Source organism: Achromobacter sp. NFACC18-2 (assembly GCF_900108985.1).
Lineage (GTDB): Bacteria > Pseudomonadota > Gammaproteobacteria > Burkholderiales > Burkholderiaceae_B > Achromobacter.
The window spans coordinates 167,150-222,676 of sequence record NZ_FNYM01000007.1 but is presented as its reverse complement, the minus strand read 5'-3'; the positions used below and the strand labels follow the sequence as shown (position 1 = coordinate 222,676).

Sequence of the window (55,527 nt, the reverse complement as noted above, 5' to 3'; positions counted from 1 at the left end):
GGCTTTTCGCGCGGCGATGCCCTGCACCAGGACCTGGGCGAGCTGCTGTCCGGCGGCCGCCCCGATGGCGGCACGCGCGAGGAACTGCACCGGCGCGTCGCCTGTCGCGAGGGCTATCACAAGGACGTGCTGGTCTACGACCGCGGCGGCAAGCCGTTGTGGGTGTCGGTGATGGCCAACTCGGTGTTCGATGAGCGCGGGTCGCTGGTCAACATCGTGGACGTGCTGACGGACATTACGCCGACCAAGGTGCACGAGGTGCTGCAGCGCCGGGTGTTGCAGGCGATGGTGAACGAGGCCTCGGTGGTCGAGGTCATGAATATGGTGTGCCGCGAGGTCGAGCGCCTGGCGCCCGAAGTGGCGGCCTCGGTGGTGCGCGTGGACGACGCGGGCCTCTTGCGGCCGCTGGCGGCGCCCAGTCTGCCGCAGGCCTATTCGGACGCGCTGGAAGGCGTGGCGATCGGCCCGCAGGTGGGCGCGTGCGGCACCAGCGCGTTTCTGGGGCGGCCGGTGATCGTGCCGGATATCGCGACGGATCCGTTGTGGGACGATTACCGCCATCTGCCGCTGCCCGAGGAATACAAGGCCTGCTGGTCGTCGCCGATCAAGTCGAGCGACGGCCGGGTGATCGGCACGTTTGCCTTCTATTTCCGCGAACGCCGGCTGCCGGACGATTTCCATCACCGCCTGGTGGATGTGTGCGTGTATCTGTGCGCGCTGGCGCTGGAGCGCGAGGAAGCCCGCGCCCGCATCCGCCAGCTTGCGTTCTATGACGAGCTGACGGGGCTGCCCAACCGCAATCTGCTGCTGGCGCAGGCCGAGCAGGCCATCGCGCGCGCAGAGCCGGAGCGCAAGCGGGTGGCGGTGCTGTTCCTGGATCTGGACCGCTTCAAGCAGGTCAACGATACGCTGGGCCACCCGATCGGCGATGCGCTGCTGCGCGACGTGGCGCAGCGCCTGCGCCGGCTGGCGCGCGCGACCGATATCGTGGGCCGCCTGTCGGGCGACGAGTTCGTGATGCTGATGCCGGAGTTCGAGCACGGCCGCCTGACCGCGGCCGCCGAACACATCCTGGTGGCGCTGGCGCAGCCGTTCTCGGTGGGAGGCATCACGCTGAACCCGTCGGTCAGCATCGGCATCAGCGTGTTCCCGGAAAACGGCCGCGACATGGATACGCTGCTGCGCCATGCCGATATGGCGATGTACCAGGCGAAGACGGCAGGGCGCAACCGCATTTCGTTCTTCAGCGCGGAAATGAACCGCCAGGCGCAGGAGCGGCTGGCGCTGGAGGCAGCCCTGCGCGATGCGCTGGAGGCCAAGGCGTTGCGCCTGCATTACCAGCCGCAGGTGGGACTGAGGAACGGCAGCCTGTACGGGGTCGAGGCGCTGGCCCGCTGGCGCCATCCGACGCTGGGCGACATTTCGCCGGCGCGCTTCGTGCCGCTGGCTGAAGAATGCGGCCTGATCGGCGACCTGGGCGACTGGGCGCTGCGCGAGGCCTGCTCGCAACTGGCGATCTGGCGCAACAACGGCCTGCGGGTGCCATCGGTGTCGGTGAACCTGTCGGCGACGAATTTCCACAACCTGAACCTGCCGCGGATGATCGCGGCGACGCTGGCCGAATTCGGGCTGGCGCCGGCGGATCTGATGCTGGAGATCACCGAGGGCGTGGTGCTGGACGCGACGGCGGGCACGCTGCGCACGATCGCGGAGCTGCATCGGTTGGGCGTACGCCTTTCGATGGACGACTTTGGGACGGGGTATTCCAGCCTGGGCCATTTGCGCCGGCTCATCGTGGATGAACTGAAGCTGGATCGCAGCTTTGTGCAGGGGCTGGAGAGCGATGACGCGGCCCGGGCGCTGACGAGCGCGGTGATCCGGATCGGCGAGAGCTTGAGCCTGCCGGTGGTTGCGGAAGGTGTCGAGAATGAGGAGCAGCGGCGGTTCCTGATCGAACAAGGGTGCGCGGCGGGGCAGGGGTTCCTGTTTTCACCGCCGTTGCCGGCGGGGGATCTGGAAGAGTGGCTGCGGGCTCGCGGGTAGTCGCCGGGTTGGGCTTGACGTGTCTTCGCCTCTTGGGGATTTGAGTTCTTGAGGCGTCCGGCACGGTGGCGACGCGGGGCGCGCGGGGCCACGATTGCGGTCCGGAGCCTTCGCTCCGGACTGCCCTAGGCGGGCCCCCCCGTCGTCATCCTCGTCCCCGCCTGCGGCGGCTCCTACGGATTCCCTCGGGCTTATCGACGCCCCGCGCACCCCGCGCCGCCACCGCACCGGACTCGAGCAATTGACAGTGTCAGGCCGCTGGGCAGGTCAGCGTGCTTGGCATTTTTGCGTCGAGTTTTTCGGGCCAGGAGCATCTTGCGGTGCCCGTCCCCGGTCGGCCGCGCGGGCGGCCTTCGGGGACTTACGCGGCGTCTTGCGTTGTGGTGATGACGCTTCGCGAGTAGGGGGGCTGGTTGCTGGGGTTTTGTCGAGATCAGCGTTCAGACACCTTGGCGCAGCTCGCCACTAATCGTCACTTGAACCCAGTGTCCGATGGGCGGCGCGCGTACAGGTCGGCAAGCTGTAGCGTCCCGTCGCCGCGCGCCGTCCATCACCTTCCCCCCCTTCGGCGATGCTGGAGCCATTAGCAAACTAGTCCCCGCCAGCGCGCAAGCGCACACCCCCCCGGCGCCCCACAACGCGTATGCCGATCGTGGCCGCCCGCGCGGCCGCGATTCGGCGGGCCCCGCAAGAATCGTCCCCGACCACAGGTCTAGCAGCACCGCAAATCGGCACATCGCAGCTCCTCGGTGCGGGCGGCAGGGTCGCGAGCGCCGTCGATGCGCCCGAGGGAATCCGTAGGAGTCGCCGAAGGCGAGGACGAGGATGACGACGGGGCAGTCCGGAGCGAAGGCTCCGGACCGCAATCGTGGGCGCTCGCGGCCCTGCCGTCCGCGCCGAGGGGCGTTTCAAGAACCCAGTAGACGCCGCAAACGGCAAAAATCCCACGCCAAAACCGATCCTGCCACCGCTACGAATCCCACGCAGCGCCCGCGCAAACTACACCCCCTTCAGCCTCCAAGACCAATCCACCAATCGTCCCCCTTTAACTCCGTCCTAAATACTTTCCCTCATTTGCACACCCACAACTTCGGGTATATATTTCAAGCCTAAACTATCCAGACCTAAATATCTGCGGCTTGCGCTCCAGCATCAACGAGCGACTGTCGCGTACCCTTGGAGCGTATACGGCAATGAAGATAGTCTGCATCGGCGGCGGTCCCGCCGGCCTGTATTTCGGTCTGCTGATGAAACTGCAGAATCCCGCCAACGAAGTCACCGTCATCGAGCGCAACCGCCCGTACGACACCTTCGGCTGGGGCGTCGTGTTCTCCGACGCCACCATGCAGAACCTGCGCGAGGCCGATCCGGTCTCCGCCCAGACCATCGGCGATGCCTTCAACCATTGGGATGACATCGACATCCATTTCAAGGGACGCAGCATCCGCACCAGCGGCCACGGCTTCATCGGCATCGGCCGCAAGAAGCTGCTCAACATCCTGCAGGCCCGCTGCGAAGACGTCGGCGTCAAGCTGGTGTTCGAAAACTTCGTCCAGGACGACCAGGCCATCGCCCGCGAATACGACGCCGACCTCGTCATCGCCTCGGACGGCATCAACAGCCAGGTCCGCACCCGGTACGCCGACACCTTCCATCCCGACATCGATCAGCGCCGCTGCCGCTTCGTGTGGCTGGGCACCAAGAAGGTCTTCGATGCGTTCACGTTCGCCTTCGTGCAGACCGAGCACGGCTGGTTCCAGGCGCACGCCTACCGGTACGAAGACGGCATGTCCACGTTCATCGTCGAAACGCCCGAAGAAACCTGGCAGGCCGCCGGCATCGAGCAAATGAGCCAGGAAGAGGGCATTGCCTACTGCGAAAAGCTGTTCGCGCCCTGGCTGGACGGCAACAAGCTCATCAGCAATGCCTCGCACCTGCGCGGATCGGCCATCTGGATCCGCTTCCCGCGCGTCATCTGCAATACCTGGGTCCACTGGAACAACCTGGACACCGCGCGCGGCATGCGTCGCGTACCGGTCGTGCTGATGGGCGACGCCGCGCATACCGCGCACTTCTCCATCGGCTCCGGCACCAAGCTGGCGCTCGAAGACGCCATCGAACTGGCGCGCTGCCTGAGCGGCGCGGAAGGCAGCGTCGAGGCCGGCCTGCACCACTATGAAGAAGTGCGCAGCGTCGAAGTCCTGAAGATCCAGAACGCCGCGCGCAACTCCACCGAATGGTTCGAGAACGTCGAGCGCTACGCCGACCTGGATCCCGAGCAGTTCGCCTACTCGCTGCTGACCCGTTCGCAGCGCATCTCGCACGAGAACCTGCGCCTGCGCGATCCGGCCTGGCTCGAAGGCTTTGAGCGCTGGATCGCCGAGCGCGCCGGCGCGGGCACCCCCGAAGGCCGGCGTCCGGCCATTCCGATGCTCACCCCCTACCAGGTGCGCGGCGTGCGGCTCAAGAACCGCATCCTGGTGTCGCCCATGGCCATGTATTCCTGCACCGACGGCGTGCCGGGCGATTTTCACCTGGTTCACCTGGGCGCCCGCGCCATGGGCGGGGCCGGGCTGGTCATGGTGGAAATGACCTGCGTGTCCCCCGACGGCCGCATCACCCCGGGGTGCCCGGGCCTGTGGAACGACGAGCAGCAGCAGGCGTTCGCGCGCATCGTGAACTTCGTGCACGGCAACAGCGACGCGCGTATCGGCATGCAGCTTGGCCACGCCGGCCGCAAGGGGTCCACGCAGCTCGGCTGGCAGAAGATCGATCATCCGCTGGCCGAAGGCAACTGGCCGCTGGTCTCCGCCTCGGCCCTGCCGTACATCGAAGGCGTGTCGCAGACGCCGCGCGCCATGACGCGCGCTGATATGGACCAGGTGCGCGACAACTTCGTGGCCGCCGCCCGCCGCGCCGCGGCCGCCGGCTTCGACTGGCTGGAGCTGCACTGCGCCCACGGCTATCTGCTGTCCAGCTTCATTTCGCCGCTCACCAACCACCGCGACGACGAGTACGGCGGCAGCCTGGAAAACCGCCTGCGCTTCCCGCTCGAGGTCTTCCACGCCGTGCGCGCGGTCTGGCCCGAGGACAAGCCCATGTCGGTGCGGATCTCCGCCCACGACTGGGTGGAAGGCGGCATCACGCCGGACGATGCGGTCGAGATCGCGCGCCACTTCAAGGCCGCGGGCGCGGACATGATCGACTGCTCGTCGGGCCAGGTCAGCAAGGAAGAAAAGCCTGTCTACGGCCGCATGTTCCAGACGCCGTTCGCCGACCGGGTCCGCAACGAGGCCGGCATTCCGACGATCGCGGTGGGCGCCATCTTCGAAGCCGACCACGCCAACGGCATCATCGCCTCGGGCCGCGCCGACCTCTGCGCGCTGGCACGTCCCCATTTGGCCGACGCCTCCTGGACGCTGCGCGAAGCGGCCCGGGTGGGCTATGTTGATGTTTCCTGGCCGAGCCAGTATTTCGCCGGCAAGCGCCAGCTTGAAACCAACTTTGAACGCGCCGCCGCCATGGCGCAACTGGATATCAAATGAACGCACAACCGCACCCGCTCGCCGGGCGTCACGCCCTGGTGACGGGCGGCGCCCGCGGCATCGGCCTGGCCAGTGCGCGGGCGCTGCTGCAGCGCGGCGCGCGCGTCACGCTGCTGGGCCGCGACGGCGGCGCGCTGGACGCCGCGACCGACGAACTGGCCCGGCTGGGCCAGGTGCAGGCCGTCAGCGCGGACATCGCCGACGAGGCCTCGGTGCGCGCCGCCTTTACGCAGGCCGAGACCGAGTTCGGCCCCGTGCTGATCCTGGTGAACAACGCCGGGCAGGCGGTCAGCCAGCGCTTTGACCGCACCGACGCCGCGCTCTGGAACCAGATGCTGGCCGTCAACCTGACCGGCACCTTCCACTGCATCCAGGCGGCATTGCCCGGGATGCTGCAGGAAAAATGGGGCCGCGTGATCAACGTCGCCAGCACCGCGGGCCTGATCGGCTACGGGTATGTAAGCGCCTACTGCGCCGCCAAGCACGGCGTCATTGGCCTGACCCGTTCGCTGGCGCTGGAAACCGCCCAGAAGGGCGTGACCGTCAACGCGGTCTGCCCGGGCTACACCGAGACCGACATCGTGCGCGGCGCGGTCGCCAATATCGTCGAAAAGACCGGCATGACGCCGGAAGCCGCCCGCCTCAAGCTGGCCGAGCGCAATCCGCAGGGCCGCCTGGTGCAGCCCGAGGAAGTGGCCGAGACGGTCGCGTGGCTGGCCCTGCCGGCGTCCGCCTCCGTCAATGGCCAGGCGATCGCCGTGGACGGCGGCGAAGTGATGACCGGCTGAAGCCGGCAAGCCACCCCCCCTGCATTCACGAACGGAGACACCATGAGCACCCAGCCCGAAGAGCACACCATGAAGCACCACAAGCGTCCCCTCGCCGGCTACCAGGCGAAGACGTTCCTGTGGCAGGTGTCGGACGACGGCAAGATCGGCACCATCACGCTGAACCGTCCCGAGCGCAAGAATCCGCTGACTTTCGATTCGTACGCGGAACTGCGCGATCTCTTCCGTTCGCTGGTGTATGCCACCGACGTCAAGGTGATCGTCGTGACGGGCGCGGGCGGCAACTTCTGCTCGGGCGGCGACGTGCATGAAATCATCGGCCCGCTCACGAAGATGAGCATGCCGGAACTGCTGGACTTCACCCGCATGACGGGCGACCTGGTCAAGGCCATGCGCGCCTGCCCGCAGCCCATCGTGGCGGCGGTGGACGGCGTGTGCGCCGGGGCGGGCGCGATGGTGGCGCTGGCCTCGGACATGCGCCTGGGTACGCCCGCCGCGCGCACGGCGTTTCTCTTCACCCGCGTGGGCCTGGCGGGCGCCGACATGGGCGCGTGCACGCTGCTGCCGCGCATGATCGGCCAGGGCCGCGCCTCCGAACTGCTGTACACGGGCCGCGCGATGACGGCCGAAGAGGGCGCCAGCTGGGGCTTTTTCAATGCGCTGCACGACTCCGGCAAGCTGCTGGAAGCGGCCCAGACGCTCGCGGCGCAGCTTGCCGCCGGCCCGACGTTCGCCCACGGCGTCACCAAGAAGCTGCTGCACCAGGAATGGAACATGGGCGTGGACGAGGCGATCGAGGCCGAAGCCGAGGCCCAGGCCATCTGCATGCAGACGCGCGATTTCCATCGCGCCTACGAGGCCTTCGTGGCCAAGCAGAAGCCCGTCTTCGAGGGGAATTGACGATGCGCGACGCAAGCTGGCTGGACTGGCCCTTTTTCGACGACACGCACCGCAAGCTGGCGCATGAGGTCGACGCCTGGTGCGAAAAATCGCTGGGCGACGTCGACCATCACGACGCCGACGCGGCCTGCAAAAAGCTGGTCCGCGCCATGGGCGAGGCCGGCTGGCTGCGCTACGCGGTGGCGGGCGGCCCGGACGGGGCCTGGGGCGGCGCGCTGCCCGAGGTGGATTCGCGCGCCGTGTGCATCCTGCGCGAAACCTTTGCGCGCCATGAAGGCCTGGCGGACTTTGCGTTTGCGATGCAGGGCCTGGGCAGCGGCGCGATTTCGCTGATGGGTTCGGATGCGCTGCGCCAGCATTACCTGCCGCGCGTGGCGCGCGGCGAGGCGATCGCGGCCTTTGCGCTGTCCGAGCCCGATGCGGGCTCCGACGTGGCCGCGCTGGCGTGCGAGGCGCGGCTGGACGGCGATCACTACGTGCTCAACGGCGCCAAGACCTGGATCTCCAACGGCGGCATCGCCGACTTCTACTGCGTGTTCGCGCGCACCGGCGAAGCCCCGGGCGCGCGCGGCATCAGCGCGTTCGTGGTGGATGCCGGCACGCCGGGCTTCGAGGTCACCGAGCGCATCGAGCTGATCGCGCCGCACCCGCTGGCGACCATCACCTTCGACAACTGCCGCATTCCCGCCACGCACCGGCTGGGGGATGCGGGCCAGGGCTTCAAGCTGGCCATGATGACGCTGGACATCTTCCGCGCGTCGGTGGCGGCGGCGGCGCTGGGGTTTGCGCGCCGCGCGCTGGACGAGGGCCTGGCGCGCGCCAAGTCGCGCCGCATGTTCGGCCAGACGCTGGCCGACCTGCAATTGACGCAAGCGGCGCTGGGCGACATGGCCACGGCCATCGACGCCTCGGCGCTGCTGACGTACCGCGCCGCGTGGATGCGCGACGTGCGCAAGCTGCGCACCACGCGCGAAGCCGCGATGGCCAAGATGACGGCCACCGAATCGGCGCAGACCGTGATCGACCGGGCATTGCAGATGTTCGGCGGCGCGGGCGTGGTGTCGGGGATGCCGGTGGAGAAGCTTTACAGGGAAATCAGAGCGCTGCGAATCTACGAAGGCGCCACGGAAGTGCAGAAATTGATCATCGCCCGTGAATTGCTGAAGGCGTAAAGGGGCCACCGAGCGCCTGCCTTCGCAACGTAAACCGCATCGCACTAGCCAAGGGGAATTTTCATGGAAGTATCCGCCCACATCGACACCTTCGCCCGGGACAACCTGCCCCCGGGCGATCAATGGCCAGAGTTCCTGTTGGACGGCCCCGACGTGGCCTATCCCAAGCGTTTCAATTGCGCCGTGGAGCTGGTGGACGCCATGGTGGACCGCGGCCACGGCGACCGCGTGGCCCTGCGCTGGCGCCAGGATGGCAAGCCGGCCTCGATGACCTACCGCGAGCTGGCCGCGCTGACCAACCGCATCGCGCACGTCCTGACCGAGGACATGAAGCTGGTGCCGGGCAACCGCCTGCTGCTGCGCGGTCCGAACAATCCAATGATGGCCGCGTCCTGGCTGGCCGCGATCAAGGCGGGCCTGGTGACCGTGCCGACGATGCCGCTGCTGCGTTCCAAGGAGCTGAAGCAGATCATCGAGAAGGCGCAGATCCAGGCCGTGCTGTGCGATGTGCGGCTCAAGGACGAGGCGCAGTTCTGCGCGCAGCCGGATCACGAGCATCATTGCGCCGACCTGGCGCAGATCATGTATTTCAACGACACCGCGCCGGATGCGCTGGACACGCTGGCGGCGGGCAAGTCCGATACCTTCCAGGCCTGCGACACCGCGTCCGATGACGTCTGCCTGATCGCGTTCACCAGCGGCACCACGGGCTCGCCCAAGGGCTGCATGCACTTTCACCGCGACGTGCTGGCGATGTGCGACCTGTTTCCCAAGCATGTGATCAAGCCGGGGCCGGACGATATTTTCTGCGGCACGCCGCCGCTGGCTTTTACCTTTGGCCTGGGCGGGCTGCTGTGCTTCCCCTTGCGCGTGGGCGCGAGCACGGTGCTGTCCGAGAAGCTGTCGCCGGAAAGCCTGCTGGAACTGATCCAGGATTTTCGCGCCACCATCGTGTTCACCGCGCCGACCTTCTACCGCCAGATGGCGGCGCAGGTGGGCAAGTTCGACCTGTCATCGCTGAAGAAAAGCGTATCCGCCGGCGAGGCCTTGCCCGATGCGACGCGCCAGCTCTGGAAGGAGGCGACGGGGATCGAGATGATCGACGGGATCGGTGGCACGGAGATGATCCACGTGTTCGTATCCAGCCCGCCGGACGAAGTGCGCCGCGGCGCAATCGGCCGCGTGGTGCCGGGTTATGTGGCCCAGATCGTGGACGACGACATGAAGCCCGTGCCCAACGGCACGGTGGGCCGGCTGGCGATCAAGGGGCCGACGGGCTGCCGTTACCTGGCCGACGAGCGCCAGCGCCGGTTCGTGCAGCAAGGCTGGAACCTGCCGGGCGATACGTTCGTGCAGGACGATGACGGTTATCTGTTCTATCAGGCGCGCAATGACGACATGATCGTCTCGGCCGGCTACAACATCGCCGGTCCCGAGGTCGAGGACGCGCTGCTGCGCCATGAGGCCGTGGCGGAATGCGGCGTGGTGGGCGCGATGGATGACGAACGTGGCCAGTTGGTGAAGGCGTTCGTGGTGCTCAAGCCGGGCTACGCGCCCAGCGCCGAGCTGGTCGCGCAGATGCAGGCGTTCGTGAAGGCCAGCATCGCGCCCTACAAGTATCCGCGCGCAATCGAATTCGTGGCGACGTTGCCGCGCACCGAGACCGGCAAGCTGCAGCGCTTTGCGCTGCGCAAGATGGCGTGAGCAGGAAAAGGCATCAAGGAAACATCATGGCAGCACCCCATCCGGCAGCACCCTTTGAGAGTCAGGTAGAAGTCCGCTTTCGTCACTGCGATCCGGCGGGCATCGTGTTCTACCCGCGCTACTTCGAGATGATCAATGATTTTGTCGAGGAGTGGTTCGACAAGGGCATGGGGCTGCCGTTTCACGCACTGCACGTCGAACGGCACATCGGCACGCCGATGGCGTCGGTGACGTGCGATTTCAGCGCGCCCAGCCGCTGGCACGAGAAGCTGCGCCAGACGCTGGCGGTGCAGCGTATCGGCGGCGCGTCTTTCAAGGCGCTGGTGCGCTTCGAGGGGCCGGACGGCCAGTTGCGGTTGTCGGCGACGCTGACGATCGTGACGGTGGACCTGCGGACGATGAAGTCGATGCCGCTGCCCGCGGATCTGCGGGAGCGCATGCAGGAATATCTGGCAACCGCGGCATAAGCGGGCGCCGCCCTGTCTTTGTTTATTTGATCATTAGGATGAGACGTTATGAAAATTCTGCAACCGCCGGATTGGATGGCGCCCCGGGGCTATTCGAATGGTGTGCTCACCGAGATGCAGGTGGGCAGCAAGCTGGTGTTCGTGGGCGGACAGGTGGGGTGGAACGGGCAGCAGCAGTTCGAATCGGATGACCTGGCGGACCAGGTCCGCCAGACGCTGCTGAACATCGTCCAGATCCTGGCCGAAGGCGGTGCGAAGCCCGAGCATATCGTGCGGATGACCTGGTATGTGACGGATAAGGACGCGTACGTGGCGGCGTATCCGGCCATCGGCAAGCACTACCGTGAATTGATCGGCCGGCATTTCCCCGCGATGACGGCGGTGGAGGTTGCCGATCTGGTGGAGGATCGCGCAAAGGTTGAGATCGAGGTCACTGCGGTGGTGCCTGCGCAGTAGGATTTCTCGATCTGACAGGGTATCGAAGGTTCGCCGCTTTTGCTGTCCGGCCGGCACCGGATGGCGGAGGCGGCGGGCCTTCGGTGCTTTGGGGGCTCTTCACCGCCGAATCCTCACCCCCCCATGCGCCGCGTCTCTCTCGGCAGTTCGCCGAACCGCTCCCGGTAGTACTCCGAAAACCGCCCCAGATGTCCAAAGCCCACGCTTAGCGCGACCTCCGTCACGCTCGCGTCCGGCTGGGCCTTCAGGCGGCTTCTCGCCGCGTCCAGCCGGAAGGCGCGCAGCGCGTTCATGGGCGTGGTGTTGCGGTGTTCCTGGAACAGGCGGGTCAGCGCAGTGACGCTGGCGCCCGCGTGGCGGGCGATGTCGTTCAGGGTCAGCGGCGCGCCCAGGCGGTCGCGCATGTAGGACTCGGCCACGCACAGGCGGCGCGGGATGGCCTCGGCGGACGGGGTCTGCCAGGTGTTGGGCTGGTTGTAGAGCAGATGCAAAACCAGGGTGTCTTCCAGGTGCTCCAGCCACGCGGCGGGCGGGCGGCGGGCGCCGTCGTCCAGGGTGGGCAGCAGGTGGATCAGGCTGGCCATCATGCTGCGCCACGCCGCGCCAATGGGGGTGTCCAGGCGCAGGGCGGGGCTGAAATCCAGCGGGCGGGTGGCGGCTTCGCCGAAGGCGCGCTGGCCCATGGCTTCGAGCTTGCCGCGAGGAATCTTCAGCAGCAGTTGTTCGCAGCCCGCTTCCCAGTGCAGCCGCAGCCGGCGGTTGGGGGCGATGACCGCGGCGCAATCGGGGTCGGCGTTGATGCCTTCGTCGCCGCATTCGATGCGGGCGCGGCCGCGTAGCGGCACCTGGACCAGCATGAAGTCCTGGAGGCGGTCGGGTTCGATGTGGACTTCGGCGCCGTAGCGCAGCGTACAGAGGGTCAGGGAGCCGAAGCGGCCCCGGTTCAGTTCGGCGTCCACGCGGCCGCCTTTCCAGGTAAGGCGGTGGTCCTTGAGGGCTTCGGACACGCGCGCGCGGGTCTCGTCTTGCTGCGTGGAGCTGAAGACGCGCCGTGTCAGCAAGGGCGCCAGCTCAAGTCGGGACCAGCCGTGCATGGAAGCCTCCGGGACGGGACCGATCCCGTATCTTGGGCCAGCGTAATTTAAACGGGCCGCATTGGGAATTAAGTGAATCCCGGATAAGCGTGGCGGTATTCGGATAGAACGCGGCAGGCCGCAGGCCTAATCTTGCCTGCAAGGAGCCGCGGACGGTGTGCGGGCCTGTGTGGCAATGAAGGCGCCGCGGCGCGTAAGCTGGGCGGCTTGGATCGGCGGCATGCGTGTACCGACGGCAGACGGGATCTGTCAGCTTTCCGCCGGCGCGGCTGGCGGCGAATACGGGGTGGCACATGAATCGGAATCGATGGAGCCGGCGTGCGCTGGCGGCGCTGGTTTGCCTGACGGCGGCGGCGGGCGCGTCGGCGGCGGACAAGGTGAAGGTCGGGTTGCTGACGACGCTGTCGGGGCCCGGCGCGGCGCTGGGCAACGAGATCCGCGATGGCTTCAACCTGGCGCTGCAGCATACGGGCGGCAAGCTGGGCGGGGTGCCGGCGGAAGTGGTGGTGGCCGACGACCAGCAGAAGGCCGATACCGGGCGCCAGGCGGTCGAACGGCTGCTCAAGCGCGACCGCGTGGACGTGATGACCGGCATCGTGTTTTCGAATGTGCTGCTGCCGGTGATGCCCGCGATCCTGCAATCGGACACGATCTATCTCAGCACCAACACGGGGCCGGAGAACTACGCGGGCGCGGGCTGTAATCCGAATTTCTTCGCGGTGGCCTGGCAGAACGAGGACATCCCGGCCGCCATGGGGAAGTACGCGGCGGACCAGGGCTACAAGCGCGTGGCGCTGATCGCGCCGGACTACCCGGGCGGCCGCGAGTCGCTCAACGGCTTCAAGCGCCTGTACAAGGGCGGCGTGGCCGAGGAAATCTACACCCAGCTCGGCCAACTGGACTACGGCGTGGAGATCACGCGGCTGCGCGCCAGCAAGCCCGATGCGGTGTTCTTTTTCCTGCCGGGCGGCATGGGCGTGAACTTCATCAAGCAGTTCAATGGCGCGGGCCTGTCCCAGGACATCGCGCTGCTGGCGCCCGGCTTTTCCGGGGACGAGGACACGATCGCGGCGGTGGGCGCGCCGATCAAGGGGCTGCGCAATACGGCGCAGTGGGCGGCCGACCTGGACAACCCCGCCAACCGCAAGTTCGTCGAAGACTTCAAGAAGACCTACAACCGCAGCCCGTCGCTGTATGCCTCGCAGGGCTACGACGCGGCGATGCTGCTGGACAGCGCGGTGCGCCAGACGGGCGGCAAGCTGGACGCCGAGGCGCTGCGCCCGGCGTTGCGGCGGGCGGACTTCAAGTCGGTGCGCGGCGATTTCAAGTTCAACCGCAACCAGTATCCGGTCCAGAACTATTACCTGCGCGTCGTCGAGGCGGACGCCAGCGGCAAGCTGCACAACAAGCTGTCGGGAACGGTGCTGACGCAATACCAGGATCCCTTCGCCGCCGCGTGCCAGATGAAGTAGGCCGCCGGCGCTTCGCAATTCAGGAGATACGCATGACTGATCGCATTACGACGCGCGAGGTGACGATCGCCTCGCACGATGGCAAGTCCTTTGGCGCCTATCTGGCGGTGCCGGCCTCGGGCCGCGGTCCGGGCCTGGTGCTGTGCCAGGAGATTTTCGGCGTCAACGACTTCATGCGCCGCAGCGCGCAGCTGCTGGCCGAGGAAGGGTATGTGGTGCTGGTGCCGGACCTGTTCTGGCGCCAGCAGCCCGGCATCCAGCTCACGGACGGCCCCGCGGACATGCCGCGCGCGTTCGGGCTGTACAAGGGCTTTGACGTGGACCTGGGCGTGAAGGACATCGCGGCCACGCTCGCCGCGCTGCGGGCCCTGCCCGAACAGGAAGGCGGCGCGGGCGTGCTGGGCTATTGCCTGGGCGGCAAGCTGGCCTATCTAGCGGCGTGCCGCACGGACGCGGACGTGGCGGTGGGCTATTACGGCGTGGGCATCGAGGACAGCCTGGACGAAGCCGCCAGCCTGCGCGGCCGGCTGGTGCTGCACATCGCGGAGCAGGACGGGTTCTGTCCGCCCGAGGCGCGCGAGCGCATCCTGGCGGCGCTGGGCGGCAAGCCGGGCGTGGAACTCTACGTGTATCCGGGCGTGGACCATGCGTTCGCGCGCACGGGCGGTGAACACTACGACAAGCCCTCGGCGCTGATGGCGCACCAGCGCAGCATGGCGGCGCTGCAGCGCACGATCGGGCCGGAGTTCGACTATTCCTACCTGTGGGACAAGCACTGTGAATACGAATTCGGCACGCGCGACGTGGCCGCGACCATGGCGACGATGGTGGCCGAGCCCTACGTGAACCACATCCCCACGATGACGGGCGGCGTGGGCCACAAGGAGCTGTCGCGCTTCTACCAGCATCATTTCGTCAACAGCAATCCGCCCGACACGCGGCTGGTGCCGCTGTCGCGCACGGTGGGCGCGACGCAGATCGTCGATGAGCTGCTGTTCTGCTTCACCCACACGACCGAGATCGACTGGATGCTGCCCGGCGTGGCGCCCACGGGCAAATACGTGGAGATCCCGCTGGTGGCCATCGTCAAGTTCCGCGGCGACAAGCTCTATCACGAGCACATCTATTGGGACCAGGCCAGCGTGCTGGTGCAGGTGGGCCTGCTGGACCCCAAGGGCCTGCCCACGGCCGGGCGCGAGACCTCGGCCAAGCTGCTGGACGAGACCCTGCCTTCCAACACGCTGATGGCGCGCTGGAAGGACAGCGAGAACAAGTAGGGAGACGACATGCCTTATACCGACGAGCAACTTGCGTCCCTGGTGCGCGGCGACAGCGTGCACCGGGACATCTACACCGATCCGGCCATCTTCGACCTGGAAATGCAGCGCATCTACGGCCGCGCCTGGATCTACGTGGGCCATGAAAGCCAGGTGCCCAAGACGGGCGACTATCACACCACGCGCCTGGGCGACCAGGACGTGCTGATGGTGCGCGCCGCCGACGGCCGCGTGCACGTGCTGTACAACCGCTGTCCGCACAAGGGCGCGAAGGTGGTGGCCGATGGCGAAGGCTGCGCCGGCAAGTTTTTCCGCTGCCCGTATCACGCCTGGACCTTCAAGCTGGACGGCAGCCACCTGGGCGTGCCGCTCAAGCAGGGGCTGGAGGGCACGTCCTACGATCCGGCCGATCCGTCGTTTTCCATGCGCCGCCTGCCGCGCGTGGACAGCTACCGCGGCTTTGTCTTCGCCAGCCAGGCCAGCGAGGGCCAGGCGCTGGAAGACTTCCTGGGCGGCGTGCGTTCGTCCATCGACAACCTGTGCGACCGGTCGCCGGTGGGCGAGGTCGAGGTGGCGGGCGGCGTCTTCCGCGTGATGCAGCGGTCGAACTGGAAGGTCTTCTACGAAAACCTGCACGACACCATGCACGCCCGCGTCACGCATGAATCGTCCTATGCGGCCGCGCGGGACGAAGCCAAGGAAATGGGCGAGATGCCGCTCGAGCTGCACATCATGGACGGCAACGGCGAGCCCTACGAGTTCTGGGAAAAGCTGGAGCTGCGCGCCTACGACAACGGCCACGGCTACATGGAAGGCATCTTCAACCCGGGCGCCGCCGAACGCGATCCCGTGTCGCGCGCGCACTTCGAATCGCTGACCGCCGCGTATGGCGAGCAGCGCGCCCGCGAGATCCTGGGCATGAACCGCCACAACACCGTCATCTATGGCAGCGGCTCGCCGCACACCGTGTTCCAGCAGTTCCGGGTGATCCGCCCGGTCGCGGTGGACCGGACGCTGATCGAGATCCAGACGTTCCGCTGCAAGGGCGCGCCCGAGGGCGTGTTCAAGCGCGCCATGCTGTACGCCAACGTCATCAACTCGCCGTCGTCCAACGTCATGCCGGACGACATCGAACTCTACAACCGCTGCCAGGAAGGCAACGCGACGCGCGGCGGCGACTGGGTCAGCATGCACCGCTATCACGGCACCGACCGCGTCGACGCCGACGGCATGGTGTCCGTGAACGGCACCAGCGAATTGCCCATGCGCAATCAGTTCCGCGCCTGGAAGGCGTACATGGAGGACGGCGCGGGCACGGTTACCGCGCCCGCCGCGGCCAACAAGGGAGACGGCGCATGCTGCTAGATCTTGATTTCGACGTCAGCACGGCGGACCTCGCGCCGGCGGACGTGCCGGTTGATACCCACCATCGCATCGCCCAGTTCCTGTACCAGGAGGCGCGGCTGCTGGACGAGCGCCGCTATGACGACTGGCAGGCGCTGTGGACGCAGGACGGCATGTACTGGATGCCGCGCAAGCCCGGCCAGGAAAGTCCCTACGATTACATCTCGCTGTTCTGGGAAGACCGCATGCTGCGCGACGTGCGCATCCGGCGCCTGGAGCATCCGCGCAACTGGTCGCAACAGCCGCCCACGCGCAGCGCGCGGCTGGTGGGCGGGGTGCAGGTCGAGGGCGTGGACGCGGGCGGCAACCTGGTGGTCCATTCCGTCTTCCAGATGACCGAATGGCGCAAGCGCCAGCCGCGCCAGCTGGCGGGCCGCTATACCCACAAGCTGGCCGCCGAGGGCGACGGCTGGCGCATCCGCATGAAGCGCGTGGATCTCGTCAACTGCGACGATGCGCATGACGCCTTCGAGGTGTTCGTGTGACGGGCACGGACGCCGCGGTGCTGGCGCTGCACTACCAGAACGACGTCCTGCATCCGGACGGCAAGATCCGCGTCGGGCTGGATGCCGACGGCCCGGCGCGCCAGCGCCTGCTGGACAACGCCGCGGCCTTGCTGGCGGGCGCGCGCGCGCAGGCGCTGCCCATCGTGCACGTGCGCATCGCGTTCCGTCCCGACTATGCGGATCTGCTGCCCAATTGCCAGATTTTCCGCAGCGTGGCGGCGATTGGCGCGGTGCCGGAGGGGCAGTGGGGCAGCGCGTTCTACGAGGGGCTGCAGCCGCTGGCGGGCAGCGCGCGCGAGTTCGTGGTCAAGCACACGCGCATCAGCGCGTTCTATGGCACGCCGCTGGAGGAAACCCTGCGGCTGCTGGGCGCGCGTCGGCTGGTGGTGGCCGGCGTGGCGACGCATTCGGTGGTGGAGGGGACCGTGCGCCATGCGGCCGACATCGGCTTTTCCGTGATGGTCGCGCAGGACGCCTGCGCGTCCGCCGACCCCGCGGTGCATGCGGCATCGCTGGCCAGCATGCGGCTGATCGCGCAGACGGGTACGGTGGACGAGGCGCTGCGCTGGGCCGCTGCGCCGAACTGACAAGGAATATTCATGGATTTCTCAGGCTTTCCCGGGCTGGCGGGCAAGACCGCCATCGTCACCGGCAGTACCCAGGGGCTGGGCGCGGACATCGCGCGCGGGTTCGCCGCGGCGGGCGCCAATGTGGTGCTGGTCGGGCGCAATGCCGAGGCCGGCGAGGCCCTGGCCCGGGCGCTGGGCGAACGCGCCCTGTACTGCGAAACCGACATCGGCCAGGACGGCCAGATCCAGGCCTGCATCGACGCCGCGCGGGCGCGCTTCGGCCGGCTCGATATCCTGGTCAACAACGCCTGCCAGTATGCGGATCGCGGACTGGCGTCCTCGCGCGAGGAATGGCATCGCACGCTGGATACGAACCTGGTGTCGGCGGCGATCTTCACGCAGCTGGCCGCGCCATTTCTGCCGCGCGGCGGCGTGGTGGTGAACATGGGCAGCACGGGCGGCAAGTTCGGCGCCGCCGGGCGGGCGCTATACCCGGCGTCCAAGGCCGCGTTGCTGCAGATCACCAAGAACTTCGCGGTGGAGCTGGCGCCGGCGGGCGTGCGCGTGCTGGCGGTGTCGCCCGCCTGGACGTGGTCGCCGTCGGTGGAGCAGTTGTCGGGCGGGTCGCGCGCGGCCGCCGATGCCGTAGGCGCGCATTTCCATCCGCTGGGGCGGGTGGGTTCCGGCGAAGAGATCGCCGCCGCGGTGTGCTTCGCGTGTTCCGACGCCGCGTCGTGGATGACCGGTGTGGACATCCCGGTGGACGGCGGATTTTCGGTGCTGGGACCGGACCGCGGCATCTCGCCGCGGGTGTGGTTCAAGGAGCTGATGCCCGGCGACGGGGCGTGATGGTGTTCAAAAAAGGTGGCTGAAAAAGGTGTCTGACACCCGCGAGAGATAGCGCTTGCATGGCAGGGTGCCGCATGGGTGTCAGACACCGCTGCCCCACCGTCAGCCCCCCGCTCGCGCCGTCCGCGCTTCAGCGGATGACGATCTCGCCTTCTTCCAGCCCGGCCTTGCCGCCCACCTGGTCTTCCAGGAATTCCTGCATCTTGTTGCCCAGCTGGATCTTCGTGCCGCTACAGAAGCGCCGCGTGGCGGCAATGGTGGCGTTCTGCTGCGGCAGCAGGTCGCGCGCAAGCTGGGCTTCCTCGGTTTCCAGCGCAGCCAGGTCGCTGATGAGCTTGGTGTGCGTGTTGCGCGCGCGCTCGACCACGTCGCCGGTGGCGCGCTGGGGGTTGGCCTGCAGGAACATCAGCAACTGTTCCAGCTTGGCCTTGTCCTCGTTCATCTTCAGGCGCTTGCGGGTCAGCGCCGAGCGCTTGATGTCGGCGTGCGGATCCAGGCCTGCCTGCACCAGCGTCGGGATGCCCGCCGGCGAGCCGATGGTGCCGGCGCGCACCGCCAGCAGGGCGCGCGTCTCGCCGCCCGTGATGGCGCTTTGCTGCGTATTGGGCGGACCGACGTTCACGCTGCCGCCGGCGGCGATGTTGCTCTGGCGGATTTCGCGCTCGACGTCGATGTCCTGGCCCGCGCTGATGACGGCGTTCTCGATGAACTTCGCCCGCAGCGTGCCGCCACAGACGATGTGCGCGGTGCGCGGCGTGGCGGTGGCGTCGTGCAGGGTTTCGGCCATGCCGATGATGCCGCCCTTGACCGTGACGCTGCCGCCGGCCTCGACCAGCGCGGCTTCGATGGTGCCGTTGACGACCACGTCGCCCGTGACGCGCACTTCCATCGTGGCGGCGATGTCGCCGCGCACCTGCAGCGACCCCTCGAACGTGATGTTGCCGGTGGACAGGTTGACGGCGTCCACCTCCACCATGGGATTCACCTGCACGCCGTGGGTGATCAGCGTGGGCGTGCCGGCGATGGCGGCGCGCAGCAGCAGCGGATCCTCCGGGTCGACCTCGACGCCCGACAGCTCCTTGGAGAAGGGCGTGTCGGGCAGTTCGTCGGGCAGCACGGCCTCGCCCAGCACATTGGTGCCGTCCACGCCCGGCAGCGGTGGAACGCGGCGCATGAGCGGGGTGCCGGGCGACACCAGCAGCAGGCTGCCCAGGTCGCGGTAATCCACCTGGGCCAGTTCGTCGATATCCTCGGCGCGGGGCTTGAGGCGGTCCAGCAGGCTTTCGAAGCGGGTTGGCGTGCCGCGCGTGGGCGGCGTGCCTTGCGCGGCAATGATGGTCTCGGCGCGACCGAGCGCGACGGCCTCGGCCAGCGCGGCGTCCAGCACGCCATGGACGATGCCCTGGTCGGCCAGCGCCTGGCGCACCGCCTCGAGCGTGACGGGCTTGCCGCCCTTGGGCGGGTGCAGCGTCAGCGTCGCGGCCATGCGCGTCGCGTTCAGTTCGATGTCGAAGCTGCCGTCCACGACCTGGCCGACGGGGCTTTGCACGGGGTCGGTGGCCGTGCGGCACAGGTCGATGAAGGCCAGGATGGCGTGGTTGTCCAGGGCCTCCGCGCCCCAGCCTTGGGCGGCGGCGGCGGCGACCAGGATGTCCCAGGTCGGCAGCTCGGTGTTGGCAGGCGGGGCCTCGTCTTCGTCGGCGACGGCGATGTCGGCGTCGTGTTCGCCGGGCTGTTCGAGGGGCTGGACGAGGGTTTGGGCGAGGGGGCTTTCAGCGTGTTCAGGGGCGTGTCCGCCGCCCTCCATGGGCGCGGCGCCCGCGGCCGGCTGGGCGTCGTCGGCCGGGCGGGGTGGCGGCGTATAGACAGCCGTCAGGACGTTGGTGTCGGCATCCAGCAGCAACTGGAGCATGTTTTCTGCGCCCATTTCACCCTCTCTCCGGTCCCGGCACGAACGGCCAGGTTCAATCATTTAGTAATTGAACGAAATATTACGTCATATTCCGACCCGGCATGAAGGTTACTGCGCAGTAGGGCCAAATTTCTCCGCCTGATGGCCTAGTGATGTCCCCGTTTTTCCCCGGGACGCGGCCGCGCCGGCGCGGTCTAGGGCATCGGCAGGAAAGACAAAACCGGGATGGCGCAAGCAGCATAGGGGCTCGCCAACGCGTCGCAGGACGCCGCCGGAGCCCCGTCCCATGTCCCAACCACCCACTCCCCTCCTTTCGGCCACGCGCGCCCTCCTGGCGCGCGCCGGCGGGATGGCGGCGGTGGCGGCGCTGGCGACGGGCGCTCTGGCGCTGGCGACCTCCGCGACGGCCCAGGCGGCCGAGACCTACCGCTACAAGGATCCGTTCGGCGTGTGGCGGTCGATGAAGGTGCCTGCCGGCACCGGCAAATACTACAAGCGCGCGCAGGCGCGCACCGCGGTGCGCACGGGCGCCGAAAAGCTGTGCCTGACCTGTGAGCCCGAAGCCGGCGACGGCGCGCGCCGCCAGACCCGCGCGCCCGCCGAGCCGGCGCTGCGCTGGAGCACGGTCAAGCCGACGACCAAGCATGACAATCTGATCGCCCGCGCCGCGCTGGACTCCGGCGTGGATCAGGCGCTGCTGACCGCGATCATCGCCATCGAGTCGGGCTTTCGCAGCGATGCGCGTTCGCCCAAGGGGGCGCTGGGACTGATGCAGCTCATGCCGGCCACGGCCGCGCCGCTGCTGTCGGTGGATGATGTGGAGCGGGCGCTGGTGGATCCGGCGACCAACGTGCAGGCCGGCTCGCGCCATCTGCGCCGGCTGATCGACCGGTATCCCGGCCGCCTGGACCTGGCGCTGGCCGCCTACAACGCGGGCGAGGGGGCCGTGCGCAAGTACGACGCGGTGCCGCCCTATGCGGAAACCCAGGCCTACGTGAAGAACGTGACCGCCCTGTACGAGCAGTACAAGGCGCCGTGAAGGGAGCGGGCGGGGGCGCCGCTCCCGGCGGACTCAAAGGCCCGCGAACACCTTTTCCGCGATGTCCAGCGTGGCCTGGATGACGGCGTCGTCGTGCGTGGCCGACACGAAGCCCGCTTCGAAGGCGGACGGCGCGAAATGCACGCCGTTCTCCAGCATGGCGTGGAAGAAGCGGTTGAACGCCGCCGTGTCGCACGCCGAGACCTGCGCAAACGAGGCCGGCACCGAGTCGCTGAAATAGATGCCGAACATGCCGCCCACCGAATCCGCCGAGAACGGCAGGCCGGCCTTGCGGGCGCGCGCCTGCAGGCCCTGGGCGAGCTTGGCGGTCTGGGCCGACAGCGTTTCGTAGAAGCCCGGCGCGGCAATCAGGCGCAGCGTCGCCAGGCCCGCGGCCACGGCCACCGGATTGCCCGACAGCGTGCCGGCCTGGTAGACGCCGCCCAGCGGCGCGATGTGCTTCATGACCTCGGCGCTGCCGCCGAAGGCGCCCACCGGCATGCCGCCGCCGATCACCTTGGCCAGCGTGGTGATGTCGGGCTTGACGCCGGTCAGGCCCTGCACGCCTTGCGGTCCGACGCGAAAGCCCGTCATGACCTCGTCGAAGATCAGCAGCGCGCCGTGCTGCGTGCAGACCTCGCGCAGCCCTTCCAGGAAGCCGGGCGCCGGCTTGATGAGGTTCATGTTGCCGGCAACCGGCTCCACGATGATGCAGGCGATGTCGGCGCCGTGCTGGGCGAAGGCCTCGCGCACCGCGTCCAGGTTGTTGTATTCCAGGGTCAGCGTGTGCGAGACGAATTCCGGGGGCACACCGGCCGAGCTGGGATTGCCGAAGGTCAAGAGGCCCGAGCCGGCCTTGACCAGCAGGCTGTCGGAATGGCCGTGGTAACAGCCTTCGAACTTGACGATCTTGGCGCGGCCGGTGGCGCCGCGCGCCAGGCGGATGGCCGTCATGGTGGCCTCGGTGCCGGAGCTGACCAGGCGCACCTGTTCCAGCGAGGGCAGGCGCGAGATCAGCACTTCGGCCAGCTCGATTTCGGCTTCGGTGGGGGCGCCGAAGGACAGGCCGTTGACGGCAGCTTCCTGAACCGCGCGCACGACTTCAGGATGCGAATGGCCCAGGATGGCGGGGCCCCAGGAGCCCACGTAGTCGATGTACTGCTTGTCTTCCGCGTCCCACACGTACGGACCCTGCGCGCGCTTGATGAAACGCGGTGTGCCGCCCACGGAGCGGAAGGCGCGCACGGGCGAGTTGACGCCGCCGGGGATGCTGCGGCAGGCGCGTTCGAATAGCTGAGCGTTACTGGACATGGCGATCAAGGCTTGCGGTGGAAGTTGGGAGAATAGGGCGCCGAGCAGGCTGCGGCGGCAGCCCGGATGCTGGGCGCTTCGAACAGGGCGGTGATGACGGCGATGGAATCGGCGCCGGCCTGGACCACCAGCGGGGCGTTGGCGGGCGTGATGCCGCCGATGGCGACCACGGCGGGACGCGGCGCGTCGCGCTCGTCCGCGAGGCGGCGGGCCTCGGTCAGGACGGACAGCGGCGCGCGCACCGTGTCGGGCTTGACCGTGGACGCGAACATGGCGCCGAACGCGATGTAATCGGCGCCGCCGTCCAGCAATTCGCGCGCGCGCGCCAGGTCGTCGTAGCTGGAGCCGCCCAGGATCAGGTCGGGACCGGCTTCGCGGCGGATGTGCGCAAGGCTTTCATCGTCACGGCCGACGTGGGCGCCATCGGCGCCGACCTCCAGCGCAAGGCGCCAGTCGTCATTGATGAGGAACACCACGCCCAGTTCGCGGCACAGCGGCGCCAGCGCGCGGGCCTGCGCGGCGCGCACCGCGTCGGGCACCTGCTTGCGGCGCAGTTGCAGCGCCCGCATGCCGCCCGCGGCGGCATCGCGCACGGCTTGCAGCAGGCGGTCGGTGTCGTCCCATTCGGGCGTCACGCCATACAGGCCGGCGGGAAATCGTAGCGGTTTCATTGGGGCAGGATCCGGTTGGGGATGCGCCGGCCCATGCCCGGCAGGAAACTGGCCGCCACCGACGCGTCGGCGTGCGCCAGGCCCTGCCGCACCGCCTCGGGCATCTCCAGGCCGCGCGCCAGCATGGCGGTGATCGCGGTGGCCGCCAGCCCGCCGGCGTCGCCGTTGCGATCCGGGGGTGTCTGCCAGGGCCAGGTATGCGTCTGGCCGCCGGGGCCGAGCAGCACATTGGCGAAGTGGCCGGGACGCTGGGGGCTGCCCAGCACCAGGACCCATTCCGCGCCGGCGGCCACCAGCGCATGCATGGGTGTCGGTGCGTCCCCGATATCAATGTCGCCGTCGGCATGCCATTGCGCCAGGCGCAGGTGCTCGATGACCAGCAGATCGGTCTGCGGCAGCACCAGTTCCAGGGTCGCGGCCAGCAGGTCGTCGGCTTCGTCCTCGTCGGCCGCGTCGGCGGGCAACTGGGCGCGCTGGCCCAGGTGCAGCACCAGCGGCACCTGGCTGTAGTCGGCGGCGACCTGCGCGGCCACGCTGGCCGTTTCCGCGGTGTATAGTCCGCCCACCTTGATGGCCTGCACCGACATGTCTTCGAGCAGGCAGCGCGCCTGGTCGTCCAGCAGGTCGGGCGAGACGGGGTGGATTTCTTCGATGCCGGCGGTGTCCTGCACGGTCAGCGCGGTCACGGCCGCCAGGCCATGACAGCCGAGGCGGGCGCAGGTGACGGCGTCTGCGGGCAGTCCATCCGATCCCGAAGGATCGAGCGGGCCGAAGACCAAAACGAGAGGGGGAGTAACGGGGGCCACTTGACTGCGCTTGATCGGGGGCTCTCCGGATCATTTGGCATGAATCAGGGGAACCCCTATTGGGTTTCGGTAAGATTGTCCCCATTCTAATGGAAGCCCCCCACCTTTGCCCCGCCGCGGGCTCGCCGGTGGGGAATTGATGTAAGAGAGAACTATGCGTACTTGGATGTGTCTGATTTGTGGCTGGGTCTATGACGAAGAGGCCGGCCTGCCCGACGAGGGCATTGCTCCCGGCACCCGCTGGGAAGACGTGCCGCCCAATTGGGTCTGTCCCGAATGCGGCGCCCGCAAAGAGGACTTTGAGCTGATGGAAATCTGAAGCCGTTCCGCCGACATATTCCGCCAGGGCCCGTAAGATGGGTCATGCCCCATCCCTCGTAACCGTCGGAGTGCCGTCCGGCCTGCCGGGTCGCGCGCGCGCGATCGCTCCAACGGTTCATCCAGACTACCCATGAAGGGGTTGCCATGACGGAAAAGCACCACGAAGACGCCACGACACAGGCGGCCAATTTCGCCAATCAGTTCCTGATCGCCATGCCGGGCATGGTGGAAGGAAGCCTGGCTGGCTCCGTCATCTACGTGTGCGAACACACCGAACGCGGCGCGCTGGGCCTGGTCATCAACCGGCCCACCGACCTGACCCTGGGCACGCTGTTCGAGCGTATCGACCTGACGCTGGAAATCGGACCGGTGAAGGACACGTTCGTCTTTTTCGGCGGACCGGTCCAGACGGATCGCGGGTTCGTGCTGCACGCGCCCGCCGGCGACTACAGCTCCAGCATCAAGCTGGGCGACATGGCGCTGACCACCTCGCGCGACGTGCTGCAGGCCGTGGCCGACGGCAACGGGCCTGCGCGCATGTTGGTCACCCTGGGTTATGCCGGCTGGGGCGCGGGCCAGCTCGAAAGCGAGATGGGCCAGAACGCCTGGTTGAGCGTGGGCGCGGACGCCCACATCATCTTCGAGGTGCCGCCCGAGGAACGCTATCCCGCCGCGCTCAAGCTGCTGGGCATCGATCCCGTCATGCTGGCCGGCGACGCGGGCCATGCCTGAAGAAACGCTGCTGGCCTTCGACTTCGGCGAGAAGAAGATCGGCATTGCCATCGGCAACACGCTGACGCGCCAGGCGCGCCCGCTCGAAATCATTTTCAGCGAGGTCCGCGATGCCCGCTTCGGCCGCATCGCGGCGCTGCTGCAGGAATGGCAGCCGCACCGCGTCGTGGTCGGACTGGCGCTGGACGCCGAGGGCGGCGAGCAGCCCGCCACGGCCCGCTGCCGTCGGTTTGCCAACCAGCTTCATGGCCGCTTCGGCGTTGCCGTCGAACTCGTGGACGAACGCGGCTCCAGCATGGAGGCGCAGCGCCTGCTGGGCACGCACGCCGCCGACGATGCGATGGCCGCGGCGGTTATCCTGCAACGCTATCTTGATGCCTTGCCCGCGGCGTGATGGCCGCGGCCTGTCCTGCCCATGCTCAATCCGCAACTTGATCGCCGCGGCGAACTCACGCATCTGCTGACCACCGAGGGCCTGCCGCGCCGTCACGTCGAACGGCTGCTGGAGATGGCGCGCGCGCAGGCGCGCGCCGGCGATGCGACGCCGCATGCGGCGTCGGGCATGCCGGTGTTCCTGTGCCTGCCCGACGCGCACGCCGCCGACCGCGACGCCTACGCCGCCGCCGCGGCCAGCCTGTCGATGCTGCCGGTGCCGCTGCAGGCAGGCGCCGACGAGGCGCTCGCCGAAACAGTCGGCGCGCTCGCCCCGGGCGTGCTGGTGCTGCGCCACGCCCAGAGCGGCGCGGCCCACTGCGCCGCCGCGCATGCCGCGCCCGGCCTGCATGTGCTCAATGCGGGCGACGGCCGGCACGCCGATCCCGTGCCTGCGTTGGCGCTGGTGCAGGCCATCCTCGATATCAAGCCCGACCTCACCCGCCTCGTCGTGACCCTGTTGGGCGACATCCGCCATTCGCGCCTGGCGCGGTCCGCCATCCATCTGCTGACCACGCTGGGCGTGCCCGAAGTGCGGGTTGCGGCGCCGCGCACGCTGCTGCCCGAGGGCCTGCCTCAACTGGGTGTGCGCGCGTGCGCGACCCTGCAGGAAAGCCTGCGCGACGCGGATGTGGTCATCGCGCTGCCGCTGAACGTTGAAGACATCAGCGGCGCGCAACTGCCATCCGCCCGCGAGTACGCCTGCACCCACGGACTGACGCCGGCTGCGCTGGCGCTCGCCAAGCCTGACGTCATGGTGTTGCCCGCCGGCCGGCTGGCGCCCGGCGTGGAAGTGGACGGCGACATCGCGGCCGGGCTGGAGCCTGTCGAGGCCCGCCTTGCGGCGCTGGAGCAGCCGCTGCGCGCCGCCGTCCTGCGCGTGCTCGCCGGAGACCTGGCATGAGGCTGCACATCGCCAACGGCCGCCTGATCGATCCCGCGAACGGCGTGGATGGCCAGCACGATCTCTACCTCGCGCAAGGCAGCGTCGTCGCGGTGGGCGCGGCGCCCGACGGATTCCAGGCCGACCGCCGCATCGACGCCACCGGGCTGGCGGTGCTGCCGGGCCTGATCGACCTGTCGGCGCGCGTTGCGCAAGCGGGGCATGTGGGGCATGGGGGCCAGATTGGGCATACGGGCCATACAGGCCAAGCGGGCTTTGCGCCCGCCGAGTTGCGCGCGGCGTTGGCCGGCGGCGTGACGCGGCTGGTGCTGCCGCCCGACGCCGATGGCCCACCCGACGAGCCCGGCAAGGTCGAGGCGCTGATGCGCCATGCCCAGTCCGGGCAATGCGCGATCCATCCGCTGGGCGCCATGACCGTGGGGCTGGCCGGCGAGACGCTGACGGAAATGTCGCTGCTGGCGCAGGCGGGCTGCATCGCCTTCTCGCAGGGCGAATCCGGCGTTGCCGATACGCGGGTGCTGTGGGGCGCGATGCACTATGCCAGCGGCCTGGGCCAGGCGCTGTGGCTGCGTCCGCAGGACGCCTGGCTGGCACGCGAGACCGTGGCGGCCAGCGGTCCCTACGCCGCGCGCCTGGGCCTCGAAGGCCTGCCCGCGCAGGCGGAGACCGTGGCGCTGCACACGATCTTCGAATTGCAGCGCGCGACGGGCGCGCGCGTGCATCTGGCGCGCCTGTCCACGGCGGCGGGGCTGGATCTGCTGCGCGCGGCCCGGCGCGAGGGCCTGCCGGTCACGGCCGACGTGTCCGCCAACAGCCTGCACCTGACCGATGTGGACATCGGCTTTTTCGACACGAATCATCGCTTGAATCCGCCGCTGCGCGGCCAGCGCGACCGCGACGCGATCCAGGCTGCCCTGGCCGACGGCGTGGTCGATGCCCTGTGTTCGGACCATACGCCGGTCGACGCGCGCGGCAAGGCCGCGCCGTTCGCGTCCGCCACGCCCGGCGCGACCGGACTGGAGCTGCTGCTGTCGCTGGCCCTGAAGTGGGCGCGCGACAGCCGCCGGCCCATCGGCGAAGCCCTTGCGCGCGTGACCTCGGGCCCGGCCGCCGTGCTGGCCGCCGTCGCGCCGCGCATCGGGCCTTGCGGCCACCTGGGCGTGGACGCACCGGCGGATCTGTGCCTGGCGGACCTGGACGCCGAATGGATGGTCATGCCCGGCGCGTTGCAGAGCCGCGGCGTCCATACACCTTTCGCGGGTATGATGCTGCCCGGCCGGGTACGCGCCACCGTGGTCGGTGGCGAGCCGGCCTGGGAGACTCCAGTTTGAAGCTGCTGCGCTTTGTCCTACGGCTGAGCCTTGTCCTGCCCCTGATCGTGTTCGGCCTGCTCTGCGTGGGCCTGGCCTATCCCCTGATGCGCCCCGCGGCCCGCGCGCGGCTGAACCGCCGCTGGTCGCGCTGGCTGATGGCGGCCTGTGGACTGAAGGTCTACTTCAAGGGCGAGCCGCGCCTGGAAGGCCCGGTGCTGCTGGTGGCGAACCACGTCTCGTGGATCGACATCTTCGTGCTCAACTCGGCCCGTGCAACGTCGTTCGTGGCCAAGAGCGAAATCCGCGCCTGGCCCGTGATCGGGTGGCTGGTCGCCGGCGCGGGCACGCTGTTCATCGAACGCGGCCAACGCCACGCCGTGCATGCGATGGGCGAATCGATGCAGGTCCGCTTCAAGCAGGGCGACGCCGTCGGCCTGTTCCCTGAAGGCACGACGAGCGAAGGCTTCGATCTGCTGCCCTTTCACGCCAGCCTGTTCGAGCCCGCCCGCGCGGCCGCCGTGGAGATCCAGCCGGTCGCGCTGCGATTCCTGCAGCACGGCAAGCGCAGCGGCTACGCGGCATTCGTCGGCGAGGAGTCGCTGGTGGCCAATCTCTGGCGCGTGCTGGGCGTGACGGGGTTGGCGGTTGAAGTCGTCTTCCTGCCGCCGCTGGCCGCGCGTCATCCGGACGGCAGCCTGCCCACGCGGCTCGAGCTGTCGCACCAGGCCAGGGACGCGATTCTGAGCGTGCTCTGAGTCTTCGGCCCGGACTACCGCCACCCCGCTGAAAACTCGCAGCAGCTCTCGGCCAGTTCCGCCACGCTTTCGCAAAACGCCACATCGGCGTCGCGGCGGAACATCGCGCTGTAGACCGATTGGGGCGGCGCGACGCTGGTCCGCGCAATCACCAGTTGCCTGGCGGCGACCATGTCGGCGAAGTAGTCGCGCGGCAGGCAACTGACGCCGAAGCCGGCGGCCGTCAGGCCCGCCATGGCGATCAGGCTGTTGATGGTGAAGATGTTGCTGGCGGCCGTGTGGGGCCGCAGCCAGCCGTCGTAGATCATGTTCAGTCCGGACTCGCGGCTCTGGCGCAAGAGCGGCAGCTGGGCGATGTCGGCGGGCGTGTAGATGCGGCTGGCGTCGATCAGGTCGGGGCTGCCCATCCACGCGAATTCCAGGCGCTGCAGCGCCACGACCTGCAGGTTCGGTTCGGCGAATTCCCCATGCAGGAAAGCCATGTCCAATTGTCCCGCCTGCAGCCGCTTGAGCAGGTCGGCGCCCAGGTCGATGTGCGGTTCCAGCGTGATGCGCGGATAGTGGGCGCGCAGCAGGCGGATCAGGGCGGGCAGCCAGGTCATCGCCGTGATTTCGGTGATGCCGAAACGGAAAGTGCCCGTCAGCGTGTGCTGCCCCTTCAGCCGCGCAAGCAGGCGGTCCCGGTGGCCCAGCATCTGTTCGGCCAGCGCATAGATTTCGTGGCCGCGCGCCGTGAGCTCGGCGCGGTGTCCGGATCGGTCGAAAAGCGCGATATCGAAGTCGGCTTCCAGCTCCTGGATGCGCTTGGTGATCGCCGATTGCGTGGTGTGCAGCTTTTGCGCCGAGGCCGAAAACGTGCCCAGCCGCACCGTCCAGTACAAGGCCTCGATCTGCTTGAAAGTCAGCATGCGCAGGTGCCGCAGGAAGGGGTGTTCATTCCGAAATTTCCATTAAGGGGTAACCCCTATATTCCAAAAATAGATGAAGTTCGCTGAAATTTAATCCCTTTTTCGGAACCGCAAAAGCTCGCACCATTCGGTCTGACTCATTTCTGGCCGTCCGTACACTTGGCTTGGCACCCCGGGGAACGGCAGGCCTTCGACTCAGGACTCGCAGACCGTCATGGCTTCCATTTCCACCGGCGCACGCATATTGCCGGCATCCCCCGTCGCTCCCGCTTCCATCCTCGAAGCGCTTGCCGGCATCGTCACCCCGCATCTGAGCGACAACCTCGCGCGCCGCGAAGGCATCACCGGCCTGCGCCGCTACAGCGGCGGCGGCAAGCTGGTGGGCACCGCGCTGACCGTCAAGACCCGGCCCGGCGACAACCTGCTGATCTACAAGGCCATGATGCAGATCGAGCCGGGCCACGTCCTGGTGATCGACGCGGGCGGCGATCTGTCCAACGCCGTGCTTGGCGAAATCATGAAGCGCTACCTGCAGATCCACGGCTGCGCAGGCGTCGTCGTCGACGGCGCCATCCGCGATGTCGCGGCCTTCGAGGCCGACAGCTTCCCGTGCTATGCGCGCGGCCACATCCATCGCGGTCCCTACAAGGACGGCCCGGGCGAGGTCAATGTGCCGGTTTCGATCGGCGGGCAGGTGATCCAGCCCGGTGACATCCTGGTGGGCGACGAGGACGGGCTGGTGAGCTTTGCGCCGTCGGACGCCGAGGCGCTGATCGCCGCGGCGCGCGCCCATGCCGACAAGGAAGCGCGCATCATGGCCGAAATCGCCACCGGCGCGAAGACGCAGAGCTGGATGCAGGCCGCCTTTGCCGCGAAGGGGCTGGCATGAACGCCGCCGCAAGCGAATTCCTGGCCGAACGGGCCCGCGCCATCAAGCCGTCGCCCAGCATGATGGCCAAGAGCCGGGTGGACCAGTTGCGCGCGCAGGGCCGCGACATCATCGACTTCACGGTGGGCGAACCGGATCTGCCCACGCCCGGCCATATCGTCCAGGCCGGCATCGACGCGCTCAACAGCGGCGATATCCGCTACACCTCGTCCGTGGGCGCCCGGCCCTTGCTGGAGGCCGTGCGCGCCAAGTTCCAGCACGAAAACGGCCTGGCGTACGGGCTGGATGAACTCATCGTCGGCGTGGGCGCCAAGCAGCTGATCTTCACGGCGCTGGCCGCCACGGTGCAGGCGGGCGACGAAGTCATCATTCCCGCGCCGTACTGGGTGTCCTATCCCGACATGGTGCTGGTCAACGACGGTACGCCGGTGGTGGTGGCCTGCCCGGAATCCGACGGGTTCAAGCTGACGCCGGCCGCGCTGGAACGCGCCATCACCCCGCGCACGAAGTGGGTGCTGTTGAACACGCCAAGCAACCCCACCGGCGCGATGTACGACGCGGACGAACTGCGCGCGCTGGCGCAGGTGCTGGCGCGGCATCCGCAGGTCTGGCTCATGACCGACGAGATCTATGAGCACCTGGCCTACGGCTGTGCGCGCCATATGTCGCCCGCCGCCGTGTCGCCCGAACTGGCCGCGCGCACGCTGACGATCAACGGCGTGTCCAAGGCGTATGCGATGACCGGCTGGCGCCTTGGCTACGCGGGCGGCCCCAAGCCTCTCATCAAGGCGATGGCCACGCTGATCTCGCAAAGCACGAGCTGCGTCAGCGCGATCAGCCAGTCGGCCGCGCGCGTCGCGTTGTCGGCCGACCAGCAATGCGTGCATGACGCCACCGCCCTGTTCCACGCACGGCGCGACCGCATCGTGGCCCTGCTCAACGAGGTGCCGGGCATCCGCTGCCCGGTCCCGCAAGGCGCGTTCTACGTCTACCCGTCGGTCGAGGGCCTGCTCGGCCGGCGCACGCCGTCCGGCCGCACGCTGCAAAGCGACCTGGACGTGGTGATGTTCCTGCTGGACGAGGCGGGCGTGGCCGCGCTGGACGGCGCCGCCTATGGCTTGTCGCCGTACCTGCGGCTGAGCTTCGCGACCTCGATGGAGAACATCGAAGAGGGCTGCCGCCGCATTCGCCAAGCCTGCGCCGCGCTGACCTGAACCCCCGATTTTTTCGGTAGTACCCAGACCTATATTCCAAAGGGAAATCGCATGAAAACCGTTATCTCCTCCTTGGTGGCCGCCGTCGGCCTGGCCGCCACGCTCGCGCCTGCCGCCCACGCCGACACGCTGCAGGACATCAAGGCGCGGGGCAAGTTCATCTGCGGCACCATGGGGACGGCCGAGCCGTTCAGCTTCCAGGATCCGAAGACCCGCGGCATCGTCGGCTATGAAGTCGACGTGTGCCAGGCCCTGGCCGACAGCCTGGGCGTGCCGCTCGAACTCAAGCTGATCGCCGTCGAGGCCCGCATCCCCGAGCTGATCGCCGGCCGCGTGGACGTGGTGGCCGCCAACCTGGGCTGGTCGCCGGAGCGCGCCAAGCAGATCGACTATTCGCACCAGCATTTCGTGAGCCTGCAGAAGGTGCTGTCGCGCGCATCGGACAAGGACCTGAAGGCGCCGGCGGACCTGGCCGGCAAGCGGGTCAGCGCGGTGCGCGGCTCGTCGTCCGAGCAAGGCGCGCGCAAGCACATCCCCAATGTCGAACCCGTCACGTTCAAGGATCCCAGCGGCGCCTTCCTGGCCCTGCAGCAGGGCAAGGTGAGCGGCTTCGTCGGGTCGGAGCTGATGCTGGTCAAGCTGCAGAACCAGGCCGCCTCCAGCGCGGTCCCGGTCAAGATCCTGGAGCCGGCGCTCTTCGTCGAGCCGTGGGGCGTGGGCGTGCGCAAAGGCGACACGGCCATGCTGAACCAGGTGAACAAGGTGCTGGACGGCATGGAAGCATCCGGCCAGGCCGCCAAGACCTTCGACAAGTGGTTCGGCGCGGGCACGCAGTTCAACATCAAGCGCGACTTCCGCATCGAAGCCATCAAGGGTTGACGCGCCGCGCGTGCTGGAGCCTGGTTCGATGCATTACATCTTCGACTTCAGCGCCATTTTCCAGGGCGAGTATCCGGACTGGCTGCTCAGGGGGTTGATCACCACCCTGGCGCTGGCCGGGCTGGCCTGGATCCTGGCGTTCTTCGTGGGCAGCCTGCTGGCGGTGATCCGCCTGACGGGCTCGCCCATCGCCAATGGGGTGGTCGCGACGTATGTCGCGTTCCACCGCAACGTGCCCATGCTGGTGCACATTCTGTTCTGGTATTTCGGCGTTCCGGCGCTGCTGCCGCAAGGCGTGACCGACTGGCTCAACAGCCACGGCAGCGAATTCATCCTGTCCTGCATCGCGATCGGGCTGGTGATGTCGGCCTATGTCTGCGAAGACCTGCGCAGCGCGGTGCGCGGCATCCCGCCGGGGCAGGTCGAGGCGTCGCGCGCCCTGGGCCTGAGCTTTCTGAAGACGATGCGCAAGGTCATTCTGCCGCAGGCGTTCCGCATCGCGATTCCGCCGTTGCTCAACCAGACCCTGCTGCTGCTCAAGAACACCAGCCTGGCGATGGCCATCGGCGTGACCGAGCTGACGGCGGCCGCGCGCGAGATCGAGAACAACACGTTCCGCACCTTCGAGGCCTATGCCGTGGTGACGGTGATCTACCTCGTGCTGTCGTTCCTGATCATGGGCGGCGGTGCGATCCTGCAACGACGCTACCGTCCGCTGGGAGTGCGCTGACCATGTGGGACATCCTCAAAGACAATTGGCTGCTGCTCCTGATCGGCCAGTATCCGCATGGCCCCATCGGGGGCCTGGCGGCCACCCTGGGCCTGGCCGCGGTCAGCCTGGCGCTGGCGCTGCCGTGCGGCGTGTTGCTGGCGCTGGGCCGCATCAGTCCCTACCGGATCTTCTATTGGCCGTCCTCGGCCGTGGTCTATCTGGTGCGCGGGCTGCCGCTGCTGATGTTCATTTTCTGGGCGTACTTCTTCGTGCCGCTCATCATCGGCCGTCCCGTCGCGGGCACGACCACCATGGTGGTCGCGCTGGTCTGCTACGAAAGCGCCTATCTGGCCGAGATCATCCGCGCCGGCATCCAGGCCCTGCCTCCCGGCCAGCAGGAGGCCAGCCGGGCGCTGGGCCTGTCGTACCTGCAGACCATGCGACGGGTCATCCTGCCGCAGGCGCTCTACAACATGCTGCCCAGCATGCTGAGCCAGTTCGTGTCCACGGTGAAGGAAACGTCGCTGGCGTACGTGATCAGCGTGCAGGAGCTGACCTATGCCGCCAACCAGATCAACAGCGTGCTGCTGACCAAGCCCTTCGAGGTCTTCGGGCTGCTGGCGCTGACCTATTTCGTCCTGAATTTTGGCCTGAGTTCCCTGGTGCACCTGACCGAACGCCGTATCGGCAGGCGGCGCGCCGGACTTGCGCCCATGCAAAAAGTGGTGCCCACATGATCCGATTTTCCGAAGTGCAGAAGTGGTACGGCGAGTATCAGGCGCTGGCCGATGTGACCGCGCAGGTCGCCCAGGGCGAGGTCGTGGTGGTGTGCGGGCCTTCGGGCTCGGGCAAGTCCACGCTGATCCGCACGGTGAACCGGCTCGAGCCCATCCAGAAGGGCGTGATCGAGGTCGACGGCAAGGACATCTATGGCAGCGACGTCCATCTGGACACGCTGCGCAGCCACATCGGCTTCGTGTTCCAGCAATTCAACCTCTTTCCGCACCTGTCCGTGATCGAGAACCTGATGCTGGCGCCGCTGCAGCTCAAGCGCGCGCGCCGTCCCGAGGCCCGCGAGCGGGCCATGCAACTGCTGGAGCGCGTGGGCCTGGCGCACAAGGCGCAGGCGTATCCGGCCCAGTTATCGGGCGGCCAGCAGCAGCGCGTGGCCATCGCCCGCGCGCTGGCGATGAGCCCGCCGGTCATGCTGTTCGACGAGCCGACCAGCGCGCTGGACCCGGAAATGGTGGGCGAGGTGCTGCAGGTGATGAAAGGCCTGGCGAAGGACGGCATGACGATGGTGTGCGTCACGCACGAAATGGGCTTCGCGCGGGAGGTGGCGGACCGCGTGTGGTTCATGGACGCGGGGCGCATCGTCGAAACCGGCACGCCGGAAGACTTTTTCACGCGGCCCCAGACGGCCCGGGCTCAGAAGTTCCTGGCCGAAATCCGCCACTGAGGGGCGGGCGGCCGTCGCGTGTCAGGGGGTGCAGCGGGGTGCGGGGCGGCGTGCCGCCCCGCGATAGGCTCATTCGGCCAGCGGATCCTGGAACTGCGAGCATTTCACCTGCACCAGCTTGCGATCCTGCAGCCGCAAGGCCGTCAGGGCCCCGCCCCACACGCAGCCGGTGTCCAGGCAGATCACATCCGGCCGCTGCAGCAGCCCCAGCGTCGACCAATGCCCGAACACCGTCGTCACGTCGCGCGTCGCGCGGTTGGGCACGTCGAACCAGGGCACCAGCCCGGGCGGCCAGGCGCCCGGCGTCACCTTGGTGGCGAACTCCATGTGGCCGTTGGGCGTGCACAGGCGCATCCGCGTCAGCGCGTTGATGATCACGCGCATCCGCTTGCCGCCCTTGTGGTCTTCCTTCCAGGTGGCCGGCTCGTTGCCGTACATCTTTTGCAGCGCCTTCTGCCAGTTGGGACCGCGCAGCGCGTCCTGCACTTCGCCGGCCAGGGACAGCGTCTTGGCGACGTCCCATTTGGCCAGCGTGCCCGCGTGGACCAGCAGGTGGTTCTGCTCGAAATGCGCCAGCGGACGCGCGCGCAGCCAGTTGATCAGGTCGGCCGCGTCCGGCGCCCGCAGGATGGACTCCAGCGTGTCGGACTTTGACGGCTTGCGTACGCCCGCGGCCGTGGCCAGCAGGTGCAGGTCATGGTTGCCCAGCACCACCGTCGCGCGGTCGCCCAGGTCGATGATGCGGCGCAGCGTGTCGAGCGATTGCGGGCCGCGGTTGACCAGGTCGCCGGCAAACCAGAAGCGCGACAAGGGGTCCCCGACCAGGTCGGGGTGGGACAGCAAGCGATCCAGCGGCGAGCAGCAGCCCTGCACGTCGCCGATCATCCAGATACTGCCGTTCATGCGGGACTCTTGCTCCAAGGCCAACGTTGCTGGAAGAGACGGGTAATGGTGTGACGGTATTCCATGTAGCTCATGGCGCCCAGCGCCAGCGCCATGGCGCCCAGGTTCGGTCCCAGGGCGGTCAGCCAGGGCGGCCACTTGCCCAGCATGCCGACGTTCAGCGCCAACTGGTTCAGCATGAAAAAGCCCACGCCCAGCAGGATGCCCACGAAGACCTTGGCGCCGACGCCGCCGCGGCGGGTCTGCATCAGGCCGATGGGCGCGGCGATGGTGATCATCACCAGCAGGGTAAAGGGGTAGGCCAGCTTGCGCCACAGGGCGACGACCTGGCGGCCGTACTGCAACTGGTTGTCGCGCAGGTAGTCCACGTAGTCGAGCAGCGTGATGATCGACATGCGCTCGGGGGTCAGCACGCGCGCCAGCAGGCGCTCGGCGCTGAGCGTGGTGTCGATGGAGCGTTCGGGCAGCTTCACGACCGTGGCGGGCGGGTTCTTGGGCGGACGCGCATTGGCCAGCGCCGAGGCGGCCTCATTGTCCAGGCGCGTCTCGGCCACGTCCTTGAGCACCAGGTCGCCGCGCGTGAACGTGCCCGTGGGCGCGGTGGACAGCGCCGACAGCGTCAGGTCCTTCTTGAATTCGTAGAGGGTCACGCCGGCCACCTGGCCGTCGCCTTTGAGTTCGGCGATGTTGATGATGCGGGTGCCGCCGTTGGCGGTGGGTTCCTTGAACCAGTAACCGCTCTTGAGGCGGTCGCCGCCGGCCTTGCCGCGGAACATCAGGTTGGCCTCGCCGGTCTTGATTTCGGCCCAGGGCGTGACGTATTCGGACAACAGGCCCGCGCCGATCATCAGCGGGATCGTGACGACCCACAGCATGCGCAAGAGGCGCATGCCGCTGACCCCCGATACGCGCAGGATCACCAGTTCGTTGCGCTGGGCCAGGCCCGCGAGCGCCAGGATGGCGCCGATCAGGAGCCCGATGGGCAGAAGGTCGTAGAGCCGGGTGGGGATCGCCAGCGCCTGCATGTACAGCAGGGCCATCATGGAGAACTTGTCGCCCACGTTGTCCAGGTCGTCCACCAGGGCAAAGAACGTGAAAAGGCCCAGCAGGGCCAGGAGGACCACTGCGCAAGAGCGATAGACCTCGCGGGCCAGGTAGCGACGTGCGGTACGCATGGGGAAAAGGGGAGTGAAGCGCGTAAACGTGAAAGCTTAACAAATCCCGCCGGCCGGGTAGGGCGCAATAGGACCGATTTGTCCGGTTTCCCTTTCAGGGAATGTCAACCATCTGCATCCGGCGGGTCAGCACCCCGACCCGGGAGTTCAGGTAGTTGGATCGGCGGTGGCTGTCATAGAAGCGCGGATTGGGCAGCATGGCTGCCAGCCGGGCCGACTGGCTCGTGCCCAGGTTGGCGGCGGTGGTATTGAAATAATGCTTGGCGGCGGCCTGGGCGCCGAACACGCCCACGCCCCATTCGGCGACGTTCAGGTAGAGCTCCAGGATCCGTTCCTTGCTCATCACATGCTCGATCATATAGGCCAATACCAGTTCCTGGCCTTTGCGCAGGTAGCTGCGCGAGCCGGACAGGAACAGGTTCTTGGCCAGTTGCTGGGTAATGGTCGAGCCCCCGCGCATCTTGGAGCGTCCCGCCTCGAGCTGCTTCTGGTTGTACTCCCAGGCTTTGCGGATGGCGTCCCATTCGACCCCCTCGTGGCCCGTGAAATTGGAATCCTCGGAGGCGACCACGGCGCGCTTGAGCGACCGGCTGATCTTGTCGTAGGGGACCCATTCGTACTTCAGCTCGATGGCCGGGTCGTCCTTGCGCAGGCGCGACAGTTCTTCGCGCATGATCGCGCTGCTGCCGGGGTCGCGGTAGTTGTACCAGACCACCTGGGCGAACAGCCAGAACTGGTACAGCAGGACCGCGCAGACCAGCGCCATCAGCAGGCCGGTGGTGATCCGGAACCAATTTCGGCCAGTGCGCGTCGCCATGCCGCTCAGCGTCCCGCCGCCAGGGCCTCGCGCAGCGCCGCCAGCACCGGCGCCGGGTCCGGGCGCACGCCGTGCCAGAGGGTGAAGCTTTCGGCGGCCTGGCCGACCAGCATGCCCAGCCCATCTGCCGTCAGCGCCGCGCCGTCGGCCTGGGCCTGGCGCATGAACGCGGTCGGCTGCGCGCCGTACATCATGTCGTAGGCCGCGGCGCCGTCGGCGTACAGGCCGGACGGCAGGTCGGGGGCCGCATCCTGCAGGCCGCTCGCGGTGGCGTTGATGACCAGGTTCCAGCCGCCGGGCACGGCGGCGTCCGCCAGCGCGCCCGCGTCCACCCGGGTTTGCGGCGACACGCCGCTTGCGCGCCAGGCGGCGGCCAGCTCCTCGGCGCGGGCCGCGGTGCGGTTCACGATGCGGATGCGGGCGCAGCCGGCCTCGGCCAGGGGCTGCAGCACGCCGCGCGCCGCGCCGCCGGCGCCCACCAGCAGCACGGCGGCGCCGGAAAGGCGCACGCCCAGCCGCAACAGATCGTTCACCAGGCCCACGCCGTCGGTATTGCAGCCGTGCCAGGCGCCGTCGCGCCAGGACAGGGTGTTGACGGCGCCCGCCAGCCGCGCGCGGGGCGACAAGTGGGCGGCCGCCAGCGCATACGCTTCCTGCTTGAAGGGCACCGTGACATTCAGGCCCACGCCGCCGTCGGCCACGAACGCGGCGACCGCGTCGGCAAAACCGTCCACCGGCGCGAGCAGGCGTTCATAGCGCAGCGGCTTGCCGGTCTGCCGCGAAAACAGGTCGTGGATTTGGGGCGAGCGGCTGTGCGCGATGGGATTGCCGATGACGGCGTAGCGGGCTTGGGAAATCGCCTCGGTCATGGGGCCTGTGTTTCCAGAGTGTCGTTGACGAAATGCCAGGTGCGGGTGATGACCAGCACGTCCGTATCGCGGGCGATATCGGGAGGGAAGGGCGGAAAGGGCGCGGCAAGCTGGACGATGCGGCGCGCCGCCTGGTTCAGGACCGCGTGCGGCGACGGCTGGTCGATCTCGACGTCGGCGATGCTGCCGTCGGCGCGCACCGACACCGTGATGCGCAGCGACCCGTAGATGCGGCCGCGCGCCTCGTCGGGGTAATGCTGGGTGCCGACCGTTTCGATCCGGGTGCGCCAGGCGTCCAGGTACGCGGCGTAGCGCGACGCCTCGGCGGAGGGCGCGACGAACTGCTTGCGCGGCTCGGCGCTGTACTGCTGGACTCGCGCCGCCAGCGCCGCGATCTGGGCATTCTGGATGACGCTGGCCTGGTCCTGGGCGTCCTGGCCCACGTCGGCGCCGTCGGGCCACGGGTTGACCGCCTGGCGCTCGGGGCCGGCATTGTGCGGCGAGCGCAACTGGGTCATCAGCCGGGCCTGCTCGGCCTCCAACTGCACCTGGCGCTGGCGCATGGCCTCCAGCACGATGGTCTCCGCGGAGGAGCCGGTCTGGGGCAGCGGGGTGGTGGACAGGCCGCGTTCGGCGTTGCCGCCGCCCGTCATCTGGTTTTGCGCCACGGTGCGCGGCGTTTCAGGCGGGGTCTCGCTGCGGGCGTTGAGCAGCACGACCTCCAGGCTGGTCACGGGCGGGCGCGTCGGCGCGGGCGAACTGAAGCGCCACGCCAGCGCGCCGGCGTGCACCAACAGCGAGATCGCGATGCCGATGCGCAGGTAGTGCTGGGCGGGGGCGCCCAGCCACCAGAGGTAACGGCTCAGCACGGAGGGAGATTCGGCGCGTTGCACGAAGGCATTGTAAGTCGAGTCCCGACCCGCCGCGTGGTCCGTCCGAAGGCTGTAACAGCTCGGCCGGATGGACTAGGCGTCGGGTGCCGGGGCATCCGCCGCCGTCTCGTCCTTCACCTGGCCCACGTACCGGCAATCCAGCTCCAGCGTCAGCTCGTCCGCCCCGAGGATGTCGATCTCCACCGCGGTCCCGCGCTCCAGTTCGGGCATGCCGCCGACGCGGGTGACCAGCGGGGCGTTCGCAAAGCGCACCAGGTCTTCGCGCAGGACATGGGCAACCGTGCGGGTCACGCCGTTCTGCTTGAGCCACCGCAGGCACCAGTAGCGTTCCATCGCACTCTGGAACTCGGCCCAGGCCGCGTATTGCGCGTCGAACGCGCCGATGATCGCGAACAGGTCGGCGTCGCGCGGCTTGAAGGGGGCGATCAGCCGGGCCGATACGCCATGTTCCACGGCGGCGATCAGCTGCCATTGGTTGACCAGGTCGACATAGCGGCGCAGCGGGGACGTGCTCCAGGCGTACTGGGGCACGCCGATGGCCTCGTGCGGCAGCGCCTGCGTGCTCATGCGCACGCGGCCCGCCTGTTGCGAGCGGTAGATGCCCGGCACGCCGTGCTGGTTCAGCAGGCCGCCCCAGAGGTTATTGGCCAGGATCATGTATTCGGCCACCATGCGGTCCAGCGGCGCGTTGCGCTGGCGCGGGACGAGGCGCACCGGGGTGTCGGGGTCGTCGGGGTTGCCGTCCAGGTAGAAGCTGTATTCCACCCGCGAATTGTTTTCCGGCTTGCCGCGCACGTTTTCGCGCTGGGCGGACAGGGCCTGCGCCAGCTTCCACAGCGGACGCAGCCAGTGGCCGTAAGGCAGGTCGGCCGACGGGTCGGCGAGACTGGCCTCGGTGACCTGGCTGTCCAGCATGTTGTGGCGCAGGTTTTCGCGCACGACGATGCGTTCCAGGCGCGTTTCCGATTCGAGGATCTCGCCGGTCTCGGGGTTGGCGACGACATACAGCGAGAGCGCGGGCACGGCGCGCCCGGCGTCCAGGGAGAACGCCTGGATGACGCTGTCCGGCTGCATCGGGATCTTGTCCCCGGGCATGTAGACGGTGGACAGGCGGGCGCGGGCCAGCTTGTCGAACTCGCTGTCGCGGGTGACGGACAGGCCGGGAGCGGCCACGTGGATGCCGACGCGCACGCGGCCGTCGGGCAGGCTGGACACGGACAGCGCGTCGTCGATTTCCGTGGTCGTGACGTCGTCCACCGAGTAGATTTCCGCGTCCGACAACGGCAATTCCTGGGCGACGGGCGGCAGTTCCAGGTCGGGGAAGGCCAGTCCGCGCGGGAAGTTGACCGCCAGGAAGCGGCGCTTGTGCAGGGCCAGCGCATGCGGCCAGGCGCCCAGGTCCAGCAGCAGTCGGTCCGGGGTCTTGCCAAGTTTGGCGCAGGCGGCATCCAGCGCCTTCCATTGCTGCGAATTCTTGTCCGGGCGCACCAGCAGCGACTCGGCCACCTGGGCGATCGCCTCGGGCAGCCGGCCCGCGGCCATTTCGTCGACCCATTCCTGTTGCTGTTCGGCCTGGCGCTGCTTCTTTTCCAGGGCGGCCAGGGCGGCGGCCAGGATGTCGGGCGGAGCCGGACGATAGCGGCCCTTGCCGCGGCGATGGAAGTACGCCGGCGCGCCGTGCAGCCGCATCAGCAGGGCGGCCTGTTCGACGGGCGTGGGGGCGTGGCCGAAATAGTCGGCAGCCAGGGCGGGGGAATCGAATTCCTCTTGCGGCGCGCATTCCCACAGGAACTGCAGGTCCAGCGTCTCGGCGGTGGCCGCCGCCTGGCTCATCAGCGCCGCCGGGTCGGGCGCGGTGAAGGTGAACAGGGTGTTGGCGCGCTTGATCTTGCTGCGCTTGCCCGACTCCGACTCCACCTGAAGGCTGGCGTCGGTCTCGGACAGGATATGGCCGGCCTTGAAGCTGCCGTCGTCTTCGTAAAACACATACATGGTGGGAATCGTCCTGGGCGGCGCACTGGCGCCGCCTTGCGCAGCTCTATGGGTGTTGAAAGTCGATACTGATTATCAAGGGCGTACCGGTTCGCCGGCCAGGGCGAAATCCAGCACTTCGGGCATCCATGTCGCGAAATCGGAAAGCCCGTGGTCGCTGCCCTGCACGATACGCTGGCGACAGCCGGCGTATCGATCGCGCATTTCCTGCCAATCCAGCACTTCGTCGCCGGTGGCGGCGACCAGGAAGTAGCGGTCGGGTTGCGTGATGCGCGGGGCATGGATGGCGGCCAGTTCGTCTACGTACTCGGGCAAAAAAACGAACGGCGCGCCGGAATGATACATGTGGTGCTCGCCGACCTGGGTGGCAAGGTCTCGCGCGGCGTGGACCGCCGGGTTCAGCAGCACGGCCTTGCAGCCCAGCTGCTCGGCGATCCAGGTGGCATAGAAACCGCCCAGCGAGGAACCGATCACGGTCAGTTCGCGGGGCGAGGCGGCGCTGGCCAGGCGGTCGCGCGCCATGCCGAGCGCAAGGGCGATGGCTTCACGCGGGCTGGCGGGCAACTGCGGGCAGGACCACGCGTGCGTCATTCCCCGCGCCGCCATGGCGTCGGCCATCATGCGGGCCTTGAAGGACTCGGGCGAAGAGCGGAAACCGTGTAGATAAAGGATCATGTTTGCTGTTTCCGTCTGCGTTGGGGAATCCAGGAATCCAGGAGTCCGGGAGCCCGCCTGTCGGGCAGTGGCCGGGCGCGGCGCTCAGGCCCGCGCCCGCAGGGCCTCCAGCAGCTTGCCATGGATGCCGCCGAAGCCGCCATTGCTCATGACCAGCACCTGATCGCCCGGACGGGCGGCGCCGGCCACGGCGTCCACCAGCGCGTCCATGTCATCGTAACTGCAAGCCCGGTCGCCCAGGGGGGCCAGCACCTCGTCCGGGTTCCAGCCCAGCGCGTGCTTGCCCGAGCGGGCGCCAAAGCAGAACACCAGGTCGGCGTCGGCCAGGGCCTGCGGCAGCCGGGCGGCCATGGCGCCAAGCTTCATCGTATTGGAACGGGGCTCCAGCACGGCCAGGATGCGGGCCGGCCCGACCTGGCGGCGCAGGCCTTCCAACGTGGTGGCGATGGCCGTGGGATGGTGGGCGAAATCGTCATAGACCTTGACGCCATTGACCGTCCCGCGCAGTTCCATGCGGCGCTTGACGCCGCCGAAGCGGCTGAGGGCTTCGATGCCCTGTTCGGCAGGCACCCCGATGTGCTCGGCCGCGGCCAGGGCCGCCAGGGCGTTCATGCGGTTGTGTTCGCCGGTGAGCGTCCAGCGCACCGTGCCGGCGGGGCGTCCCGCGCGGACCACCTCGAAGGCGCCGTCGGCGTCCGGCGCGCCCGCCTGCCACAGTCCATCGGCACCGAACGTGACGGTATCGGACCAGCATCCGCGCGCAATGACGCGGTCGAGCGCCTCGGACTGCGCCGGGCGGATGATGCGTCCCGAACCGGGGATCGTGCGCACCAGATGGTGGAATTGCGTTTCGATTGCGGCCAGATCGGGGAAGATGTCGGCGTGATCGTATTCGAGGTTGTTCAGGATGGCCGTGCGGGGCCGGTAATGCACGAATTTCGAGCGCTTGTCGAAGAAGGCCGTGTCGTATTCGTCCGCTTCGATCACGAAGGGACGGCGCGCCGGGTCATAGCGCGCCGATACCTGCAGGTCCTGCGCCACGCCGCCAATCAGGAAGTTGGGGGCCATGCCGGCGGCTTCCAGCACCCAGGCCAGCATCGAGCTGGTGGTCGTCTTGCCGTGCGTGCCCGCCACGGCCAGGACGTGCGCGCCCGGCAGGATGTTGTCGCCCAGCCATTGGGGGCCCGACACGTAGCGGGCGCCCGATTCCAGGATGGCTTCCATCAGCGGATTGCCGCGGCTCACCACGTTGCCGATGACGTAAAGGTCAGGCTTGAGCGCCAATTGCTCCGCGCCGAAGCCTTCGATCAGGTCGATCCCCTGTTCGGACAGCTGCGTGCTCATCGGCGGGTATACGCCCGCGTCGCAGCCGGTGACTTTGTGGCCGGCCGCCCGCGCGATCAGCGCCAGGCCGCCCATGAACGTGCCGCAGATGCCAAGAATGTGCAGGTGCATTGATAATTCTCCTGCCCTGCATTGTATATATAGAGGCAAGACAAGCCGGCGCCACGCCCGTGCGGCGTAAAACGGCGGCAACGGTTATCATCGCGCCATGAATCGACGCCTACTTCTCTCCGCCGCCGTCGCGGTCGCCGCCACTGTCGCGGGCGGCCTGACCCTGCTGGGACGCAAGGACAAAAGCCCCGCGGCCGGGGCCGATGCCGGCGATCCGGTTGCCGCGCTGATGCGGATGCAACTGCCGGACCTGGACGGCGCCTCGCATTCCCTGGCCGGCTGGAAAGGCCAGCCGATGGTGGTCAATTTCTGGGCAACCTGGTGCGCGCCCTGCGTCAAGGAAATGCCGGAACTGGATGCCCTGCAGAAAAAATACCCGCATGTCCGCTTTGTCGGTATCGGCGTGGATTCTGCCGCCAACATGCAAAAATTTGTCCAGAAAGTCCGGGTTTCCTACCCGTTGTGGGTGATCGGGCCGGGCGCCATCGACACCCTGCGCAAGCTGGGTAATCCTAGCGGTGGCCTCCCATTTACCATTGTTTTCAACGCAGATGGCGGAATTAACCGGAAGATATTGGGTGAAATTCAGCCTGATGACCTGGATAGCACCCTTGCCGGCTTGAAGGCGTAAGTCTGTTGGACAAATAATAGGAATTGGCGTAAAAAGCTGGTTTATCGGCTGTTTTGCCAACAATTGGCAATCCACTCATTGGCAAGCGCATGGCGCAAAACATACTGGTATTGCATGGCCCGAACCTGAACCTGCTTGGCACCCGGGAACCTCATATCTACGGCAGTCTCACCCTTGCCCAGATCAATGAGCGTCTCGAACTGCTCGCAGGCGAATTGGGCGCCACGCTGACTGCGTGGCAAAGCAACCACGAAGGTGCGCTGGTTGACCGCATCCAGGCGGCCCGGCAAGACGGCACAGACTTCATCATCATCAACGCAGCGGCATATACACACACCAGCGTCGCCATCCGCGACGCGCTGGCCGGGGTCGCGATCCCATTTATTGAAGTACATTTGTCCAATCTGTATAAGCGAGAGCCGTTCAGGCATCACTCTTATCTGTCCGACCTGGCGCTGGGCCTGATCAGCGGCCTGGGCGCGGATGGCTACGAGGCGGCGCTGCGTTACGCAGTGCGGCACTGATCTCGCAACAACACCACCGCTTTTACATCTTATACGGCGCGAACCCGACGCTGGGACGACGCCGACACTATCTCGGGAAGCAGCTTCTATGGATCTTCGAAAACTCAAAACCCTCATCGACCTGGTCGCTGAATCGGGCATCGCCGAGCTGGAAATCACCGAAGGCGAAGGCAAGGTGAGAATCGTCAAGTTCTCGCAGACGCTGCAGCCGGTGGCCTACCACCAGCCCGAAGCCGGCGTGGCCTCGGCGCCCGTGGCGCCGGCCGCTGCGGCGCCCGCCGCTCCGGCAGCGCCCGCCGCCCCGGTCATCCAGGGCCATGTCGTGAAGGCGCCGATGGTGGGCACGTTCTACCGCTCGCCGAACCCGGGCGCCGCCCCGTTCGTCGACGTGGGCGCCACCGTCAAGGAAGGCGATCCGCTGTGCATCATTGAAGCCATGAAGCTGCTCAATGAAATCGAAGCCGACAAGGCCGGCGTCATCAAAGAAATCCTGGTCGAAAACGGCGAGCCCGTCGAGTACGGTCAACCCCTGTTCGTCATTGGCTGATAGCTGAACATGTTCGAAAAAATCCTGATCGCCAATCGGGGCGAAATCGCCCTGCGCATTCAGCGCGCCTGCCGCGAGCTGGGCATCAAAACCGTGGTCGTTCACTCCGAGGCCGACCGCGAAGCCAAGTACGTGCGCCTTGCCGATGAATCCGTGTGCATCGGGCCCGCGCCGTCGCGTGAAAGCTACCTGAACATGCCGGCCATCATCTCGGCCGCCGAAGTCACGGATTCCGAGGCAATCCACCCGGGTTACGGGTTCCTGTCCGAAAATGCCGACTTCGCCGATCGCGTCGAGAAGAGCGGTTTCGTGTTCATCGGCCCGCGTCCCGACACGATTCGCCTGATGGGCGACAAGGTCAGCGCCAAGCGCGCCATGATCGAAGCCGGCGTGCCGGTGGTGCCGGGTTCGGAAGGCGCGTTGCCCGACGATCCGCAGGAAATCATTCGCATTGCGCGCGAAGTGGGCTATCCCGTCATCATCAAGGCCGCGGGCGGCGGCGGTGGCCGCGGCATGCGCGTGGTCTACACCGAGGCCGCGCTGCTGAACGCCGTCACGATGACGCGTTCCGAAGCGGGCGCCGCGTTCAACAACCCGGAAGTCTATATGGAGAAGTTCCTCGAGAACCCGCGCCATATCGAAATCCAGGTGCTGGCCGATGGCGGCCGCAACGCCGTCTGGCTGGGCGAGCGCGACTGCTCCATGCAGCGCCGCCACCAGAAGGTCATCGAGGAAGCGCCCGCGCCGGGCGTCGCGCGCCGCCTGATCGAACGCATCGGCGACCGCTGCGCCGACGCCTGCCGCAAGATGGGTTATCGCGGCGCCGGCACGTTCGAGTTCCTGTATGAAAACGGCGAGTTCTATTTCATCGAAATGAACACCCGCATCCAGGTGGAACACCCGGTGACCGAGCTGATCACCGGCGTCGACCTGGTGCAGCAGCAGATCCTGATCGCCGCCGGCGAAAAGTTCACCCTGCGCCAGCGCGACATCGCGTTCAAGGGCCACGCGATCGAATGCCGCATCAACGCGGAAGATCCGTTCCGTTTCGTGCCCAGCCCGGGCCGCATCACCAACTGGCATACGCCGGGCGGTCCCGGCGTGCGTATCGATTCGCACGCGTTCAACGGCTATTTCGTGCCGCCGAACTATGATTCGATGATCGCCAAGGTGATCACCTACGGCGATACGCGAGACCAGGCGCTGGCCCGCATGCGCACCGCGCTGTCGGAAATGGTGGTGGAAGGCATTTCCACCAACATCCCGCTGCACCGCGAAATGCTGCAGGACGCCCGCTTCATCGAAGGCGGCACCAGCATCCACTATCTGGAACACAAGTTGGCGCAGCGTCCCTGACCAGCTTTGGGGCCTTGCGGGGCCCCTTTTGCGTTTTGCCTTGTTGAAGTTTTGAGGTCGAGCGGGCCGCGGCGCATGTCGCGGCCCGTTGACCAGATGGAAGAGAAAATCATGCGTGAACTCGTGCTGCAATGCTCGGAGGCGCAGGCCGAAGCCCTGTCGGACGCTTTACTCGAGGCGGGCGTGCTGTCGGTCTCCGTCGAAGACGCAGACTTCGGCACCGACGTCGAACGCCCCTTGTTCGGCGAGCCCGGCACCGAGCCCGACGTCCAGGCCTGGGACCGCAACCGCGTCGTCGCGTTGCTGCCCGACGGCGCCGATCCCGCGCAGATCATGGAAGAAGCGGCCCAGGTCGGCGAGCTCGACCCGGCGGTCTTTGACGGCTGGACCCTGCGCGACGTGCCGGACGCCGATTGGGTGCGCCTGACGCAGTCGCAGTTCGGCCCCATCCACATCGCCGAGCGTCTCTGGATCGTCCCGAGCTGGCATCGCGACAATCCCGACGTGCCGGGCCTGGATGCGGCGGCCGTTCCCGACCAGGCCGGCGCCATCCACATCGAACTGGACCCGGGCCTGGCCTTCGGCACCGGCAGCCATCCCACCACGCACCTGTGCCTGGCCTGGCTGGAAGCCGAACTGCCCGCCGGCGCCACGCTGCTGGACTATGGCTGCGGCTCCGGCATCCTGGCCATCGCGGCGCGCAAGCTGGGCGCCGGTCCCACGCAGGCGGTCGACATCGACGCGCAGGCGGTGCAGAGCACGGCGTTCAACGCCGAGGTCAACAAGGTCGAACTGCAGGCCATGCTGCCCGACGCCCTGGCCGACGGCACCTTCGAGGTGGTCGTCGCCAACATCCTGTCCAATCCCCTGAAGGTGCTCGCGCCCATGCTGGCCGGCCGCGTCGCCGCCGGCGGGCATCTGGTGCTGTCGGGGGTGCTGGAACGTCAGGCCGAAGAGGTCGCGGCCGCTTACGCGCCCTGGCTCGCCATGTCGGTCTGGCGCGCGCGCGACGGCTGGGTCTGCCTGCACGGCCGCAAGCCCTGATCCACGGCCGCAGGATCGCGCATCATGGCTCTGACCACCCGCTGCCCGCAGTGCGGCACCTCGTTCAAGGTGGTGCCTGACCAGCTCCGGGTCCGCAACGGCCTGGTGCGCTGCGGCGCCTGCTCGACCGTGTTCGATGGGCGCGCCTGCCTGGTTTCCGCGCCGGGAGCGCCCGTCGCCCCGACGCCGCCGGCCAGCGCGCCGTTGCCGTCCTCCGCCGCGGCGGTCGCCGCGCCCGTGCTGGCGCCGCCTGTCGCGCCCTCGCGCGTCGCCTCGGCGGCTCCTGAAACCCACGTCGAACCGCGCGTGATCCTGCCTTGGGAAGACGAGCCGGCGATTCCTGCGGCGCCCGCGATCGCCCCGGCGCCCGTGATCCCGCCCGCACCCGCGATTCCGCCCGCACCCGCGATCCCGCCCGCCGTGCTGCGCGGCCGCGATGACATCCGGCGCCGCGCGGAACCGGACAATACCCTTCCCGAAGACGACCTGGACGAAGACGCGGACTACGCCGACGACGACGAACCGTTCCTGCGTGATCCCGAGCCGCGGCGCACCGGCCAAGCCGCGCCGGTCGCACCGATCTCACCGATCGCGCCCGCGGCACGCCCTGCCGGCTATCGCAGCGAGCCCATCGTCGCCGCGCGGGCGGTTGAACCGGCCACCGACTGGAACGCGCCCCGCGACCACGACGACGTGCGCGACGCCGAGCGCGACGACGAATACGAAAACGAAGACGACTTCGACCACGGCGGCGCCCATGAGCCGGTCTTGGGGGATACGCGCACGCGCTATTCCAGCGCCACGGACGTCGGCCGCACGCCGCCCGAGTTCCTGGACCAGGACCGCATCGAGCGCAGCGGCCTGCTGCGCAAGCTCTGGGGCTATGCGTGCCTCATCGGCCTGATCGCGCTGGGCCTGCAACTGCTGTACGTGTACCGCACCGACATCGCCAATTCCGTGCCGGCGCTGCGGCCGGTCCTGGAGGTCGTCTGCAAGCCCCTGGACTGCACCGTGGGCTATGCGCGCCGCCGCGACCTCATCAGCATTTCGTCGTCGTCGCTGCAGCCGCCCGCGGGCGCCGCCGCGATCGACGACGGGCGCACCCGGCTGGTGCTGACCGTGATGCTGCACAACCGCCACGACAAGCCCCAGCATTGGCCGGCGCTGGTGCTGGAATTGAACGACCTGTCGGACACGGTGGTCGTGCGCAAGGTGCTCAGGCCCGAGGACTACCTCACCCCGCAGCAGCTCGGCGGCCCATTCGGTCCGCAGGCCGCGTTGAAGATTTCCGTCCCCATCGAAGTGACCGGCGTTCAGGTCAATGGCTACCAACTCGACAAGTTTTTTCCGTAAAGGATGACAAGCATGGCAACCCCTGTTCTGGTCTGCGGTTCGATGGCGTTCGACACCATTGCGGTGTTCGAAGGCCGCTTCAAAGAGCACATTCTTGCCGACCGCATGCACTCGCTGAGCGTGTCGTTCCTGGTGCCCAGCATGCGCAAGGAATACGGCGGCTGCTCGGGCAACATCGCCTACAACATGAACCTGCTCGGCGGCACGCCGGTGCCGGTCGCGACGGTCGGCGAAGACGCGGGCGAGTACATGCAGCGCCTGTCGGACCTGGGCATCGACGTCAGCCGCGTCAAGGTCATCCCCGACACCTTCACCGCGCAGTGCTTCATCACGACCGACCTGGACGACAACCAGATCACGGCTTTCCATCCGGGCGCCATGTCCTTCGCCGCGCAGAACGACCTGAGCGACGCCGACGCCGCCTGGGCCATCGTGGCGCCGGACGCGAAGGAGGGCATGTTTGCCCACGCCGAACGCCTGCACAAGCGCGGCATTCCCTTCATCTTCGACCTGGGCCAGGCCATGCCGCTGTTCGACGGCGCCGACCTCGAGCGCATGCTCAAGCTGGCGCAGGCGCTGACCGTCAACGATTACGAAGCGGGCGTGGTCGAGCAGCGCACCGGCCGCAGCGTCGCCGACATCGCGCGAAGCCTGCAGGCCGTGGTGGTGACGCGCGGCGCCGAGGGCGCCACCCTGCACACCGAAGGCAGGACTATCCAGATCGCACCCGTGCGCGCGTCGCAGGTGGTGGACCCCACGGGCTGCGGCGATGCGCAACGCGGCGGGCTGCTGCATGGCCTGACCAGCGGCTGGAACTGGGAAGACAGTTGCCGCCTGGGCAACGTGATGGGCGCGATCAAGATCGCCTCGCGCGGCCCGCAGAATCATGCCCCCACGCGCGCCGAGATCGACGCCGTGCTGCACGCCACCTACGGCATCCATCTGCCCGCCTGACCGGCGCGGGGCGTTCCGGGATTTTCGGGAACCGCGACGCAACGCCGGGGTCGAACCGGCAGCGCAACTTCAAGAGGCAACGGGCTGTAGCCCGTTGTTGCTTGCCGCAGTTTGCAGCTTCTGGCGGCGCGTTTCAGTCTGTTGCTGTCCCGCTTGCCGGCCTTTTTGGGCGGAGTATGATCAATCTCCGTCGGCAGTGCCCGAACGAGGAGTCCAAATGAATCATATAAAGTCTTTTTCCCTGGTGACGCCGCGCACTGGCCGCTGGTTGGCCGTCGCGGCCGTTGTGACATCGGTGGCGGTCCTTGGCGGTTGCGCAAACCCCAGCGCTTCCAGCGGCGTGTACAGCTATGACCAGGCGCAACGCGAACAGATCGTCCGTACCGGCACGGTCACCGGCGTGCGTCCGATCGTCATCCAGAATGACAAATCCAGCGGCGTCGGCATGGTGGCCGGCGGCGCGTTGGGCGGTGTGGCAGGCAACGCGATCGGGGGCGGCACGGGCCGCACCATCGCCACGGTGGGCGGCGTCATTCTCGGCGCCCTGGCCGGCAACGCCGTGGAAAACCGCGCCCAGAAGAACTCCGGCCTGGAAATCACGGTGCGCCTGGACAACGGCGAAACCCGCGTGGTCGCCCAGGAAGCGGATGTGCCCATCAGCGTGGGCCAGCGCGTTCAGGTCATCAGCGGCGCCGGTCCCACCCGCGTCACGCCGATGTAATCTTCCCCGCCTTCCCGAAAAGCCCGCATGCGCGGGCTTTTTTTTCGTCACGACGCGGCTGGGGCGTCGCCGAAGCGGGGCGGATGCGGCGCGTTCCCTAAACGTAAAAATGTGTCGCTCGGCCACAACGCGGCGCCCCGGGATTTACCCGAAGGCGTTACCTTTCCGAGCCTTTTCTCGCCATTTCAACCATAAGTTTCATGGCGATTCCACGGCCGAAGTGCAATGATTGCGACGGCGCGGCAGCCCGGATTTAATGTAACCACCTGCATCCGAACGCCGCGTTGGCTGGCTGGAATTTTTCAGTTTGGTTTCAGCTCTTTTCTGTATCCTCGTCGCCTGAATCCCGGGGCGGGGGATGGTTTGCCGAAAGGCAACGTTAGGCTGCACTACCTATGCACACCGAGCAAGAACTCCACACCAAGATCGGCGAGATCGTCGAGTCGATCGTCATGAAGAAAGTCACCCCCGACACGCAACTGATTGCCACCGGCCTGGTCGATTCGCTCGCCGCCGTGGACATCACGCTGGCTGTCGAGTCCGAGTACGGATGCAGCATTCCGGCTCCCGAAATCGCAGAGCACCTTCAGTCGGTCCGCGTGTTAGCCGGCTATGTCGCTGCCCATACTTCGTAATACCCGCTTCCTGTCGCACGCCGCGGCGGCAGCGACGGCCGTGGCGTTGGCGGTGGCCGCGTATTGCGGCGCGGACGACCTGCTTTCCCGCGTCGTCAATCCCGCGTCCTCGCGCTCCGCCGTGGCGGCCGACAAGAGCAATTACCTGCCCAACCTCGGCCCGGACTGGGGCACCCAGCACGTCAACCTGAACCGCCTGGGCAATGCCCTGAGCGATGGCACGCTGGTGGTCCTTGGTTCGTCCGAACTCTCCAGCCACGACCTGCGCTTCGTTCCCTACCGCTTCTTCCCGCAAGAGCTGAAGGTGCCCACGCTCGCCTACGGGCACGCGATGTTCCAGTCCTATGGCATCGTCAGCGTGCTGGAATCGGTGGCCGATTCGCTCACGCCCAATACGCGGCTGGTGATCATGCTGTCGCCGGCCTGGTTCGCGTCCGGCGGCCAGCTGCCGCGCAGCGCCTTCGCCGAACACGTCACAGGCCCGGTCTGGGACCGGCTGTGGGACCAGCCCAGCACGCGCGAGCAGATGCAGAACTGGATCAGCGACAACGCGAACTGGGGACTGCTGTGGCTCATCGCCAATGGCCAGGTTTCCGAACTCAAGGACAAGCTCGCGCTCTGGTGGGAGGCCCGCAAGGAGCCGGCCCCCGACAAGCCGCGCAGCAAGCTGTCCGTCCCCGCGCATCGCTATGTGTCGTGGCCCAAGTCCGCCCGCCTGGATAGCGGGCAGTGGTCCAGGATCACGCACGAGGCGCGCGAGGTCGAGCGCACCCTGGGCGGCAACAACCCCTACGACGTGCGCGACGACTACTACAAGCAGTACCTCGCGCCGCTGTACTCGCCCGCGCGCAACGAATTCGCCGACGTCGATCCGATCACCCGCACCGAACTCGGCGACCTCTCTCGCGTGATGGCCTTGCTGCAAAAGCGCAAGGTCAAGGCGTACTTCGTGATCCAGCCGTTCAACCCCAAGCTCATCCTGGACGTCGAACGGTTCGATCCGGTGGTGGACGCCATCACCGGCATGTGCACGCGCTATCAGATGGGGTGCCTGGACCTCTACAGCATTCCCTTTGAACCAGGGATGTTGCGCGACGACATGCACCTGGCCGAACTTGGCTGGGCCATGGCCGACCAAGGCATTGCGGAGTACTTTTCCCGATGAAATTCTTTCGTAAAGACCCTGCCCGCAATGCGGGCGCGCCGTGGGCGCGCCGCTTCTTCTGGCACCTGTGCCTGTACCTGGGCGTGATCCTCGTGTTCGTGCTGCAGGCGCAGCCCACGACGGGCAGCGGCGGGCCGATCAAGGTCGAATTCCAATACCAGCAGTTCTGAGCGCGCCATGGAACTGTTCGCAAGCTTGAGCTTCTTCGGCGGCGCCCTGTTCGGCGGCCTGGGGCTGGTCGCGTACCGGTCGTCCGGCATGCCGCTGCGCATCGGCTATCGCCACATCATCGGGGTCATCTGCCTGGGCGTCTGGATGGCGGTGTTCTGGGCGCGGCCCTATCAGCCCATCGCGCTGCTCGCCATCTCGGGCGGGGCGCTGTGGGCGATGCGCCGCAATTACATCCCCACCTGGCTGGCCGTGATCATCACCATGACGCCGCTGCTGCTGGTCAAGACGGGGGTGTCGCATCTGGGCGCCATGCTCGGGCTGTCGTTCGCCACCTTCCGCGCCATCGACGTGCTGCTGTTCGCGCCGCGCAACGAGCGCGTCTCGCCGCTCGATTACTTCATTTATCTGTTTTTCCCGCTGACGCTGCTGGCCGGTCCCATGTACCGCTGGCGCGCTTTCCAGGCCGACCTGACGCGCGGCTATGAAGGCGTCAACCTGAACACCTGGCTGACCGGGCTGGAGCTCATCATGGTGGGCGTGATCCAGAAGTTCGGCCTGGCCGAGCTGGTCTGGCGGTACGGCCTGGCGACGCTGGATGCGCACGACTATTCGTTCACCGGGGTGGCGCTGAACGCGTCGCTCTACAGCGCCTATCTGTTCTTCGATTTCGCGGGCTATTCGACGATGGCGATCGGGATCGGCATGCTGTTCGGCTTTACCCTGCCGATCAACTTCCGCAATCCGCTGGCGACCCTCAATCCGCAGGATTTCTGGCGGCGCTGGCACATCAGCCTGTCGGAATGGCTGCGCGACGTCGTGTTCATGCCCATCTACAAGGCCCTGAGCAAGACCCGGTTCTTCGGCCGGCATCGCCTGGCCGCGCAGAACATCGGCATCTTCGCGACCCTGCTGGCCATGGGCGTCTGGAACGGCCTGTCGCTGCACTACATCGTCAGCGGCCTGATGTTCGGCCTGTATTCGGTGGGGCACAACCTGCTGATCAACGCCGCGCGCACCCGGCCGGCCCTGCAGGCGCTGCTGGCGCGTCCCGTCATGCGCTTTCTCGGGCGCGTGCTCACCTTGATCCTGGCCGCGCTGGCGCTGTACGTCTTCAGCGGCCGCAGCCCCATCTGACGCCGGGAGCATCGGCATGCGTTTCGACTTGAAGTCCTTCCAGTTCGTTGACGACCAACGCGCGAGCGACGCGCTGGCCGTGGCCGCCGCGGACCGCAGCCTGACCTGGGCGCAGTTGCGCGCCGAATCCCACGCCTGGGCCGACGCGGCGCGCGCGCACGGGGTGGCGCCCGACGTGCCGGTGGCGATCTACGGACACAAGGAAGCCGCGTTCTTCGTCGCCATGGTCGGCGCGCTCCTCATCGGCGCCCCGTTCGTGCCCGTGGATACCATCTATCCGCCGGAGCGCCTGCGCCGCATCGCCGAAATCGTGCGCCCGGCCGCAGTATTCGACGCCGCGACCGGCCGTTTCACGCCGGGCGAGGGCGCCATGCTGGAGGAGCGGGGCCTGGCCTACGTGATGTTCACCTCCGGCAGCACGGGTGATCCCAAGGGCGTGCAGATCGGCCGCGAAAGCGTCGGCCTGCTCGGCGACTGGATGCTGGGCAGCTTCGGGCTGGGCGATGCGCCCGTCTTCATGAACCAGGCGCCGTTCAGCTTCGACCTGTCCATGTACGAGGTCTTTGCCACGCTGGCGTCGGGCGGCAGCTGCGTGCTCAATGCGCGCGAGCAGATCGCCGCGCCCGGCCCGTGGATGGACCGGCTGGCCAGCCACGGCATTACCGTGTGGGTGTCCACGCCCTCGTTTGCGCACCAGCAGCTGGCCAACCGCGACTTCTCGCCGGCGACCTTGCCCACGCTGCGCACCTTCCTGTTCTGCGGCGAACCGCTGCCGGCGGCGCTGGCCAAAAAGTTGCGCCAGCGCTTTCCGGACGCCTCCATTCTCAACACCTACGGGCCGACCGAGGCCACGGTGGCGACCACCTGGATCGAAGTCACCGACGCGGTGCTGGCGGCGTACGACCCGCTGCCCGTCGGACGCGCCAAGCCCGATAGCGTGCTGCTGGTGGATGAAGGCGAAATCTGCATCGTGGGCGACCACGTGATGCGCGGCTACCTGAATCGCGCCGACCTGAACGCGGCCAAGCTCTACACCTATGCCGACGGCCGCCGTGCGTTCCGCACGGGGGACCTGGGGCAGATGGAAGCGGGCGGGCTGCTGTTCTGCCGCGGCCGGATGGATGACCAGATCAAGCTCAACGGCTACCGCATCGAGCTGGCCGAGATCGACGAGGCGCTGCATGGCTTGCCGGGCGTGCAGGGCAGCGCCTGCGCGGTGCTGCGCCGGCCTGACGGCACGGCGGTGCGCCTGATTGGATTCGTGACCGGCGTGGACGCGTTGGGCGCCGAGGCGGCGCTGCTGGCGCCGGACGCGCTGTCCGGCTGGAAGGAGCGGCTGGCCGGGCGCCTGCCCCCCTACATGGTGCCGTCCGAGCTGGTGGCCTGCACGGCCTTGCCCATGTCGAACAACCACAAGATCGATCGCAAGAAGCTGATCGAGATCTACAGCGCGATTCCGGTGTAGACCAGGATAGACCCGCCGGGCGCGATAACGCCCGACGGGCGCGGGACGCCGAGACTCAGGCGCGCCGCGCGATCACACGCCCATCATGCCGTAGCTCAGGCGGGCCAGGACCATCAGCAGGATCTGGGCCGCGATCAGGAGAATGAGCGGGGAGAAGTCGATCGAGGTCCGCGGCAGGACGCGGCGGATGGGGTCGAGCAGCGGCGCAGTCAGCGACTGCAGCAGCGGCATCATGGGCGCCATCGGGTTGACCCACGACAGCACGGCCTGGATCAGCGTCAGCCAGACCACCAGGTTGAGCGCCCACTTCGCGGTCATGATCAGGGCCGAGCCCATGGCGGCGGGCAGCAGGGCGACGGGAATCAGCGCGCCGATGGCCACCAGCCACAGCAGCACCAGGTAGACCAGCGCGGCAAGCCATGCGCAGACCAGGCTGGTCCAGTCGATCTTGTTCCCGGCGGGGATGATCTTGCGCAGCGGCATCACCAGCCAGTTGGTCGCCCCGTAGATCGCGCGCGCCAACGGATTGAAGGGGTGCAGCCGTA

Annotated in this window: 55 protein-coding genes (2 of these 55 only partly in view); 40 read left to right on the top strand and 15 right to left on the bottom strand. The window is 67.7% G+C overall.

Going from position 1 to position 55,527, the window contains the following annotated elements; genetic code table 11:
* The 8 genes from BMW75_RS13280 to BMW75_RS13245 all read left to right on the top strand — a co-directional run.
* Positions 1-2,043, top strand: partial view of a sensor domain-containing protein gene (locus tag BMW75_RS13280; RefSeq protein ID WP_254792005.1) — the 3' portion only. 534 nt of this gene lie to the left of the window's left edge; only the last 2,043 of its 2,577 coding nucleotides appear in the window; the start codon falls outside the window, past its left edge; the stop codon is at positions 2,041-2,043.
* Positions 2,044-3,236: 1,193 nt separating this feature from the next.
* Positions 3,237-5,588, top strand: coding sequence for a bifunctional salicylyl-CoA 5-hydroxylase/oxidoreductase (locus BMW75_RS13275; protein WP_092579870.1), 2,352 nt, complete (start codon positions 3,237-3,239; stop codon positions 5,586-5,588).
* On the top strand, positions 5,585-6,376 hold the full coding sequence (locus BMW75_RS13270) for an SDR family NAD(P)-dependent oxidoreductase (RefSeq protein ID WP_092579868.1): 792 nt from the start codon (positions 5,585-5,587) through the stop codon (positions 6,374-6,376). Before BMW75_RS13275 ends, BMW75_RS13270 begins: the two co-directional genes overlap by 4 nt.
* A 42-nt stretch (positions 6,377-6,418) precedes the next feature.
* Positions 6,419-7,276, top strand: coding sequence for an enoyl-CoA hydratase family protein (locus BMW75_RS13265; protein WP_076518696.1), 858 nt, complete (start codon positions 6,419-6,421; stop codon positions 7,274-7,276).
* A 2-nt stretch (positions 7,277-7,278) separates the two neighbouring features.
* Positions 7,279-8,448, top strand: coding sequence for an acyl-CoA dehydrogenase family protein (locus tag BMW75_RS13260; RefSeq protein ID WP_092579866.1), 1,170 nt, complete (start codon positions 7,279-7,281; stop codon positions 8,446-8,448).
* Positions 8,449-8,511: 63 nt separating this feature from the next.
* Positions 8,512-10,152: an AMP-binding protein gene (locus tag BMW75_RS13255; protein WP_092579864.1), complete on the top strand. Its 1,641-nt coding sequence runs from the start codon at positions 8,512-8,514 to the stop codon at positions 10,150-10,152.
* A gap of 26 nt (positions 10,153-10,178) precedes the next feature.
* Positions 10,179-10,619, top strand: coding sequence for an acyl-CoA thioesterase (locus BMW75_RS13250; protein WP_092579862.1), 441 nt, complete (start codon positions 10,179-10,181; stop codon positions 10,617-10,619).
* A 48-nt stretch (positions 10,620-10,667) separates the two neighbouring features.
* Entirely contained in the window at positions 10,668-11,075 is a 408-nt protein-coding gene (locus BMW75_RS13245; protein WP_076518700.1) for a RidA family protein, read from the top strand.
* A gap of 113 nt (positions 11,076-11,188) precedes the next feature.
* Here BMW75_RS13245 and BMW75_RS13240 read toward each other — a convergent pair whose 3' ends face one another.
* A complete protein-coding gene (locus tag BMW75_RS13240) occupies positions 11,189-12,169 on the bottom strand; it encodes an AraC family transcriptional regulator (RefSeq protein WP_092579860.1) in 981 nt (326 codons plus the stop codon).
* A 293-nt stretch (positions 12,170-12,462) separates the two neighbouring features.
* Here BMW75_RS13240 and BMW75_RS13235 point away from each other — a divergent pair, with 293 nt between their 5' ends.
* From BMW75_RS13235 to BMW75_RS13210, 6 genes are read left to right on the top strand one after another with little or no spacing between them, the layout of a single operon-like run.
* Positions 12,463-13,641: an ABC transporter substrate-binding protein gene (locus BMW75_RS13235; RefSeq protein WP_092579858.1), complete on the top strand. Its 1,179-nt coding sequence runs from the start codon at positions 12,463-12,465 to the stop codon at positions 13,639-13,641.
* A gap of 32 nt (positions 13,642-13,673) precedes the next feature.
* On the top strand, positions 13,674-14,918 hold the full coding sequence (locus BMW75_RS13230; RefSeq protein WP_092579856.1) for a dienelactone hydrolase family protein: 1,245 nt from the start codon (positions 13,674-13,676) through the stop codon (positions 14,916-14,918).
* Between the two features lie 9 nt (positions 14,919-14,927).
* Complete coding sequence (locus BMW75_RS13225; protein WP_092579854.1) at positions 14,928-16,283, top strand: aromatic ring-hydroxylating dioxygenase subunit alpha; 1,356 nt, start codon at positions 14,928-14,930, stop codon at positions 16,281-16,283.
* Positions 16,274-16,807, top strand: a complete 534-nt coding sequence (locus tag BMW75_RS13220) for an aromatic-ring-hydroxylating dioxygenase subunit beta (RefSeq protein WP_076518705.1) — start codon at positions 16,274-16,276, stop codon at positions 16,805-16,807. The genes BMW75_RS13225 and BMW75_RS13220 overlap by 10 nt, the downstream gene beginning before the upstream one ends.
* A complete protein-coding gene (locus BMW75_RS13215; protein ID WP_092579852.1) occupies positions 16,804-17,415 on the top strand; it encodes a cysteine hydrolase family protein in 612 nt (203 codons plus the stop codon). The genes BMW75_RS13220 and BMW75_RS13215 overlap by 4 nt, the downstream gene beginning before the upstream one ends.
* A 12-nt stretch (positions 17,416-17,427) precedes the next feature.
* Positions 17,428-18,246 (top strand): SDR family oxidoreductase, encoded by an 819-nt coding sequence (locus BMW75_RS13210; RefSeq protein ID WP_092579850.1) that lies wholly within the window; start codon positions 17,428-17,430, stop codon positions 18,244-18,246.
* Between the two features lie 130 nt (positions 18,247-18,376).
* Here BMW75_RS13210 and BMW75_RS13205 read toward each other — a convergent pair whose 3' ends face one another.
* Positions 18,377-20,173, bottom strand: coding sequence for a DUF342 domain-containing protein (locus BMW75_RS13205; RefSeq protein ID WP_092579848.1), 1,797 nt, complete (start codon positions 20,171-20,173; stop codon positions 18,377-18,379).
* 271 nt (positions 20,174-20,444) lie between these two features.
* Here BMW75_RS13205 and BMW75_RS13200 point away from each other — a divergent pair, with 271 nt between their 5' ends.
* Positions 20,445-21,197, top strand: a complete 753-nt coding sequence (locus tag BMW75_RS13200; RefSeq protein ID WP_092579846.1) for a lytic transglycosylase domain-containing protein — start codon at positions 20,445-20,447, stop codon at positions 21,195-21,197.
* 33 nt (positions 21,198-21,230) lie between these two features.
* Here BMW75_RS13200 and hemL read toward each other — a convergent pair whose 3' ends face one another.
* The 3 genes from hemL to BMW75_RS13185 are packed head-to-tail and all read right to left on the bottom strand — an operon-like array spanning position 21,231 to position 24,000.
* Positions 21,231-22,508: a glutamate-1-semialdehyde 2,1-aminomutase gene (gene hemL, locus BMW75_RS13195; RefSeq protein ID WP_076521920.1), complete on the bottom strand. Its 1,278-nt coding sequence runs from the start codon at positions 22,506-22,508 to the stop codon at positions 21,231-21,233.
* A 5-nt stretch (positions 22,509-22,513) separates the two neighbouring features.
* Complete coding sequence (gene thiE / locus BMW75_RS13190) at positions 22,514-23,179, bottom strand: thiamine phosphate synthase (RefSeq protein WP_092579844.1); 666 nt, start codon at positions 23,177-23,179, stop codon at positions 22,514-22,516.
* The gene (locus tag BMW75_RS13185) at positions 23,176-24,000 is read right to left on the bottom strand and encodes a hydroxymethylpyrimidine/phosphomethylpyrimidine kinase (protein ID WP_092579842.1); all 825 of its coding nucleotides are present in this window, start codon (positions 23,998-24,000) and stop codon (positions 23,176-23,178) included. Before BMW75_RS13185 ends, thiE begins: the two co-directional genes overlap by 4 nt.
* Positions 24,001-24,139: 139 nt before the next feature.
* On the opposite strand from BMW75_RS13185, the gene BMW75_RS13180 reads away from it, so the two are divergent.
* From BMW75_RS13180 to BMW75_RS13155, 6 genes are all read left to right on the top strand, one after another.
* Positions 24,140-24,304: a rubredoxin gene (locus BMW75_RS13180; protein WP_003814980.1), complete on the top strand. Its 165-nt coding sequence runs from the start codon at positions 24,140-24,142 to the stop codon at positions 24,302-24,304.
* 146 nt (positions 24,305-24,450) lie between these two features.
* Positions 24,451-25,038, top strand: a complete 588-nt coding sequence (locus BMW75_RS13175) for a YqgE/AlgH family protein (protein ID WP_076518712.1) — start codon at positions 24,451-24,453, stop codon at positions 25,036-25,038.
* Entirely contained in the window at positions 25,031-25,432 is a 402-nt protein-coding gene (ruvX, locus tag BMW75_RS13170; RefSeq protein ID WP_076518713.1) for a Holliday junction resolvase RuvX, read from the top strand. Before BMW75_RS13175 ends, ruvX begins: the two co-directional genes overlap by 8 nt.
* Positions 25,433-25,453: 21 nt before the next feature.
* On the top strand, positions 25,454-26,374 hold the full coding sequence (locus tag BMW75_RS13165; protein WP_092579840.1) for an aspartate carbamoyltransferase: 921 nt from the start codon (positions 25,454-25,456) through the stop codon (positions 26,372-26,374).
* Positions 26,371-27,705 (top strand): dihydroorotase, encoded by a 1,335-nt coding sequence (locus BMW75_RS13160; protein ID WP_092579838.1) that lies wholly within the window; start codon positions 26,371-26,373, stop codon positions 27,703-27,705. The genes BMW75_RS13165 and BMW75_RS13160 overlap by 4 nt, the downstream gene beginning before the upstream one ends.
* The gene (locus BMW75_RS13155; RefSeq protein ID WP_092579836.1) at positions 27,702-28,442 is read left to right on the top strand and encodes a lysophospholipid acyltransferase family protein; all 741 of its coding nucleotides are present in this window, start codon (positions 27,702-27,704) and stop codon (positions 28,440-28,442) included. Before BMW75_RS13160 ends, BMW75_RS13155 begins: the two co-directional genes overlap by 4 nt.
* Before the next feature lie 14 nt (positions 28,443-28,456).
* Here the strand turns inward: BMW75_RS13155 and BMW75_RS13150 are convergent, their stop codons facing one another.
* Complete coding sequence (locus BMW75_RS13150) at positions 28,457-29,350, bottom strand: LysR family transcriptional regulator (protein ID WP_092579834.1); 894 nt, start codon at positions 29,348-29,350, stop codon at positions 28,457-28,459.
* A 214-nt stretch (positions 29,351-29,564) separates the two neighbouring features.
* Between BMW75_RS13150 and BMW75_RS13145 the strand changes: the two genes are divergently transcribed.
* Genes BMW75_RS13145 through BMW75_RS13120 form a run of 6 tightly spaced genes read left to right on the top strand, consistent with a single transcriptional unit; the run spans position 29,565 to position 34,503 of the window.
* Complete coding sequence (locus BMW75_RS13145) at positions 29,565-30,239, top strand: RraA family protein (RefSeq protein WP_076518718.1); 675 nt, start codon at positions 29,565-29,567, stop codon at positions 30,237-30,239.
* A complete protein-coding gene (locus BMW75_RS13140; RefSeq protein WP_092579832.1) occupies positions 30,236-31,453 on the top strand; it encodes an aminotransferase class I/II-fold pyridoxal phosphate-dependent enzyme in 1,218 nt (405 codons plus the stop codon). The genes BMW75_RS13145 and BMW75_RS13140 overlap by 4 nt, the downstream gene beginning before the upstream one ends.
* A 51-nt stretch (positions 31,454-31,504) precedes the next feature.
* Complete coding sequence (locus tag BMW75_RS13135; protein ID WP_076518720.1) at positions 31,505-32,332, top strand: ABC transporter substrate-binding protein; 828 nt, start codon at positions 31,505-31,507, stop codon at positions 32,330-32,332.
* A gap of 28 nt (positions 32,333-32,360) precedes the next feature.
* Positions 32,361-33,062: an amino acid ABC transporter permease gene (locus BMW75_RS13130; RefSeq protein WP_076518721.1), complete on the top strand. Its 702-nt coding sequence runs from the start codon at positions 32,361-32,363 to the stop codon at positions 33,060-33,062.
* A 2-nt stretch (positions 33,063-33,064) separates the two neighbouring features.
* Complete coding sequence (locus tag BMW75_RS13125) at positions 33,065-33,781, top strand: amino acid ABC transporter permease (protein ID WP_076518722.1); 717 nt, start codon at positions 33,065-33,067, stop codon at positions 33,779-33,781.
* On the top strand, positions 33,778-34,503 hold the full coding sequence (locus BMW75_RS13120) for an amino acid ABC transporter ATP-binding protein (RefSeq protein ID WP_076518723.1): 726 nt from the start codon (positions 33,778-33,780) through the stop codon (positions 34,501-34,503). Before BMW75_RS13125 ends, BMW75_RS13120 begins: the two co-directional genes overlap by 4 nt.
* Positions 34,504-34,572: 69 nt before the next feature.
* On the opposite strand, the gene BMW75_RS13115 is transcribed toward BMW75_RS13120, so the two are convergent.
* The 8 genes from BMW75_RS13115 to mpl form a co-directional block, all read right to left on the bottom strand.
* Complete coding sequence (locus BMW75_RS13115; protein ID WP_092579830.1) at positions 34,573-35,406, bottom strand: symmetrical bis(5'-nucleosyl)-tetraphosphatase; 834 nt, start codon at positions 35,404-35,406, stop codon at positions 34,573-34,575.
* Positions 35,403-36,581, bottom strand: a complete 1,179-nt coding sequence (lptG, locus tag BMW75_RS13110) for an LPS export ABC transporter permease LptG (protein ID WP_076518725.1) — start codon at positions 36,579-36,581, stop codon at positions 35,403-35,405. Before lptG ends, BMW75_RS13115 begins: the two co-directional genes overlap by 4 nt.
* 94 nt (positions 36,582-36,675) lie before the next feature.
* Positions 36,676-37,398: a monofunctional biosynthetic peptidoglycan transglycosylase gene (mtgA, locus tag BMW75_RS13105; protein WP_076518726.1), complete on the bottom strand. Its 723-nt coding sequence runs from the start codon at positions 37,396-37,398 to the stop codon at positions 36,676-36,678.
* 5 nt (positions 37,399-37,403) lie between these two features.
* Positions 37,404-38,267: a shikimate dehydrogenase gene (aroE, locus tag BMW75_RS13100; protein ID WP_092579828.1), complete on the bottom strand. Its 864-nt coding sequence runs from the start codon at positions 38,265-38,267 to the stop codon at positions 37,404-37,406.
* Positions 38,264-39,160 carry a TonB family protein gene (locus BMW75_RS13095; protein ID WP_092579826.1) on the bottom strand — a complete coding sequence of 299 codons (897 nt, stop codon included), beginning with the start codon at positions 39,158-39,160 and terminating at the stop codon, positions 38,264-38,266. The genes aroE and BMW75_RS13095 overlap by 4 nt, the downstream gene beginning before the upstream one ends.
* Before the next feature lie 72 nt (positions 39,161-39,232).
* Complete coding sequence (locus BMW75_RS13090) at positions 39,233-41,152, bottom strand: ribonuclease catalytic domain-containing protein (protein WP_076518728.1); 1,920 nt, start codon at positions 41,150-41,152, stop codon at positions 39,233-39,235.
* A 75-nt stretch (positions 41,153-41,227) separates the two neighbouring features.
* Entirely contained in the window at positions 41,228-41,827 is a 600-nt protein-coding gene (locus BMW75_RS13085) for a YqiA/YcfP family alpha/beta fold hydrolase (RefSeq protein WP_092579824.1), read from the bottom strand.
* 84 nt (positions 41,828-41,911) lie between these two features.
* A complete protein-coding gene (gene mpl, locus BMW75_RS13080; protein WP_092579822.1) occupies positions 41,912-43,282 on the bottom strand; it encodes a UDP-N-acetylmuramate:L-alanyl-gamma-D-glutamyl-meso-diaminopimelate ligase in 1,371 nt (456 codons plus the stop codon).
* A gap of 97 nt (positions 43,283-43,379) precedes the next feature.
* On the opposite strand from mpl, the gene BMW75_RS13075 reads away from it, so the two are divergent.
* The 13 genes from BMW75_RS13075 to BMW75_RS13015 all read left to right on the top strand — a co-directional run bounded on the left by BMW75_RS13075 (position 43,380) and on the right by BMW75_RS13015 (position 54,982).
* Positions 43,380-43,913, top strand: a complete 534-nt coding sequence (locus tag BMW75_RS13075; protein WP_092579820.1) for a TlpA family protein disulfide reductase — start codon at positions 43,380-43,382, stop codon at positions 43,911-43,913.
* A gap of 89 nt (positions 43,914-44,002) precedes the next feature.
* Positions 44,003-44,437, top strand: coding sequence for a type II 3-dehydroquinate dehydratase (gene aroQ / locus BMW75_RS13070; protein ID WP_076518732.1), 435 nt, complete (start codon positions 44,003-44,005; stop codon positions 44,435-44,437).
* A gap of 88 nt (positions 44,438-44,525) precedes the next feature.
* On the top strand, positions 44,526-44,984 hold the full coding sequence (gene accB / locus BMW75_RS13065; RefSeq protein WP_092579818.1) for an acetyl-CoA carboxylase biotin carboxyl carrier protein: 459 nt from the start codon (positions 44,526-44,528) through the stop codon (positions 44,982-44,984).
* 9 nt (positions 44,985-44,993) lie between these two features.
* Positions 44,994-46,340, top strand: coding sequence for an acetyl-CoA carboxylase biotin carboxylase subunit (accC, locus tag BMW75_RS13060; RefSeq protein ID WP_092579816.1), 1,347 nt, complete (start codon positions 44,994-44,996; stop codon positions 46,338-46,340).
* A gap of 111 nt (positions 46,341-46,451) precedes the next feature.
* Positions 46,452-47,384 (top strand): 50S ribosomal protein L11 methyltransferase, encoded by a 933-nt coding sequence (gene prmA / locus BMW75_RS13055; protein ID WP_092580028.1) that lies wholly within the window; start codon positions 46,452-46,454, stop codon positions 47,382-47,384.
* A gap of 24 nt (positions 47,385-47,408) precedes the next feature.
* Positions 47,409-48,737, top strand: a complete 1,329-nt coding sequence (locus tag BMW75_RS13050; RefSeq protein ID WP_092579814.1) for a DUF3426 domain-containing protein — start codon at positions 47,409-47,411, stop codon at positions 48,735-48,737.
* Positions 48,738-48,749: 12 nt separating this feature from the next.
* Positions 48,750-49,691: a carbohydrate kinase family protein gene (locus BMW75_RS13045; RefSeq protein WP_092579812.1), complete on the top strand. Its 942-nt coding sequence runs from the start codon at positions 48,750-48,752 to the stop codon at positions 49,689-49,691.
* A gap of 217 nt (positions 49,692-49,908) precedes the next feature.
* The gene (locus BMW75_RS13040; RefSeq protein ID WP_076518737.1) at positions 49,909-50,412 is read left to right on the top strand and encodes an outer membrane lipoprotein; all 504 of its coding nucleotides are present in this window, start codon (positions 49,909-49,911) and stop codon (positions 50,410-50,412) included.
* Positions 50,413-50,807: 395 nt separating this feature from the next.
* On the top strand, positions 50,808-51,047 hold the full coding sequence (locus BMW75_RS13035; protein ID WP_008159625.1) for an acyl carrier protein: 240 nt from the start codon (positions 50,808-50,810) through the stop codon (positions 51,045-51,047).
* Positions 51,025-52,212: a D-alanyl-lipoteichoic acid biosynthesis protein DltD gene (locus tag BMW75_RS13030; RefSeq protein ID WP_076518738.1), complete on the top strand. Its 1,188-nt coding sequence runs from the start codon at positions 51,025-51,027 to the stop codon at positions 52,210-52,212. Before BMW75_RS13035 ends, BMW75_RS13030 begins: the two co-directional genes overlap by 23 nt.
* Positions 52,209-52,382, top strand: a complete 174-nt coding sequence (locus BMW75_RS13025; RefSeq protein ID WP_092579810.1) for a hypothetical protein — start codon at positions 52,209-52,211, stop codon at positions 52,380-52,382. The genes BMW75_RS13030 and BMW75_RS13025 overlap by 4 nt, the downstream gene beginning before the upstream one ends.
* 7 nt (positions 52,383-52,389) lie before the next feature.
* The gene (locus BMW75_RS13020) at positions 52,390-53,517 is read left to right on the top strand and encodes an MBOAT family O-acyltransferase (RefSeq protein WP_092579808.1); all 1,128 of its coding nucleotides are present in this window, start codon (positions 52,390-52,392) and stop codon (positions 53,515-53,517) included.
* A 16-nt stretch (positions 53,518-53,533) separates the two neighbouring features.
* Positions 53,534-54,982, top strand: a complete 1,449-nt coding sequence (locus tag BMW75_RS13015; RefSeq protein ID WP_092579806.1) for a D-alanine--poly(phosphoribitol) ligase — start codon at positions 53,534-53,536, stop codon at positions 54,980-54,982.
* A 72-nt stretch (positions 54,983-55,054) separates the two neighbouring features.
* Here BMW75_RS13015 and BMW75_RS13010 read toward each other — a convergent pair whose 3' ends face one another.
* On the bottom strand, positions 55,055-55,527 hold the 3' portion of the coding sequence (locus tag BMW75_RS13010; RefSeq protein WP_076521923.1) for a YggT family protein. 88 nt of this gene lie beyond the right edge of the window; only the last 473 of its 561 coding nucleotides appear in the window; the start codon falls outside the window, past its right edge; the stop codon is at positions 55,055-55,057.

Bases quoted from the DNA above. Each gene is read 5' to 3' on its own strand.
- BMW75_RS13260 (WP_092579866.1), top strand. From the start codon at position 7,279: ATGCGCGACGCAAGCTGGCTGGACTGGCCCTTTTTCGACGACACGCAC.
- aroE (WP_092579828.1), bottom strand. From the start codon at position 38,267: ATGACCGAGGCGATTTCCCAAGCCCGCTACGCCGTCATCGGCAATCCC.
- prmA (WP_092580028.1), top strand. From the start codon at position 46,452: ATGCGTGAACTCGTGCTGCAATGCTCGGAGGCGCAGGCCGAAGCCCTG.
- BMW75_RS13255 (WP_092579864.1), top strand. From the start codon at position 8,512: ATGGAAGTATCCGCCCACATCGACACCTTCGCCCGGGACAACCTGCCC.
- ruvX (WP_076518713.1), top strand. From the start codon at position 25,031: ATGCCTGAAGAAACGCTGCTGGCCTTCGACTTCGGCGAGAAGAAGATC.
- lptG (WP_076518725.1), bottom strand. From the start codon at position 36,581: ATGCGTACCGCACGTCGCTACCTGGCCCGCGAGGTCTATCGCTCTTGC.
- BMW75_RS13165 (WP_092579840.1), top strand. From the start codon at position 25,454: ATGCTCAATCCGCAACTTGATCGCCGCGGCGAACTCACGCATCTGCTG.
- BMW75_RS13235 (WP_092579858.1), top strand. From the start codon at position 12,463: ATGAATCGGAATCGATGGAGCCGGCGTGCGCTGGCGGCGCTGGTTTGC.
- BMW75_RS13125 (WP_076518722.1), top strand. From the start codon at position 33,065: ATGTGGGACATCCTCAAAGACAATTGGCTGCTGCTCCTGATCGGCCAG.
- BMW75_RS13250 (WP_092579862.1), top strand. From the start codon at position 10,179: ATGGCAGCACCCCATCCGGCAGCACCCTTTGAGAGTCAGGTAGAAGTC.
- BMW75_RS13135 (WP_076518720.1), top strand. From the start codon at position 31,505: ATGAAAACCGTTATCTCCTCCTTGGTGGCCGCCGTCGGCCTGGCCGCC.
- BMW75_RS13230 (WP_092579856.1), top strand. From the start codon at position 13,674: ATGACTGATCGCATTACGACGCGCGAGGTGACGATCGCCTCGCACGAT.
- mpl (WP_092579822.1), bottom strand. From the start codon at position 43,282: ATGCACCTGCACATTCTTGGCATCTGCGGCACGTTCATGGGCGGCCTG.
- BMW75_RS13275 (WP_092579870.1), top strand. From the start codon at position 3,237: ATGAAGATAGTCTGCATCGGCGGCGGTCCCGCCGGCCTGTATTTCGGT.
- BMW75_RS13265 (WP_076518696.1), top strand. From the start codon at position 6,419: ATGAGCACCCAGCCCGAAGAGCACACCATGAAGCACCACAAGCGTCCC.
- mtgA (WP_076518726.1), bottom strand. From the start codon at position 37,398: ATGGCGACGCGCACTGGCCGAAATTGGTTCCGGATCACCACCGGCCTG.
- BMW75_RS13050 (WP_092579814.1), top strand. From the start codon at position 47,409: ATGGCTCTGACCACCCGCTGCCCGCAGTGCGGCACCTCGTTCAAGGTG.
- BMW75_RS13030 (WP_076518738.1), top strand. From the start codon at position 51,025: ATGTCGCTGCCCATACTTCGTAATACCCGCTTCCTGTCGCACGCCGCG.
- BMW75_RS13020 (WP_092579808.1), top strand. From the start codon at position 52,390: ATGGAACTGTTCGCAAGCTTGAGCTTCTTCGGCGGCGCCCTGTTCGGC.
- BMW75_RS13150 (WP_092579834.1), bottom strand. From the start codon at position 29,350: ATGCTGACTTTCAAGCAGATCGAGGCCTTGTACTGGACGGTGCGGCTG.
- BMW75_RS13120 (WP_076518723.1), top strand. From the start codon at position 33,778: ATGATCCGATTTTCCGAAGTGCAGAAGTGGTACGGCGAGTATCAGGCG.
- BMW75_RS13245 (WP_076518700.1), top strand. From the start codon at position 10,668: ATGAAAATTCTGCAACCGCCGGATTGGATGGCGCCCCGGGGCTATTCG.
- BMW75_RS13220 (WP_076518705.1), top strand. From the start codon at position 16,274: ATGCTGCTAGATCTTGATTTCGACGTCAGCACGGCGGACCTCGCGCCG.
- BMW75_RS13040 (WP_076518737.1), top strand. From the start codon at position 49,909: ATGAATCATATAAAGTCTTTTTCCCTGGTGACGCCGCGCACTGGCCGC.
- BMW75_RS13045 (WP_092579812.1), top strand. From the start codon at position 48,750: ATGGCAACCCCTGTTCTGGTCTGCGGTTCGATGGCGTTCGACACCATT.
- thiE (WP_092579844.1), bottom strand. From the start codon at position 23,179: ATGAAACCGCTACGATTTCCCGCCGGCCTGTATGGCGTGACGCCCGAA.
- BMW75_RS13240 (WP_092579860.1), bottom strand. From the start codon at position 12,169: ATGCACGGCTGGTCCCGACTTGAGCTGGCGCCCTTGCTGACACGGCGC.
- BMW75_RS13130 (WP_076518721.1), top strand. From the start codon at position 32,361: ATGCATTACATCTTCGACTTCAGCGCCATTTTCCAGGGCGAGTATCCG.
- BMW75_RS13160 (WP_092579838.1), top strand. From the start codon at position 26,371: ATGAGGCTGCACATCGCCAACGGCCGCCTGATCGATCCCGCGAACGGC.
- BMW75_RS13035 (WP_008159625.1), top strand. From the start codon at position 50,808: ATGCACACCGAGCAAGAACTCCACACCAAGATCGGCGAGATCGTCGAG.
- BMW75_RS13270 (WP_092579868.1), top strand. From the start codon at position 5,585: ATGAACGCACAACCGCACCCGCTCGCCGGGCGTCACGCCCTGGTGACG.
- BMW75_RS13090 (WP_076518728.1), bottom strand. From the start codon at position 41,152: ATGTATGTGTTTTACGAAGACGACGGCAGCTTCAAGGCCGGCCATATC.
- BMW75_RS13145 (WP_076518718.1), top strand. From the start codon at position 29,565: ATGGCTTCCATTTCCACCGGCGCACGCATATTGCCGGCATCCCCCGTC.
- BMW75_RS13180 (WP_003814980.1), top strand. From the start codon at position 24,140: ATGCGTACTTGGATGTGTCTGATTTGTGGCTGGGTCTATGACGAAGAG.
- BMW75_RS13200 (WP_092579846.1), top strand. From the start codon at position 20,445: ATGTCCCAACCACCCACTCCCCTCCTTTCGGCCACGCGCGCCCTCCTG.
- accC (WP_092579816.1), top strand. From the start codon at position 44,994: ATGTTCGAAAAAATCCTGATCGCCAATCGGGGCGAAATCGCCCTGCGC.
- BMW75_RS13075 (WP_092579820.1), top strand. From the start codon at position 43,380: ATGAATCGACGCCTACTTCTCTCCGCCGCCGTCGCGGTCGCCGCCACT.
- BMW75_RS13015 (WP_092579806.1), top strand. From the start codon at position 53,534: ATGCGTTTCGACTTGAAGTCCTTCCAGTTCGTTGACGACCAACGCGCG.
- BMW75_RS13175 (WP_076518712.1), top strand. From the start codon at position 24,451: ATGACGGAAAAGCACCACGAAGACGCCACGACACAGGCGGCCAATTTC.
- aroQ (WP_076518732.1), top strand. From the start codon at position 44,003: ATGGCGCAAAACATACTGGTATTGCATGGCCCGAACCTGAACCTGCTT.
- BMW75_RS13085 (WP_092579824.1), bottom strand. From the start codon at position 41,827: ATGATCCTTTATCTACACGGTTTCCGCTCTTCGCCCGAGTCCTTCAAG.
- hemL (WP_076521920.1), bottom strand. From the start codon at position 22,508: ATGTCCAGTAACGCTCAGCTATTCGAACGCGCCTGCCGCAGCATCCCC.
- BMW75_RS13225 (WP_092579854.1), top strand. From the start codon at position 14,928: ATGCCTTATACCGACGAGCAACTTGCGTCCCTGGTGCGCGGCGACAGC.
- BMW75_RS13140 (WP_092579832.1), top strand. From the start codon at position 30,236: ATGAACGCCGCCGCAAGCGAATTCCTGGCCGAACGGGCCCGCGCCATC.
- accB (WP_092579818.1), top strand. From the start codon at position 44,526: ATGGATCTTCGAAAACTCAAAACCCTCATCGACCTGGTCGCTGAATCG.
- BMW75_RS13115 (WP_092579830.1), bottom strand. From the start codon at position 35,406: ATGAACGGCAGTATCTGGATGATCGGCGACGTGCAGGGCTGCTGCTCG.
- BMW75_RS13025 (WP_092579810.1), top strand. From the start codon at position 52,209: ATGAAATTCTTTCGTAAAGACCCTGCCCGCAATGCGGGCGCGCCGTGG.
- BMW75_RS13205 (WP_092579848.1), bottom strand. From the start codon at position 20,173: ATGGGCGCAGAAAACATGCTCCAGTTGCTGCTGGATGCCGACACCAAC.
- BMW75_RS13210 (WP_092579850.1), top strand. From the start codon at position 17,428: ATGGATTTCTCAGGCTTTCCCGGGCTGGCGGGCAAGACCGCCATCGTC.